We start from the raw sequence: 57,671 nt of genomic DNA, 5'->3' as shown, positions 1-57,671 counted from the left end.
CGAAATTCGACGCGAATAAAAAATCGCCCGGAAAGCCGATCATCGAACGAGTGGTGCTCGGTAACGTAGCAGCCCTGCTCGAACAGGTAGCGGGTGACCGCGTCCACCGTGCCGAGCACGCTGGGGCAGTCGGCGGTCAAAATCCATGTGTCAGGTGCGCGGCTCATGGGTCACTCCTCAGGCTTGGACGCTCAAACCGAATTCAGCCGAGGCATCCTGCAACCACAACCACCAGTAATCCGAGAAGCTGCGACGAATCAGCAGCTCCCAGGTGTCTTCAGCGGTGTGACGGATCACCAGTTGCGACTTGGCGAACACCGTGCCCACCGCCTTGCCCACCGGGAAGTTGTTGGGGTGCACGTCATAGCTGGTGGACTTCATCAGCACGTCACGCACATTCGGGCCGCTGAGTTCGAGGATCTGCTGGCCGCCGCTGACGTTGACGATCTGAATATGCAGGTCGCCTAGGGCGGCACGCAGGTTTTGCTCGGCGGCGAATTCTTCACCGCTTGGCACGATCAAAAGCCACTCATCCGGACCGACCCATTGCAGGCTGGTTTCGCCTTTGATGATCACCGTCAAAGCAGCTGGCAGCTCAATACCAAGGGCCTTGTGCACGCCGGCGGCAAAGGCAGGGTCATGGCCGTCGCCGCGCAGAGTCAGGTGGCCCAGGAGTTTCTTCTCACGCACGGTCACACCGGCGTTCTTGCGCCCCTTGCCGACCAGGCTGGCGAGGTCGGCATGGTGCAGCGACGACTCGGCCTTGGCCCCGGTGGTTGGGCGTTGTTGGTACACATTGGCTGCTGTCATAAAGCACCTTTCCTGAATTCTGTTGTGCGGCTACTGGCGTCTTCGCGAGCAAGCCCGCTCCCGTGGGAGCGGGCTTGCTCGCGAAGGCCGCGACTCGGTCTATCAGATGTTCTGGCGTTCGCCTTTCGGATCAAAGAACACCGAAGACACAATCTCTGCCTCGATCACACTGCCATCCGCCTGCGGTGAGAACACCCGTTCGCCGATGCGCTTCAAGCCGCCCTTCACCACGCCCATGGCAAACGAATAACCCAGGGAGTTGTGCGCATAACTTGATGTGACGTGACCCACCATCTTCATCGGAATCGACTGCTTCGGATCGAACACCAGCTGCGCGCCTTCCGGCAGCCACACGGTTGGATCGATCGGTTTGAGCCCAACCAGCTGCTTACGCTCTTCACGCACGCAGTCTTCACGGTTCATGCCGCGCCAGCCGATCCACGAGAACGGTTTGGTGCGACCTACGCACCAGCCCATGTTCAGGTCGTCCGGGGTCATCGAGCCGTCGGTGTCTTGCCCGACGATGATGAAGCCCTTCTCCGCCCGCAGTACGTGCATGGTTTCGGTGCCATACGGGGTCAGGTTGTACTGCTTGCCGGCCTCGACGATTTTTTCCAGCACGCCCATGGCGTAGTCGGCCTGCACGTTGACTTCGTACGACAGCTCACCGGTAAACGAAATCCGGAACACGCGAGCCGGTACGCCACCGACCAGGCCTTCCTTCCAGGTCATGAACGGGAAGCCGTCCTTGTCCAGGTCGATGTCGGTCACTTCGGCCAGCAGCTTGCGGCTGTTGGGCCCGGACAGGGTCATGGTCGCCCAGTGGTCGGTGACCGAAGTGAAGTACACCTTGAGGTCTGGCCACTCGGTCTGTTGGTAGATTTCCAGCCACTGCAGCACACGGGCGGCGCCGCCAGTGGTGGTGGTCATCAGGAAGTGGTTGTCGGCGAGGCAAGCAGTGACGCCGTCGTCGAAGACCATGCCGTCTTCCTTGCACATCAGGCCATAGCGCGCCTTGCCCACATCGAGCTTGGTCCAGGCGTTGGAGTAGATGCGGTTGAGGAACTCTCGGGCATCCGGGCCCTGGATATCGATCTTGCCGAGGGTCGACGCATCGAGCAGACCAACGCTGTCGCGCACGGCCAGGCATTCACGTTTTACCGCGGCGTGCAGGTCTTCACCATTGCGCGGGAAATACCAGGGGCGTTTCCACTGGCCGACGTCTTCGAACTCGGCGCCGTTTTTCACGTGCCAGGCTTGCAGCGCGGTGTAGCGCACCGGCTCGAAGATGTGCCCACAGTGACGGCCCGCCACCGCGCCGAACGTCACCGGCGTGTAGTTCGGACGGAACATGGTGGTGCCCATCTGCGGGATGGTCACGTTCAGCGAACGCGCGGCAATCGCCAGGCCGTTGACGTTACCCAGCTTGCCCTGGTCGGTGCCGAAGCCCAGCGCTGTGTAGCGTTTGACGTGCTCAACCGACTCGAAACCTTCACGGGTCGCCAGTTCGATGGCGGCGGCAGTCACGTCGTTTTGCAGGTCGACAAATTGCTTTGGCGCCCGTGCGGTGGGTTTGTCGTGCGGCACTTGGTAAACAGCTAGCGTCGGTTCTTCCAGGCGGTTCAGCGCTTTTGGCAGTGCGCCTTCCACCGGGGCAAAACCGGCTTCGCTGGCCGCGCGCACGCCGCCTTCAAAACCATCCGCCAGGGAATCGCCAAGGCCGTAGACACCGTTGATACCACCGACGCACACGCGTTTCTGCGGTGCTTCGCCCGGTACAAAACCGAGGATATCTTCACGCCAGGTCGGCTTGCCGCCCAGGTGCGAGGCCAGGTGGACCACCGGGCTGTAACCGCCGGAGCTGGCCACCAGGTCGCAGTCCAGCCATTCGCCTGGGCTGGTGACTGTGTGTGCTTTCAGATCAATCGCGGCCACGCGGGCAGCGGTCACATGCTTGCTGCCACGGGCTTCGATCACGGCGCTGCCGGTGAGGATGCGAATGCCTTTGGCACGGGCTTCTTCAACCAGCGCGCCGCGTGGGTTGTGGCGCACATCGGCCACGGCCACCACTTGCAGGCCGGCGTCGAGCCAGTCCAGCGCAACGCGATAGGCGTGGTCGTTGTTGGTCGACAGCACCAGTTTCTTGCCCGGCGCCACGCCGTAGCGGCGCACGTAGGTGGAAACTGCGCCGGCCAGCATGTTGCCCGGCACGTCGTTGTTGCCGTACACCAATGGACGCTCGCACGCACCGGTCGCGAGGACGACACGCTTGGCACGCACACGGTGAATACGCTGACGCACCACGCCAATCGGCGCACGGTCACCGAGGTGGTCGGTGAGACGTTCGTGGATGGTCAGGAAGTTATGGTCGTGATAACCGTTGACGGTAGCGCGGGGCAGCAGCACCACGTCCGGCAGGGCTTTGAGTTCAGCGATCACGCTGGCAACCCAATCAGTAGCGGGTTTGCCATCGAGGCTTTCGCGCGAGTCGAGCAGCGAACCACCGAACTCTTCCTGCTCATCGGCGATGATCACACGTGCACCGCTGCGCGCAGCAGCCAGTGCAGCGGCCAAACCCGAAGGGCCTGCGCCGACCACCAGCACGTCGCAGTGACGGTTGAAGTTGTCGTAGGTGTCCGGGTCGTTCTCGGTCGGCGAGCGGCCAAGGCCAGCCGCCTTACGGATGTACTTCTCGTACGTCATCCAGAACGATTGCGGGTACATGAAGGTTTTGTAGTAGAAACCCGGTGGCATCAGCTTGCCGCCGACCTTGCCGAGAATGCCCATCACGTCGGTGTTCACGTTTGGCCAGCCGTTGGTGCTGGTGGCGACCAAACCTTGGTACAGCGCTTGTTGCGTGGCGCGCACGTTGGGAATCTGGGTGGCTTCGGTGGCGCCGATCTGCAGCACCGCGTTCGGCTCTTCGGCGCCCGCAGCAAAGATGCCGCGTGGGCGCGAATACTTGAAGCTGCGGCCAATGATGTCGACGCCGTTGGCGAGCAAGGCGGCGGCCAGTGTGTCGCCTTCAAAGCCTTTGTAGCTCTGGCCGTTGAAGGTAAACGTGAGGACTTTATTACGGTCGATCCGGCCACCGTTGGACAGGCGATTGGTCTGGCTCATACCTTCTCTCCAGCAGCCTTGGCGGTGAATTGCGGCTTGGTGCCGATCTTGTAGGTTTCAAGAATTTCGTAGGTCACGGTGTCGCGCGTGGCGTTGAAATACTGGCGGCAACCGGCGGCGTGAATCCACAGTTCGTGGTGCAGGCCACGCGGGTTGTCACGAAAGAACATGTAGTCGCCCCACTCTTCATCGGTGCAGGCGTTCGGGTCCAGCGGGCGCGGGATGTGCGCTTGGCCGGACGCGTGGAATTCCTCTTCGGAGCGCAGTTCGCCACAGTGAGGACAGAAGATATGCAACATAGGGAATTTCTCCTGTTAGTGGGCGACGGCCGCAGCGCCATGCTCATCGATCAACGCACCGTTGTGGAAACGGTCGATGGAAAAAGGGGCAGCCAACGGGTGCATTTCACCCTTGGCGAGGCTGGCGGCAAACACGTTGCCTGAGCCCGGAGTCGCTTTAAAACCACCGGTGCCCCAACCGCAGTTGAAGAACATGTTCGGAACCGGCGTCTTGGAGATGATCGGGCACGCATCCGGCGTGGTGTCGACGATGCCGCCCCACTGGCGGTTCATGCGCACCCGCGACAGCACCGGGAACATCTCGACGATGGCCTGGACGGTGTGCTCGATCACCGGGTACGAACCGCGCTGGCCGTAGCCGTTGTAGCCGTCGATACCGGCGCCGATCACCAGATCGCCCTTGTCGGACTGGCTGATATAACCGTGCACGGCGTTGGACATGATCACGCTGTCGATAATCGGCTTGATCGGCTCCGACACCAACGCTTGCAGCGGGTGGGATTCGATCGGCAGGCGGAAACCGGCCAGCGAGGCCATGTGCCCGGAGTTACCGGCCGTGACCACACCGACGCGCTTGGCGCCGATGAAGCCCTTGTTGGTTTCCACGCCGATGCACACGCCGTTTTCCTTGCGGAAGCCGATCACTTCGGTCTGCTGGATCAAGTCCACACCGAGTGCGTCAGCCGCGCGAGCGAAGCCCCAGGCCACGGCATCATGGCGGGCCACGCCGCCGCGACGTTGCACGGTGGCGCCGAGAACCGGGTAGCGGGTGTTTTTCGAGCAGTCGAGGTACGGGATCTCGTCCGCTACCTGTTTGGCGTTGAGCAGTTCGCCGTCCACGCCGTTGAGGCGGTTGGCGCTGACGCGGCGCTCGGAATCACGAATGTCTTGCAGGGTGTGGCACAGGTTATACACGCCGCGCTGCGAGAACATCACGTTGTAGTTCAGGTCCTGGGACAGGCCTTCCCACAGCTTCATCGCGTGTTCATACAAATGCGCCGACTCGTCCCACAGATAGTTGGAACGCACGATGGTGGTGTTGCGTGCGGTGTTACCGCCGCCCAGCCAGCCTTTCTCGACCACGGCCACGTTGGTGATGCCGTGCTCCTTGGCCAGGTAGTAAGCGGTCGCCAGACCATGCCCGCCGCCGCCGACGATGACCACGTCGTAGACCTTTTTAGGGGTCGGCGTGCGCCACATCTTCTGCCAGTTTTCGTGGTGGCTGAGTGAGTGCTTGAAGAGGCCGAAGCCTGAGTAGCGTTGCATAGTCATTACTCCAAAACCGCGCTCAGCGATAAACCGGGAAATCAGCGCACAGGGCAGACACGTGCTTGGCCACGTTGGCCTCGACATCGGCGTCGCCGAGGTTGTCGAGGATGTCGCAGATCCAGCCGGCCAGTTCGATGCACTGCGGCACTTTGAAACCACGCGTGGTCACCGCCGGGGTGCCGATGCGCAGGCCCGAGGTCACGAACGGCGACTGCGGGTCATTCGGCACGGCGTTCTTGTTGACGGTGATGTGGGCGCGACCGAGGGCGGCGTCCGCGTCTTTGCCGGTGAGGCCCTGACGGATCAGGCTGACCAGGAACAGGTGGTTATCGGTGCCGCCGGACACTACGTCGTAGCCGCGTTTGATGAACACCTGCGCCATGGCCTGGGCGTTATCGATCACTTGTTGCTGATAGACCTTGAAGCCAGGCTCCTGGGCTTCCTTGAAGCACACGGCCTTGCCAGCGATGACGTGCATCAGCGGGCCGCCCTGGGCACCGGGGAATACAGCGGCGTTGAGCTTCTTTTCAATGGCTTCGTTGGCCTTGGCCAGGATCAGGCCGCCACGCGGACCACGCAGGGTCTTGTGGGTGGTGGTGGTGACCACATCGGCGTACGGCAGCGGGTTAGGGTACAGGCCTGCGGCAACCAGGCCTGCGACGTGGGCCATGTCGACGAACAGCAGCGCGCCGACCTTGTCGGCAATCGCGCGAAAGCGTGGGAAATCCAAGGTCTTGGAGTAGGCGGAGAAACCGGCCACCACCATTTTCGGCTGGTGTTCCACGGCCAGACGCTCGACTTCGTCGTAGTCGATCAAACCGGTGTCGGTGTTGATGCCGTATTGCACCGCGTTGTACAGCTTGCCCGAGGACGACACTTTGGCGCCGTGGGTCAGGTGGCCGCCGTGGGCCAGGCTCATGCCGAGGATGGTGTCGCCGGCGTTCAGCAGGGCCAGGTACACCGCGCTGTTGGCGGAGGAACCGGAGTGCGGCTGCACGTTGGCGTAATCGGCACCGAACAGCTGCTTGGCGCGCTCGATGGCCAGGGTTTCGACTTTATCCACATGCTCGCAACCGCCGTAATAGCGCTTGCCCGGGTAACCTTCGGCGTATTTGTTGGTGAGGCCGCTGCCCTGGGCTTCCATGACGCGTTTGCTGGTGTAGTTCTCCGACGCGATCAGCTCGATATGATCTTCCTGACGCTGCTCCTCGGCATTCATCGCCGCCAGCAGTGCGTCGTCATATCCCTGGATCTGGTCTTGTTTGCTGAACATCGCGTCTCTCCCAGCCTTTCGTATTGTTGAGGCCCGTGCAGAGCCCTTTGATGCGATGGTAGGGCTGACGCCTCTGGACCAAATGCCTACGGACGCCACGCAAAGGTGCGTTTACGACATGGCGTGAACAACACCGAAACAAATGTGGGAATGGGCTTGTGTGGGAGCTGGCTTGCCTGCGATGCAGACACCTCGGTCTCTAAGCAGAACCGAGGTGATGCCATCGCAGCGGTTCGACGATTCGACAAGCCAGCTCCCACAAGGGTTACGCGATGATCTTGCGAACGAGCAGCAGCAGAAGGAAATGCAGGGGGTAGAGGGCGTAAGCCCAACGGCGCATGGCCGGGGGTGAAACGTGTTTGGCGTGTCGTAAAAGAACTAATCCCGCCAATGGCGCGATCAAGCAGGCGGCCAACCCCATCAACGCGACAGGCGTGCCGCTATTAAGCAGAATCTGCCATTGATTGGCGGCCACACACACCAACCCCGGCAACACGCTGAAATACCAGGGCCGGCGAAACACCAACAGCATCGCCAGCGGCAGCAACACACCGAAAAAACCGAACATCAGGTGCGTGGAAAATACAGCGCCGATTACGACAGCAATCAACGCCAATCCTCGATCAAAAAGCGCTTTTTGCTGCCATCCTCGGGCAATCAGCAACCCCAGCGCCAACGTCGGCAACACATTCAACGTATCGGCATCGTCGATGAACATCCGATACGGCACCTCACTGATCACACTGAACAGCAACAACCATCCCAAATACCGCCACTGGCTTATGACCGGTGCGTTTCTCGCCCGATGCAGGTTCGCCGCAATCGCCAGGCAAAACCACGGGAATGCCAGGCGTCCCGGCACATACAGGCCATCCAGGCTCAAACCGACATAACGCAGGTGGTCCAGCACCATGCTCAACAGCGCCAGCCACTTGAGCAAATCCAAAGCGCCATCACGGACGGGTCCGACAGAAATCGTTTCAGTACCGTGCATAATTCCCCAGTGACTTTGCATTTACAGTACGTGCGCACCCGCGACAATCTTGGTTACAGTGCGCCCCAACATCGACCACAGGAATGGGCCATGACCGACAAGAGCCAACAATTCGCCAGTGACAACTATTCCGGCATCTGCCCGGAAGCCTGGGCCGCCATGGAACAAGCCAACCAAGGCCATCAGCGCGCCTACGGCGATGATGAATGGACCCATCGCGCCGCCGACGGTTTCCGCAACTTATTCGAAACCGACTGCGAAGTGTTCTTCGCCTTCAACGGTACAGCGGCCAACTCCCTGGCGCTGTCCTCGCTGTGCCAGAGCTACCATAGCGTGATTTGCTCGGAAACGGCCCACGTCGAGACCGACGAATGCGGCGCGCCGGAGTTTTTCTCCAACGGCTCCAAGCTGCTCACCGCACGCACCGAAAACGGCAAGCTGACCCCGGAGTCGATCCGCGAGATCGCCCTCAAGCGCCAGGACATCCACTACCCCAAGCCGCGCGTGGTCACCCTTACCCAGGCCACTGAAGTCGGCAGCGTGTACACCCCGGAAGAAATTCGCGCTATCAGTGTGACCTGCAAGGAACTGGGGCTGAACCTGCACATGGACGGCGCGCGCTTCTCCAACGCCTGCGCCTTCCTCGGCTGCTCGCCAGCGGACCTGACCTGGAAGGCTGGCGTGGATGTACTGTGCTTTGGCGGTACCAAAAACGGCATGGCGGTAGGCGAAGCGATCCTGTTCTTCAACCACAAACTGGCGGAAGACTTCGACTATCGCTGCAAACAAGCGGGCCAGTTGGCCTCGAAAATGCGCTTCCTCTCCGCCCCTTGGGTAGGCCTGCTGGAAAACGACGCCTGGCTCAAACACGCCCGTCACGCCAACCACTGCGCACAACTGCTGAGCCGCCTGGTGGCGGATATTCCTGGCGTTGAGCTGATGTTCCCGGTGCAGGCCAATGGTGTGTTCCTGCAACTCTCGGAACCGGCGATTGCCGCATTGACCGCAAAGGGCTGGCGCTTCTACACCTTTATCGGCAAAGGCGGTGCACGCTTCATGTGTGCGTGGGATACCGAGGAAGAACGTGTAAGAGAATTGGCGGCGGATATTCGGAAAGTGATGGAGGCCTGAAACCACGGGGCTTTGAGCAGCGTTTCAGAGACTGTTTGTACGTATTTCTGACAGTATCTATCTACCCCCTGCCTTGAGTAGGATCTTGTCACCCCGAACAGACGGACGCGTTTTTCCGGGGCTGACTGCCTGCCGAACACTCGGCTGGAAATGGAAATCCTATAGAGGGCAACATCATGGAAATTCAATGCTACACCACTGACTCTCAGCTGCGCGCCGACGTCGACGCCACACTCGTCAGCCTGGACGACCTCAGGAAGCTGGCCAACGTCGGCGACACCATCATCGAGCCGTCCAAAACCTTTACCGTGACTGGAAAAGAGTTCGAAATGACAGCATCCGGCGGATACCTCATCAACCTTTTCGTCCGCTAACCACTAAGGCCCGCGCCGCAGACTCATGACCTGCGACGCGGGACTGATGTGATTTCGCTCACAAGGCCTTCGGTTGAAGCGCTTGCCAATCATCAATAGGGCCGCGGTTTGTGAGAAAGGTCCCACCGTTGAATTTCAACGCCAGCTTATTCACGGCATTCAAGGCCGTCGTCACCGCTCCTTCTGCCCAGCCTCCCGTGAACGAAACGTCGTCACCCGCCAGAATGAATCCATCGGGTTTCGGCCCCTGCACACCGTTCATGAACTGAGAAAACAGCAAGCGCTGGTACTCGTACTGGCCCGGCAGATTCATTTTGAACGCGCACAGGAAAAACGGCTGCTCCTCCCAGTTGATTTCGACAAAGGGGTTGGTCATGCCGAACTCAGCCGCCAGGTTCAACTGATGAGGGGCGTACACGCTGTCCAGCAAGCTTGTGCACACCTGCACGTGGGACGGCTGCGGCGCACTGCGATCCCCCAGGAATTTGAGGCTGTCGTCATTCCAGTTATAAGACAAAAACATACCGCTCCCCCTGTAAGATCCGAGGCCTTGACTGTAGTCCAGCAGGTAGGTGCCACGGGTGATGCGATCCGACAGGGTCACGCTCATCTTGTGTTGAAAATCTGCTTCCACATCGGTCCAGAAAGGCCGCTGGGTTTGCGCGAAGATTTTGGCGGATTGCATGTAGTGTGTGTACATCACCGCTTCCCATTCCTTTGGGGATAACAGGTCATTCATTTGGTTGAAGCGGGCGGCACCATCCATGTAGCGGAATTTGTCGAGGATCCGCTTGTGAGGGGTGTAGACCACGGCAGGAAAAGTGTATTGACGGTCGTTTCCCAGATTATGGTCATACACCCATACGTCGAACTCGCCATCCGGGCGACGCATGATCTGCCGCACTTCCTGCTTTAAAGGCTGATCAATGACTTGGGTCGTCAGGCCTTGGACAGTGGTGCCCACAGACCAATGCGCCATGGCGTCGCCAAAGGTCTCCGGGGCGCGGCTCCATAACCGCGTTGGCAGCTCGCTGGAACCGTCGAACATCAACTTATGGTTGGTATCCAGCCCGGTATACAGCACCCGCAGCACCTCTAGGAAACAATTGGGATAGTCGGTGTTCCAACCGCCGGTGCCGAAGCCGATCTGGCCGAACAGATCAATGTCTTCGCGACTCCACCCCGCCTGCTCGACCATCGCGGCAAAAAAACTGAGGTTGTCCCAACCCGCATCCAGGATTGCGTTCCACAAGGTCTTTATCTTGGCCTGATCAATGCTGTCCTCGGACATTGCCGCTTCCATTTCGGTGAACTTGATCGGGTCCTGCTCAAGGAACACCTCGAACAACAACCGCTCAATTTCGGCGTATTCCGGCGGCAGGTTATTGCCTTCGTAATAGGTCTGTTTTTGCTGGTAGTCAACTACCGTACTGGAGGTTGCCACCGAACCAGGGTTGGGAAAGTCCGCCGAGTTGGCCGTCATGCCGACCTTCTCGAAATAGTGCATCAACGCCTTGCCTGAAACAGGAAAACGCATCGCCCCCATTTCACAGATCACACTGTTAGCGGGATCTTGCGGATCACCCGCCACGTAGGAATACAGCCGGCCACCGATACGATCACTGGCCTCTACCACCACAGGGTGTAAACCCATGCGCATGGCTTCATAGGCCGTCACCATTCCCGCAACGCCTGCGCCGACGATCAACACTTTGCTGCCATACGCTAGGCTGGAAACCTGCGCCAACGGAGTGCCGTTAATGACGGCGGTATCAAGGAACCGGCGGTAATGAAAAGGAAAGTCAGGAATCAGTGCAGTGACATCGTTGGCAAGCAAGCGCGCAGCGCCTTTACTTCGGGAGGGAATAGCAGACATGGCAATTATCCTTGGCGTGCAAACAGGACGTCCACCTACTGCTTCACTGCGAAGGGCGACTACGACGAGTGTGATCTTCAGCGTAGTGATTCGTAGGAAATGTCTCTATATCCGTTGGAAATAAAAAGTGGATCAGTAATGCAAACCTTATTCCAGAGGGTTTTGCGCACTCAGTTCAGACATTCATAAAGTGATTATTTGAAAATGCCGATTCAATTGTTTTTTTGCTTACAAGACGCTGCGCAACTCACTCAATAAAAAACAGACCGTGATACCTATGAACATGCCCTCCGACCGATCGGCCGCTCCCCCCTCCAGCACGCTGAAAATCGAAACCCGCTCCATCGACTACGTGCCGCGCAATGAACGCCACGGCAAGGTGTGGCATCAGGCGCCGTTCTGGTTCACCGGCAACTTCGTGCTGACCACCATGGTCACCGGGTTTACCGGGGCGGCCTTGGGACTGAGCCTGGTGTACGCGATCCTGGCGATCGTGATCGGCGTGTGCCTGGGCACGTTCGCCATGGCGTTCCACGCCAACCAGGGACCGCGCATGGGTTTGCCGCAGATGATCCTGTCGCGCGCCCAATTCGGCCTGCGTGGCGCCATCGTGCCGTTTATCGCGGTGGTCTTCGTGTACATCGGCTTTAACGTGTTCAATGTGATTCTGGCGACCGATGCCATCAATACCGTGCTGCCCGGCCACCGCGCGCCCTGGTATGCCTTGATGATCATCCTCGCGGTGGTGATCGCCGTCATCGGTCACGACCTCCTGCACACCGTGCAACGCTGGCTGACCTACGTGATGATCAGTGTCTTCGCGGTCCTGACCGTCGCAGCCTTGCTGCACCTGCAGGCCGATTCAGCCGTGGCCGACGCACATTTTTCCTGGTCGGCCTTCCTGATCCAATTGTCAGCCGCTGCGGGCTATCAGATCAGCTACGCCGTGTATGTCTCGGATTACTCGCGCTACCTGCCCCACAACACGCCGTCGCGCAGTGTCATCCTCTGGACCTACCTGGGGGCTGCCGGCTCGGCGCTGTGGTTGATGTCGTTGGGGGCATTCCTGGCCTCGGCGCTGCCCTCACCCGACGCCATTGGCAGTGTGCAGGCCGTGGGCAACCAACTGCTGCCTGGGTTTGGCACCTTTACCGTGCTGATTGCCTTACCGGCGCTGGTCGGCATCATGGCCGTCAACTGTTATGGCGCGATGCTCACCGGGATCAGCGCCATTGACGGTTTTGTCCCGATCAAACCCAGGATCAAGAGCCGCATCGTCGGGATCAGCCTGGTGGCCGCAATCATTTTCGTGATTGCCTTGAGCATCCCTGAGAGCTACCTGAGCAGCTTCAATACCTTCGTGCTCTTGATGCTGTATTTCCTGGTGCCCTGGACGGCCGTCAACCTCGCAGACTTCTATGTCGTACGAAAAGGGCGCTACGCCATCCGCGATATTTTCAATCCCGCTGGCATCTATGGTCGCTGGTCGAGGGCCGGGTTGGTCGCGTATTTCCTCGGCCTGGCGGCTATGATTCCGTTCATGTCGCTGGGTTTTTATCAAGGCCCGATCAGCCTGATGCTGGACGGTGCCGATATTGCGTTCGTCATCGGCCTGGCGGTCTCGGCAGTGGTTTACTGCGTGATGAGCCGCCAACTCGACCACGCCGCCGAATCGCGCGCTATGCACGCCAGCGAGCGCGCATTGGAAGGAGACTTGACGTGAAACCGCTACGCGTCGTTTGCCATCAACTGGCGCCGCATATCGGCGATGCCGACTACAACCGAGCACTGACCGAGCGCGCGATTCGCAGTGCAGCCAGCCTCGACGCCCAGGTGGTCGTTCTGCCGGAGCTGATCCAGAGCGGCTACGCGTTCTTCGACCAAGACGAAGCCTACCGTGTCTCGGAGACGCTCGACGGCCCGACCTTGAGACTGTGGAAAAACCTGGCGCACGAGCTGGGAATCGTCATCGTAGCGGGGTTCTGCGAGCGCCTGAACGCGCCACACGTCGCCAACAGTGCAGCGCTGGTCGAACCCACCGGGCGCCTGACGGTGTATCGCAAGGCACACCTGTGGGACCGCGAGAAACTGATCTTTACCCCCGGTGATGCACCACCTCCGGTGGTCGACACCGCCGTCGGGCGGATCGCCGTAATGATCTGCTACGACCTGGAGTTGCCCGAGTGGGTGCGCCTGCCTGCGCTGGCGCAAGCCGACTTGCTCTGCGTCCCGGTGAACTGGCCTGACGGCCCACGCCCCGCCGGTGAAAGGCCGGCAGAGATCGTGCGGGTCCAGGCCAATGCGGCAGTCAACCGCATGTTCATCGCCGCGTGCGACCGCTATGGCGAGGAGCGTGGGGTAAACTGGGTGGGCGGTTCGGTGATCGTCGACGCTGACGGCTACCCACTGGCCGGCGCAGCCTCCCGCCCGGAGGAACAACAGTTGGTCGCTGACCTGCCCCTGGCGCAGGCCCGGGACAAATCAATCAGCGGTCACAATCACGTTCATCAGGACCGTCGGCCAAGGCTGTATTGAGCATCAGAACTCGATGCGCACATCCCCCTTCGGCACACTGCAGCACGACAGGATGTAGCCTTCGGCTTCGTCTTCTTCGGTGATCCCGCCGTTGTGGTCCATCTCGACCTCGCCACCCAGCTTCATCACCTTGCACGTTCCGCAGATGCCCATGCCGCAGGCTTTCGGGATCAATAGCCCAAGCTTGGCCGCAGCCGCGTGCACGGTTTCGCCCGGTGCCACGCGAATGCTCTTGCCCGACGCGATGAACTCCACTTGGTGCAGATCCGCCAGATCGACTTCCGGTGCGTCGGCGGCTTGTTCGGCTTGTTCCACCGCGTCCGCACGGGCTTCCGGTGGCGTGGCACCGAAGGATTCCTCGTGGTAACGCGTCATGTCAAAACCGGCGACCTCCAGCAGACGCTTAACCGCGTTCATGTACGGCGTGGGGCCGCAGCAGAACACTTCACGCTCGAGGAAGTCCGGCACCATTAGTTCGAGCATCTTGTGGTTCAGGTAACCGCGATAACCCGCCCAAGGCTCACCCAATCCATGTTTCTCGCAGATCAGGTGCAGGCTGAAGTTGTCGATCCGCGAGGCCATGTGTTCCAGCTCGCGGTGATAAATGATGTCTTTGGGCGAGCGGGCGCTGTGGATAAACGTCATGTCGACATTGGCGTTGGTATCGTAATACCAACGCGCCATGGACATGACCGGCGTGATGCCGACACCGCCACTGAGGTAAAGCACTTTGGTATTGCTGAAGTCGATCGCATTAAACAGCCCCACCGGCCCGTGCACGGCCAACTCCTGCCCTTCATGCAGCGTGTCGTGCAGCCAGTTGGAGACCTTGCCGCCCGGCACACGCTTGATCGTCACCGAAAAGCTGTAGGGCACCGACGGTGAGCTGGAAATGGTGTAGGAGCGCATGATCGGCTGGCCGTCGATTTCCAGCTCCAGGGTGACGAATTGCCCTGGCTTGAAAAAGAACAGGATCGGCTGGTCGGCCATGAAGCAGAAGGTGCGCACGTCCCAGGTTTCCTGGATGACTTTGACGCAACGGACGATGTGCCGACCATTGGCCCAGGTCTGGGTGGTTACCGGATTCAGGAAATTACTGGACATGTTGTTCTCCACCGCCGACGTCGGCCTTATGGTGGCGATTCTGCGTAACGCGAGAACCACCCATTTACCTATCTGCGACATTCACATACTTATCGCGACCAGCCCCCATACCATGGGTGTTGCGCGTCGGGATCAGAGTGGGCCATGTCGTTAATGGACAAGGTTCTGGCCTTTGCCGGGCCCACACTCGCTTCCAACAAAGACGCTTTCTTTAGACCTTGCAAAGTACCAACCGTAGCCACTATTCGCCGGCCACACAGAATGGCCCTGAGGACACACACGATGGACGTCACCGCAACTTTAAGCTTGGGCGATCCGCTGGAACCCGCACGCAAGGCCACCGCGCAAATGCTGCAAGAGCGCGAGCGCACCTTTTCGCTGCCACAGCCGTTCTACTCTGATGAACGGCTGTTTGATATCGACATGCAGGAGATCTTCCAGAAAGAGTGGTTGATTGCCGGCATGACCTGCGAGATCCCCACCAAGGGCAACTACCTGACCCTGCAAGTGGGCAAGAACCCGATCATCGTGATCCGTGGCGCCAACGGCGTGGTGCATGCGTTCCACAACGTGTGTCGCCACCGTGGCTCACGCTTGTGCACCAGCGACAAGGGCAAGGTTGCCAAACTCGTCTGTCATTACCACCAGTGGACCTACGAACTGGACGGCCGCCTGCTGTTCGCCGGCACCGAGATGGGCGCCGACTTCGACATGAAGCAATACGGCCTCAAGCCGGTGAACGTAAAGACCGCCGGCGGCTACATCTTCATCAGCCTGGCCGAGAACCCGCCGGCCATCGATGACTTCCTGTCGACGCTGAGCCATTACATGGAACCCTACGACATGGAAAACACCAAGGTGGCCATTCAGACCACCTTGTTCGAAAAAGCCAACTGGAAACTGGTGCTGGAAAACAACCGCGAGTGCTACCACTGCAACGCGTCGCACCCGGAACTGCTGAAAACCCTGCTGGAATGGGACGACGTCACCGACCCGCGCGCCGACCAGACCTTCAAGGACCACGTGGCCGCCTCCGCTGCCGCCTGGGATGCCGAGAAAATCCCTTACGCCCACGCCAGCTTTGGCCTGCGCAACCGCATCGTGCGCATGCCGCTGCTCAAGGGCACCGTATCGATGACCCTGGATGGCAAACAGGGCTGCGCGAAACTCATGGGCCGCATCAAGAACCCGGACCTGGGCTCGATGCGCATCCTGCACCTGCCGCATTCGTGGAACCACTGCATGGGCGACCACATCATCGTGTTCACCGTGTGGCCGATCAGCGCCCAGGAAACCATGGTCACCACCAAGTGGATCGTGCACAAGGACGCCGTGGAAGGTGTGGACTACGACGTGGACCGCATGCGCCAGGTGTGGGACGCCACCAACGACCAGGACCGTCGCCTGGCCGAAGAGAACCAGCGCGGGATCAACTCCACCGCCTACCAGCCCGGCCCGTACTCCAAAACCTACGAGTTCGGTGTGGTGAACTTCGTTGACTGGTACAGCGAGCGCATGTTGAGCAACCTGGGCGCGGCGCCGGCGCCTTACCTCAAAGGCGTCGCCGTCCACGAGTAAGTGACACCCACAGATCAAACTGTGGGAGCGGCGGTGAGACGCTCCCACAGGTTGAACTCCTTAACTGTTCAAAATTTGAGCAAGCCTCTCTAACGCCTCTAGATACCAGCCCTCCAGCCTTTACCCAACAACTTATCCACAGAGCCACCCACAGCAAATGTGGGCAAGTACGCCTCCCTCCTAAAATTAAATGAAGAAAATCCGTGACTTATTCAAGCCAGCGGTTTTCACCCGCATCTGATCACTTATTGATCAACTCACTGAAAGCCACGAACCACGTGCCCTGTAGCGGTACGCGAACACCTTATCCACAGAAGCACCAACAGACTTTGGGGGCAACTTTGGCAGCGCTGTGGAAAACCGTCTCAAACCTTCATAAATCGCGGTTTTCAGGGATTTTAATCAAGTAAAAGCTCAAATCGATCAGATTTTGATCAATCACATAAAAGCCTTTAACCATAAGGGCTGTGGCCGAGAGCGAACACCTTATCCACAGAAGCGCCAACAGAGTATGGGGGCAAGTCTGATTTGTTAAATGGCTGAGTGCAGGGAAAAAACCAAGGAAAAACCGCCAGTTAGCTTGGTTGTTTTTCGTACAGAGGGCTGCAGGGCTTGATTCACAGGGGCTGTGGACAACCGCGAACAGGTTATCCACAGACGGATCAACAGGGATTGTGGGTAAGCCCAAGGGACGTTAATACGTGGGCGCTGGCTTCCTGCTATAGCCCTTGGAATCTACACATCCTTGTAGTGAGCGGGCTTGCCCCGCTCACTACAGGTACAGATACGCCAGCGCCCACAGGGAATCAGCGTACGACGCCCTCCTCAACCAACAGCTTGAGAATAGCCTCGGCACCCGCTTCCGGGCTGAGGCCCTTGAGCACTTGCCCACCGCCGCCGCTGGCCTTGGCCGTGGCGGCTTTCATACGATCGGCGCCGCTCTTGGCCTTGATCACCTTGAGCCGCTTGGGTCGAGGCTTGGCCGGTTGCAGCACGGCCCCTGTGTATAACTCGTCCTGCTCGACTTCAACGTCGTGAGCCGCCAGTTCACCGCGCTGCGCCGGGCCGTAGGCGCTTTGCCGAGGCTTGGGCGCGGCGTTATCCACGGTCGCCAGAAACGGCAAACGCACCTTCAACCGGCGCCGCTGGCCGCGTGGCAAGGCTTGCAGCACATGGGCCACGCCCGCCTCGATCGATTCAACCTGCGCCAGCCCGACAATCAGCGGCCAGCCCAATTGCTCGGCGAGCAAGAACGGCAACATGCCCGAGCCTTCACCGGTTTCGGCCTGGCTGCCGGTGAGCACCACCTGGGCACCGGCATCGCGCAAGTACTCACTGAGTACCGGCAACGCATCGCTGCCAGCCGGTTGCTCCAGTACATGTAACGCTGGCAAGCCCATGCCCAGGTAACTGCGCAGGGTCGGTTCGGCGATGTTGCCGGCATGCAGCACCTGCAACTTATCCCCAGCCATCTGCAACCCCAGTTCGACAGCGCGGGCGTCCTGCTCCGCACGGCGCGGGCGCCCGGAGGTAGGGTGGGCGCCGATGGAAACCAAACTGATTACATTCGTGGTCATGGCCATATCCTTAAGCCGCATCGCGCTTGGCGCCGCTGCGGTAGGCCTCGACCGCATCGATCAAGGCTTGCAGTATCGCGTTACTTTCGCCGATGACCGAGAGGTCGGCACGCTTGATCATGTCGCAGCCAGGGTCAAGGTTGATCGCCACCACCTTGTCGCAGGCACCGATGCCCTGCAGGTGCTGGATGGCACCGGAAATACCCACGGCCACATACACCCGCGCCGTGACCCAGGTGCCGCTGGCGCCGACCTGGCGATCACGCGCCATAAAGCCGTCGTCCACGGCCACCCGCGAGGCGCCCTCGGTGGCACCCAGTGCGGCGGCGGTCTGGTGGAAGAGCGTCCAGTCCTTCACGCCATTGCCGCCGGAGAAAATGAATTCCGCCTCGGCCATGGGAATTGCCGCCGGGTCGACGGCCACCGCGCCAAGATCTTCAATGCGCGGCAAGCTGCGCGCCAGGGCTGTGGATAACTCCACGGGCAACACTTCATGCCGGGTTTCGCTGACCGGCTCAGCGCACTCCACGGCCGCCAGGATCAGGCGCGCCAAAGGCCGGGCCAAGTCTTCCTGGCCAGCCCCGGCGCGGCCGATGCACTCGTCGCCCTTGATCTGCCAGACCCGCGTGGCCGGGCGTTCCTTGAGGCTGGCGGCAAAGCGTCGGCCCAGCTCGCCGCCACCGCTGCGGCTGTCCGGCAGCAACCAGTGGCGCGGGTTGAACTGGTTATCCACAGCGCGCAAACCTTGCACCCGTTGCTCCGGTGAATAACCGTCGAATGCGTGGCCTTCCAGCACCAGCAGACGGTCGACGCCCGCCGTGGCAAACGCATGCTCCTTGTGCTCGCCAAACACCACCGCCAACACCGCGCCATCGCTGCCAGCGAGTTGCCGCGCCAGGCCCAGCAGGTCGCGGTCGTGGCTGCTCAGGCGACCGCCGACCATGTCCGGCACCACGTTGATGTAAAACGCCGGGGCCGGCACCTGGTGCAGTGGCAACTGCACTTCCACCGCTGCCGAACGCTTGGCCGCCCCCCCCTGCTGGGCGCCGCTGCGGTCGATACGCTTGACGCCGTTAGGGCCAATAAAACCAACACCATGCACGTTTTTGCGGATCACGCCGTTAGGCCCCATCCAGCTGTGTTGCACCGGCTGCATCGCCGCATGCAGCGGGTGCAGACGGTTGCGGGCGATCCATTCGGCTCGTGGGTCGCGGCGGATAATGTCGCTCATCAATGCACCTCCGCAGGCTTTTGTTGGACAGGGCGTTTGGTCGGCGAACTGGCGGGCGCGGCGTCTTCCAATAAAGCGTCGGCCACCAGTTCGGCGATGTCCTTGATCAATGGGCGCGGCTCGACCACACCTTCGAGCATTGCCGTGCACTGCGGGCAGCCCACAGCTACCAGCTCGGCGCCGGTTTCGCGGATGTCTTCCATGCGCATGTCCGGAATCCGTTGCTTGCCGGGTATGTCGGTGATCGGCGCACCACCGCCGCCGCCGCAGCAGCGTGAACGGAAGCCCGAACGTTGCATCTCTTTGACCTCGATGCCCAACGCCCGCAGCACTTGGCGCGGCGCCTCATACTCGCCGTTGTAGCGGCCCAGGTAGCATGGGTCGTGGTAGGTCACGCTGTTGCCTTTGTGTTGGCCCAGGTTCAACGCGCCCTCGCCGATCAACTCGGCCATGAAGGTACTGTGGTGTTGCACGAGGTAGTTGCCGTTAAAGGCGCCGTACTCGTTTTTCAGCACATGGAAACTGTGCGGGTCGCAGGTAACGATGCGCTTGAAGCTGTACTTGGCCAGGGTCTGGATATTGCGCGCGGCCAGCAGTTGGAAGGTCGCTTCATCACCCAGGCGCCGCGCCACGTCGCCGCTGTCGCGTTCTTCCAGGCCAAGCACGGCAAAGTCGACGTTGGCCGCTTTGAGTACTTTGACGAACGCTCGCAGGGTGCGCTGGTTGCGCATGTCGAAGGCGCCGTCGCCAACCCAGAACAGTACGTCGGCGCTGCTTTTTTCGCTGAGCAGCGGCAGGTTCAGATCCGCCGCCCAGTTCAGTCGACCGCCCGGTGCAAAGCCGCCCGGGTTGTCGGTGGCGATCAGGTTCTCGAGGACTTCGGCGCCCTTGTTCGGGGTCGCGCCTTTTTCCAGGGTGAGGTAGCGGCGCATGTCGACGATGGCATCCACGTGCTCGATCATCATCGGGCACTCTTCCACGCAGGCGCGGCAGGTGGTGCAGGACCACAGGGTTTCGGCGTCCACCAGGCCGTTGACGATTGGCTGGTGCGGGTTGCCGCTGTGCTCGCCTACCGGTTTGCCTGGATAGGGGCTGCCGGCGAACTTGGCATCAGTGCCGCCAGCCAGGCCGACCACCATGTCCTGGATCAGCTTTTTCGGGTTCAGCGGCTGGCCGGCGGCGAAGGCCGGGCACGCGGCTTCGCACTTGCCGCACTGCACGCAGGCGTCAAACCCGAGCAGTTGGTTCCAGGTGAAATCCTTGGGTTTTTCCACGCCCAGAGGCGCGGTTTTATCGCCGAGGTCCAGCGGCTTCAACCCGGTGGAACGGCCACCGCCAAAGCGCTCGGCGCGGCGGTGCCAGGCCAGGTGCAGGGCACCGGCGAAGGCGTGCTTCATCGGGCCGCCCCAAGTCATGCCGAAAAACATTTCCGACACGCCCCACAGCACGCCCACGCTGAGCAGCGCAGCCAACAGCCAGCCGCCGAAGTCGGCCGGCAGGATCCCGGCCACCGGCAGCGTCACCAGGAAAAAGCTCACCGAAAACGCCATCAGGCTTTTCGGCAGGCGCATCCACGGGCCTTTCGACAGGCGTGATGGCGGGTTACGGCGGCGCAGATAGACAAACGTGGCGCCGACAAACATCAGCACCGAGGCCAACAGCAGGGCATAGCCGAGGATGCGGTTATGCAGGCCGAAACCGTGCACCAGAATCGCCAACAGCGCTGACAGCACAAAGCCCAACGCCGTGGCGACGTGGGTGTTGGCGATGTATTTGTCGCGGGCAACCACGTGGTGCAGGTCGACCATGTAGCGCTTGGGCATGGCCAGCAGGCCACCGAGCAGGTCGACTTTGGAGGCGCGGCCACGGCGCCACATGTTCACCCGGCGCAGGGCGCCGAGGACGGCAAGGCCCAGGGCGGCAAACAAGAGAATAGGAAGCAAGGTGTTCAACATTGAGGTGACCTCAAGCGGCAAGTTTCAAGCTACAAGCGGCAAGTCAAAGCCGGTCAACCACTGCTCTTTCTTGCTGCTTGAAGCTTATGGCTTGCGACTGTTCTTAAAAATCCTTGCACAGGCGCAGGGCGTCGTAGATCGCAGCGTGAGTATTTCGCTGCGCCACACAATCACCAATGCGGAACAGCAAGTAGCCCTCGCCCGCCTCGCTCAGGCACGGCTGCGGCTGGATCGCGAACAAGGCTTCAACATCGATCTGGCCTTTGTTACGCGATCCTTCCTTGAGCCCGTAGTAAAGGGCTTCATCCGGACGCACGCCGTTTTCCACCACCACCTGGTCCACCACCCGTTCCTCTTTGGCGCCGGTGTACTCGTTCTCTAGCACCGCTACCAGCTTGTCGCCTTCGCGGTAGACCTTTTCCAGCATCATGTCGCCGGTCATGATCACTTCCTTGGGGTACATGCTGCGGTAGTAGGTCGGGAATGACGTACCGCCGATGGCCACGCCGGGCTTGATGTCGTCAGTGACGATCTCGACCTGGCAGCCTTTGTCCGCCAGGAAATCGGCCACCGACATGCCGGTGAATTCGCAGATGGTGTCGTACACCAGCACGTTCTTGCCCGGTGCCACCTTGCCGTCGAGCACGTCCCAGCTGCTCACTACCAGGCCTTCGGCCGCGCCCCAGTGTTCGTTCTGTTCGATAAACGGATGCCCGCCCACCGCCAGCACCACCACGTCCGGACGCAGGTCGAGGATGGTCTCGGCATCAGCGGCCACGCCCAGGCGCAAATCGACTTTCAAACGTGCCAATTCCAGCTGGAACCAGCGGGTGATGCCAGCGATCTGGTCACGTTGCGGCGCTTTCGAGGCGGTAGTGATCTGCCCGCCGATAAATTCTTTCTTTTCCAACAGGGTCACGTCGTGGCCGCGTTCAGCGGCAACGCGCGCGGCTTCCATCCCCGCCGGGCCGGCACCCACGACCACGACTTTGCGCTTGGGCCCGGTGGACTTCTCGATGATGTGCGGCACGCCCATGTATTCACGGGAGGTCGCGGCGTTCTGGATGCACAGCACATCCAGGCCCTGGTACTGGCGGTCGATGCAGTAGTTGGCGCCGACGCACTGCTTGATCTGGTCGATCTGGCCCATCTTGATCTTGGCGATCAGGTGCGGGTCGGCGATGTGCGCACGGGTCATGCCGACCATGTCCACATAACCGCCTTCGAGGATGCGCGTGGCCTGGTTCGGGTCCTTGATGTTCTGCGCATGCAGCACCGGGACCTTGACCACTTCCTTGATACCGGCTGCCAAGTGCAGGAACGGCTCCGGTGGATAACTCATGTTGGGGATAACGTTGGCCAGGGTGTTGTGGGTGTCGCACCCCGACCCCACCACGCCGATGAAATCGAGCATGCCGGTGTCGTCGTAATACTTGGCGATCTGCTTCATGTCCTCATGGGACAAGCCGTCCGGGTGGAATTCGTCACCGCACAGGCGCATGCCCACGCAGAAGTCGTCACCGACCTCGGCACGCACGGCTTTCAGGACTTCCAGGCCGAACTTCATGCGGCCTTCAAAGGTGCCACCCCATTCGTCGGTACGTTTGTTGACCCGTGGGCTCCAGAACTGGTCGATCATGTGCTGATGCACGGCGGACAGTTCCACGCCGTCTAGGCCACCGGCCTTGGCACGACGCGCGGCCTGGGCGTAGTTGCCGATCACGCGCCAGATTTCTTCCGGTTCGATGGTCTTGCAGGTAGCGCGGTGCACCGGCTCCCGCACGCCGGACGGCGACATCAGGGTCGGCCAGTTGAAGCCGTCCCAACGCGAGCGACGGCCCATGTGGGTAATCTGGATCATGATCTTGGCGCCATGCTTGTGCATGGCATCAGCCAGGTTCTGGAAGTGCGGGATGATGCGGTCGGTGGACAGGTTTACCGAGCTCCACCACTCCTGCGGGCTGTCGATGGCCACCACTGAGGAGCCGCCGCAGATCGCCAGGCCGATGCCGCCCTTGGCTTTCTCTTCGTAATACTTCACATAGCGGTCAGTCGTCATCCCGCCGTCGGTGGCATACACCTCGGCGTGGGCGGTACTGAGCACGCGGTTGCGGATGGTCAGTTTGCCGATCTGGATCGGCGCAAACATTGCTTCGAAAGCCATGGCACGGTCCTCGGTTTACAACGGCTTGACGGTGAACAGGCCGTCATCGTGGCCCTCTTCGGAGCCTCCGTAGACTTGTTCGGCGACGGTGCGGATTTGGCTGCCACGCGCCTGCAGAATCTGGTCCATGGCACCGGCAAACCAGCCGGTGAACATGTAGTCGACCTTGCGTCCGACCTTGCCGTACACGTAGACAAACGCCGAGTGCTCAAGCTTGACGCTGGCTGTGCCTTTGTCGAGGTCGATGTCCTGGATCTTGAACAGGCCCCAGCCGCGCTGCGACAGGCGCTTCATGTAGTGTTCGAACACTGCGACGCCTTCCAGGCCGTGGCATTCGGCTTCTTTTTCACACCAGTGCCAGGCGGACTTGTAGCCGGCTTTGTAAAGGATGTCGGCGTAGGCGTCAGCGCCGAGGACTTCTTCGATACCCATGTGGTTGTTGACGAAGAAATGGCGCGGCACGTACAGCATCGGCAGGGCGTCGGAGGTCCAGACACCGGTTTCGCTGTCGACTTCGATAGGCAATTGCGGGGCGATCTTGGCCATGGAAACTTAACTCCAGAAAATTCGTTGTGTTGATGTTCCGCGACAGTGCGGTGGCTTATTCGCCCCAGACGTCCTTGAGGACGTTGACCCAGTTCTCACCCATGATCTTGCGCACCACACGCTCAGGGTGACCGCGCTTGAGCAGGGTTTCGGTGAGGTTGGGGAACTCGCCCACGGTGCGGATGCCCAGCGGGTTGATGATCTTGCCGAAGCTGGTCAGGCGGCGGGCGTAGCCCTTGTCATGGGTCAGCATTTCGAAGAAATCCTGGCCATGGCCCTGGGTGAAGTCGGTGCCGATGCCGATAGCGTCTTCGCCGACGATGTTCATGGTGTATTCGATGGCTTCGGCGTAGTCGTCGATGGTCGAATCGATGCCCTTGGCCAGGAACGGCGCGAACATGGTCACGCCGACAAAACCGCCGTGGTCGGCGATGAACTTGAGCTCTTCATCGGACTTGTTGCGCGGGTGCTCTTTAAGGCCGGACGGCAGGCAGTGGGAGTAGCACACCGGCTTTTTCGATTCGAGGATAACTTCTTCGGAGGTTTTGGAGCCCACGTGGGACAGGTCGCACATGATGCCGACGCGGTTCATCTCACCGACGACCTCACGACCAAAGCCCGACAGGCCGCCATCACGCTCGTAGCAGCCGGTGCCGACGAGGTTCTGGGTGTTGTAGCACATCTGCACCACCCCAACGCCGAGCTGCTTGAAGATCTCGACGTAGCCAAGCTGGTCTTCGAAGGCATGGGCGTTCTGGAAGCCGAAAATGATGCCGGTCTTGCCCTGCTCCTTGGCTTTGCGGATATCGGCGGTGGTTTTCACCGGGATCACCAGGTCGCTGTTCTCACGGATCAGGGTCTGGCTGGCCACGATGTTGTTAATGGTGGCCTGGAAGCCTTCCCACACCGACACCGTGCAGTTGGCAGCGGTGAGGCCACCTTTGCGCATGTCCTCGAACAGGTCGCGGTTCCACTTGGCAATAATAAGCCCGTCGATAACGATGCTGTCGGCGTGCAATTCGGCTGGGCTCATCAGGCGTCCCCTTATTTGGCGATTCATGCGCCGAATCGTCTGCCGGCGCTTTGGGCCAGCATATGCCCAGGGGCCGACAGAGCTGGGTGCAAAAACGACAGGGGAATTGCCGAAAGCGTCAATCCGCGACAAAGGCTGTTAAGAGAGGTCTGACTGGCGGCTGTTATTTGTCTCACGCTTGAGCCAGAATTCCCGCATCACCTGATATGAGACGGCGCAATGAAATCGATTTTCCTGGCTTTGGCACTCATCGCAACCGGCGTCCACGCGGCCGAAGACACCGACAGCACGCCGTGCGACGGCATCGAAAACGACACGCAAACCCTGGAATGCGCCACGTACAATAAAACCACCGCCGTTCAGTTGCTCAAGGATAACTATCAGAGCCTGTTGGAACGCATGGCTTCGACCTACGGCAGCGACAAAACCACGCTGGCGGACATTACCGCTCGTCTGAAGGATGCCCAGCACAAGTGGGAAAAGTTACGCGACGCCGATTGCGCCGTGGACACCTTCCCGGCGGTGAACGGCACGAAGGCGTACGCCATTGCACAGAATGACTGCCTGGCGCGGATGAGTGATGAGCGGTCGGAGTTTCTGGAGTCGATCGGGCAGGAATAAGCAACAATCCCCGTCACTTTCCTTCTGAAACAAGGCTATTCATGAAGACTTGCGGCATCGAAATCAAAGGCAGCGAAGCCATCATCGCCGTCGCCTCCCTGGACAACCAAGCGCTGACTCACGTCGCCCTGGCCACGAAAAAAATCGCCCTGGAAGACGACGATGAAGCGGCCAACGTCAAAGCCTTCGCCGCTCAGGTGAAGGCGTTTGTGCAGGCAAACGCTATCGAACGTATCGCGATCAAGAAGCGCAGCAAGAAAGGCGAATTCGCCGGTGGCCCGACCACGTTCAAGATTGAAGGGGTGCTTCAGTTGCTGGAGGGTGTTGAGGTGACGCTGTTGTCGCCGCAGACCCTCAATGCGCAGAACAAGAAGCACACCTTTGATCTGCCGGCGACACTGAACAAGTATCAGCATGAGGCGTACAAGGCGGCGTGCTCGGCACTGGTCAAGAAATAAGCCACACCCTATATCAATGTGGGAGCTGGCTTGCCTGCTCCCACATGTGATCAGCGTTTGATTCAGTTAAGAGCTCGGCGCCGGTGCTGCAGCCAATCCCCGAAGGATTTGTCTTCCAGCGCATAACCGCCCCGGCTCGACTTCCATACCAGCTCTTTATCGCGCAAGGCATCGATACAGGCCTGAATGGTCTGGGTGCCCGGCACTACGTCGCTGCCCATGCCTTCCAACGCCTTGCTGACGGCCGTGAGGGTGCTGTCGGTAAACGGCGCGAACGGTTCGTTGTTCTGTGAGCGCTCCACCATCACGTCCAGCACCGCACGCTGGGGAATGGTGAGGGCGTTCCAGGCACTTTCGAATTCGGTCCAAACGCCGGCGCGCAGCAGTTCGGCGCGACTGTGCAGCAGTTGGCCGAGATTGCTCGCCTCCCCCAGTTCCAATGCCACTTCACCAATGATGGTGCGCAACATTTCCGGGCGACGGCCCACTAGCTCAAACGCTTCATCGATGTCGGCAGCATTGAACTGGTTGGTCTTGGCCAGAAGGCCGTTGAGGTACACGGTGTAGGCCTGTGTGAATGCTTTGCCCAGCAGTGGAAATGGGGTGATGCTGGACCCGAAAAACGGCTGGCTTTTACCTAATACCAGATGGGCAAGCTTGTCGCGATTGGACCCCGTGAACACCAGGCGCAACCCGCTGCCCTCGCCTTCACGACCTTGGTTGAGCTGGTCCCGGGCGGCCTTGAGGGCAAACATCGCGTTAACACCGGCTTCGGTGGTGAGCGCGTGCTGGGCTTCGTCGATCACCAGCACGACGGTTTTCTCGGCAGCGCTGTGAAGCAACTCCAGCGCTTGCGTCAGTGTCGCGCCTGCAGGCAATTGCGGCTTGGTGAAATCCCAGGACAAGGTGCGCAGGAAGCTGAGCTTTTCGATGCCGATATTTTTGGCCAGTTTGCGGATGCCCTTTTCAAAGGGCACCAGGGCACCGGCGATGGCACTGGAGATCAGGTCGGCGGGGTCTTTTTCCTTGTCGGCCCACAGGTCGACATACACCGCCAGCCAACCACGCGCCTGGCATTCAGGAACAAGGTCCTCACGTAAAAAAGTGCTTTTGCCCGTGCGACGCGGCGCCGCGAGAAACAGGCCGGAGGTGAAATCCTGAATACCGGCCCCCACAAGGCCATCGGCAATGCTGCTTGCCAGGTCGGGGCGGCGGAACACAAAGCCGCTGTTCTTGGACATGCTTTTATACTCAATTATGGAAAGGACTATAAATTATAGTCACGAGTATAATTGACTATAATCAGCCGTCAAACCACCTCCCGTCGCCGGTCCTCCCTTGGGCATTTCGCAAACCGTGCCCGATAACTCCGCGTGAAATACGACGGTGATTCAAACCCGCAGGCGATGCTCACTTCCAGCACACTCAGATCGCTCTGGCGCAGTAATTGCCGGGCTTTTTCCAAGCGCAGGCCGAGGTAGAAGTTGCTCGGGGTGTCGTTCAAATGCAGGCGAAACAGGCGCTCCAGCTGACGCCGCGTTACGTTGATCGCGTCGGCCAGCGCCAATGTGCTCAGGGGCGGCTCGGTGTGTTGCTCCATCTCGCCGATCACTTGCACCAGTTTTTTGTTGTTGATGCCGTAGCGCGTGGCGATCTGCATGCGCTGGTGGTCTTTGCGTGGGCGGATACGGCCGAGCACGAATTGTTCGGAAACCTGGATCGCCAGCTCCGAGCCATGAGCCTGGGCGATCAGGTCGAGCATCAGGTCGATGGAAGCGGTGCCGCCCGCGCAGGTGATGCGACGGCGGTCGATTTCGAAGAGTTCCTGGGTCACTGTGAGCTGCGGGTAGGATTCCTTGAAAGCGTCGATGGCTTCCCAGTGCAGGGTCAGCCGGTGGCCATCGAGCAGGCCTGCTTCAGCCAGCACGCAGGCGCCGGTGTCGATGGCGCCGAGGGTCACGCCGTCATGGTCGAGGCGGCGCAGCCAGTGTTCCAGCGCGGGAGTGGCGAACTGCAAGGGTTCAAAGCCCGCCACCACCAACAATGTCGCGCCTTTTTTCAGCGGTTCCAACGCGGCGTCGGCGTTGACCGACATGCCATTGCTCGCCAGCACCGCGCCGCCATCGGCACTCAACACGTGCCAGCGGTACAGCTCGCCACGAAAGCGGTTGGCCACCCGCAGCGGCTCCAGCGCGGAGATAAAGCCAATGGCCGAAAAGCCCGGCATCAGCAGAAAGTAGAAATCCTGGGACATGGTGGCGCTCTCGTCGGACGGGCAGCGTGGCACTGTGATACTCCCGTTCACGGGCGGATTCAAGGGGGCAGGTCGCTGCAGTGCAAGAGCGGGTCGCCGCCGTGCGTTTTGTCGCCCCCAAAGCTACGTAACGTAAAACCCGCACCATCAGCCTCACGGCGCACAAAGACGCCGGCCCCCACAATAACGACCTGCCGAGGGATCCACCATGAACCGACTGATCAGCCGCTGCGTGCTCGCAGTCAGCGCCAGCGCCATCTTGAGCACCCACGTAATGGCCGCCGATGCGGCGTCCTGCCAGAACGTGCGCATGGGTGTGGTGAACTGGACCGATGTAATCGCCACCAGCGCCATGACCCAAGTGTTGCTCGACGGCCTCGGCTACAAGACCAAACAGACCAGTGCATCGCAGCAAATCATCTTCGCCGGCATCCGCGACCAACGCCTGGATATGTTCCTGGGCTACTGGAACCCACTGATGACCCAGACCATCACCCCATTCATCGACGCCAAGCAAGTCAAGGTCCTCGACAAACCAAGCCTGGAAGACGCGCGCGCCACCCTCGCCGTGCCGACCTACCTGGCGGACAAGGGCCTGAAAACCTTCGCCGACATCGCCAAATTCGAAAAAGAACTGGGCGGCAAGATCTACGGCATCGAGCCCGGCTCGGGCGCCAACACGCAGATCAAGGCGATGATCGCCAAGAACCAGTTCGGCCTGGGCAAGTTCCAACTGGTGGAATCGAGTGAAGCCGGCATGCTCGCCGCCGTGGACCGGGCGGTTCGCCGCAAGGAGGCGGTGGTGTTCTTTGGCTGGGCGCCGCACCCGATGAACGTCAACGTCGCCATGACTTACCTCACCGGCAGCGACGACGCCCTGGGCCCGAACGAAGGCATGGCGACCGTGTGGACCGTGACCGCGCCAACCTACGCCGAGCAGTGCCCCAATGTGCACAAACTGCTGACCAACCTGACCTTCACCGCCGCCGACGAGAGCCGGATGATGCAGCCGTTGCTGGATCACAAGGACGCCCTCGAGTCCGCCAAACAGTGGCTCAAGGATCACCCGCAAGACCAGGCTCGTTGGCTGGAAGGTGTGACCACCTTCGATGGCAAACCGGCTGCGGCCAACCTGCAATTGACCAGCAAGTAACCCCTTTTCAATCACCGTTTCGCAGCCACAAGCGGCTGCGAACGGCATCACTACGCCTGTAAGGAACCGCCCCATGAACCACGACGTCATCATCACCTGCGCACTCACCGGTGCTGGCGACACGACCAGCAGAAGCCCGCACGTGCCGGTCACCCCCAAGCAAATCGCCGCCGCAGCGGTGGAAGCCGCCAAGGCCGGCGCCACCGTGGTGCACTGCCACGTGCGCGACCCCGAGACCGGCAAATTCAGCCGTGACGTGGCCCTGTACCGCGAAGTGATGGAACGCATCCGTGAGGCCGACATCGACATCATCGTCAACCTCACCGCTGGCATGGGCGGCGACCTGGAGATCGGTGGCGGCGAGCACCCGATGGCGTTCGGCCCTAACACCGACCTGGTCGGCCCGCTGACCCGCCTGGCCCATGTGGAAGAGCTGCTGCCGGAAATCTGCACCCTGGACTGCGGCACCCTGAACTTCGGCGATGGCGACACCATTTACGTGTCCACCCCGGCGCAACTAAGGGCTGGTGCCAAGCGCATCCAAGCGCTGGGCGTTAAGCCCGAACTGGAAATTTTCGACACCGGTCACCTGTGGTTTGCCAAGCAGATGATCAAGGAAGGCCTGCTCGATAATCCGCTGTTCCAACTGTGCCTGGGCATTCCCTGGGGCGCGCCGGCCGACACCACCACCATGAAAGCCATGGTCGACAACCTGCCCGCCGACGCGGTATGGGCCGGGTTCGGCATCGGTCGCATGCAAATGCCAATGGCCGCGCAAGCGGTGCTGCTGGGCGGCAACGTGAGGGTAGGCCTGGAGGACAACCTGTGGCTGGACAAAGGCGTGCTCGCCACCAACGGGCAACTGGTGGAGCGCGCGAGTGAAATTCTCAGCCGGTTGGGTGCTCGGGTCATGACCCCGGCGGAAGGCCGAATCAAGATGGGCCTGACCAAACGCGGCTGACTCCCTGCCGAAACCGGATCAAAAATGTGGGAGCGGGCTTGCTCGCGAAAGCGGTGGGTCAGTACCCAATGCATCAACGGACACACCGCCTTCGCGAGCAAGCCCGCTCCCACAGGGGATCATCGAATTTTTCAGGAATTTGCCAATGCGCTTTATCACCGAAATCAAAACCTTCGCCGCCCTCGGCAGCGGTGTTATCGGCAGCGGCTGGGTGTCCCGCGCCCTGGCCCACGGCCTGGATGTAATCGCCTGGGACCCGGCGCCCGGTGCCGAAGCCGCCCTGCGCAAGCGCGTCGCCAACGCCTGGGACGCCCTTGAGAAACAAGGCCTGGCATCGGGCGCGTCCCAGGACCGCCTGCGCTTTGTCGACACTATCGAAGCGTGCGTGAAAGACGCCGACTTCATCCAGGAAAGCGCCCCGGAACGCCTGGCGCTGAAGCTGGAGTTACACAGCAAGATCAGCGCGGCAGCCAAGCCAAATGCGCTGATTGGCTCAAGCACCTCCGGCCTGTTGCCAAGCGAGTTCTACGAGCGCTCGACTCACCCTGAGCGTTGCGTGGTCGGCCACCCGTTCAACCCGGTTTACCTGTTGCCGCTGGTGGAAGTCGTCGGCGGCAAGAACACTGCGCCAGAGGCCATTCAGGCGGCAATCAAGGTGTATGAATCCCTCGGCATGCGGCCCTTGCATGTGCGCAAGGAAGTGCCTGGGTTTATCGCTGACCGTCTGCTGGAAGCGCTGTGGCGTGAGGCGCTGCACCTGGTCAATGACGGCGTGGCCACCACGGGCGAAATCGATGACGCCATCCGCTTTGGCGCGGGGCTACGATGGTCGTTCATGGGTACCTTCCTGACCTACACCCTGGCGGGTGGCGATGCCGGCATGCGGCACTTCATGGCGCAGTTCGGCCCGGCGTTGCAACTGCCGTGGACTTACCTGCCGGCGCCGGAACTGACCGACAAGCTGATTGACGATGTGGTGGACGGCACCAGCGATCAGCTGGGAAAACACAGCATATCTGCGCTGGAGCGCTATCGTGATGATTGCCTGCTGGCGGTGCTGGAAGCCGTGAAAACCACCAAGGCCAAGCACGGTATGAGCTTCACTGAATAAACCACAATTTTGACCGCGTACAAATTCGGAATTTATGTGATGCCTGCCCTGACCACCTACACCACAAACATCCTCCCCGACTGGGTGGATTACAACGGCCACCTGCGCGACGCGTTCTACCTGCTGATCTTCAGCTACGCCACCGACGCGCTGATGGACACACTGGGCCTTACCCGTGAAAGCCGCGAAGCCAGCGGTCACTCACTGTTCACCCTGGAGTTGCACCTGAACTACCTGCACGAGGTGAAACTGGGGGCCGAGGTCGAGGTGCATACCCAACTGATCGCCCATGACGCCAAGCGCCTGCATCTTTATCACAGCCTGCACTTGGTGGGTGATGCGAAGGAACTGGCGGGCAACGAGCAAATGCTGCTGCACGTGGACCTCGCCGGCCCGCATTCGGCGCCATTCACCGAGGCCACGCGGGGGAAACTTGCGGCCATCCACGCCGAGCAGACCGACCTGGCCCGCCCCGCCCTCCTCGGCCGCCTCATAGGGTTACCCACGCCAAATGAACAGCCAAAAAAAGCCCCGATCAAGCCGTGACAAGATCGGGGCAGAGTGCTTTGTGTGGGCCTTACATCCCGAGGGTGACCAAACCTTCAAGTCGCTTGCCTGGCAGTCAATGTACCCATTACTGCTGTCGGTAAACGGCTCGAAAACGACCTGTTCATAGCCATCTGAGGCATTCGTTGATTCTGCCCTTGCCGACCGGCTGATGGCCTACCAGAATCCACGTCAGATCCCGCTCCCTACACCAGGATAAACGTCATGATGCACGCGGACTTGATTGACCAGGATGACCTGCTGGGCCAACTGCGCTCATTGGGCTTTGAAGTGTCCAGCGGTGCCACCGCCGAGCAGGCCTGCGAGTGCGCGGTGCGTGGCTTGAGCCCGGCGCGGGCCAAGGCACTCAAGGGCATGGTTGAGCAGATGTACACCGGTAGCGCGACGATCTTGCCGGCGGTGAGGCAGGCGATCGACAAGCAGTTGTTGCCGGCTTTGGTTCAGTTCAAGCAGAACTCGGGCACCTGATAGCCCGCATTTGCGAGCAAGCCCGCTCCCACATTTGACCTTGTTCACAGATCAAAATGTGGGAGCGGGCTTGCCTGCAATAGAGGCAACGCGTTCTAGAGCGTTACGCTGGCGAAAGTCGACTCGTTACGCGCCTGGCTCAACGCCGACATCGGCCCCGACAACGGCGACAACACCAGCGCCGGCGGAATCGGCATCATCGCCACCTGTTGGGTGGTGTTGGAACCAACGCGCTCATCCCGTGGCGGAATGCCGAAGTATTCGCGGTAGCACTTGGAAAAGTGCGGCGTCGACACAAACCCGCACACCGACGCCACTTCGATGATCGACATCGGCGTTTGCTTGAGCAACTGCCGTGCGCGGATCAGGCGCAGCTTGAGGTAGTAGCGCGACGGTGAGCAGTGCAGATACTTCTGGAACAACCGCTCCAGCTGGCGACGGGACACGGCGACGTATACCGCCAGTTCATCCAGGTCGATCGGCTCTTCCAGGTTGGCTTCCATCAGCGCGACAATTTCCTGCAGCTTCGGCTGGTTGGTGCCGAGCATGTGCTTGAGTGGCACACGCTGGTGATCCTGTTCATTGCGGATGCGTTCGTACACAAACATCTCAGAGATCGCGGCCGACAGTTCACGGCCGTGGTCGCGGCTGATCAGGTGCAGCATCATGTCCAGCGGGGCGGTGCCGCCGGAGCTGGTGAAACGGTTGCGGTCGAGGGTGAACAGGCGTGTGCTCATGGTCACGCGTGGGAAGGCTTCCTGCATCGAGGCCAGGCATTCCCAGTGCACGCTGCAATCAAAGCCGTCGAGCAAACCGGCGCAGGCCAGGGCCCAACTGCCAGTGCACACCGCGCCCAGGCGACGGGACTGGCGCGCCTGGCTTTGCAGCCACGACACATGTTCACGGGTAACGGTGCGCTGGATACCCACGCCGCCGCACACGATCACCGTGTCCAGGGCCGGGGCTTTATGCATGGAGGCGTCGGGCGTGATTTGCAGACCGTCGCTGGCCCACACATGGTTTCCGTCGACGCTCAGGGTCGTCCAGCGATACAGCTCGCGGCCGGAGAGCTGGTTGGCCATGCGCAGGGGTTCGACTGCGGACGCCAGGGAAATCAGCGTGAAATTGTCCAGCAGCAAAAAGCCGATGGATTGAGGCGCACGGTTCTGGGGTTGGGCCCCTGAGTTGAACGACGTCATCGCGGTATCTCCTCACACAAAGCGGGTGATGGCCTCAGGCGAGGCTCTTGTTATTGCGCTCTTCATCCATAAAGAAGAGAGGCTTTGAATTGATAGAGCAATTGCCGTGCCTGAATTTGAATGGCTATTCAATAAATCCTAAAAACGACCTCATGACGCGTCTAAATAAGCCCGCGCCGTACGTAGGGATATCGCCAGAATTGCGCGTAGGAACGAGCCTGCTCAAAGAGTGTGAGCAGAACGGTAGCACTTGTGGGAAGGCGCTTTGAGGGATGTGGGACAAGTCTGTCACCGCAAGCGCGGGTGACGGGTGGTCATGCGGGAAATCGTTCGGAAGCTACTTATCTATTTGCGACGCGCTAAAAGGTGGCGCTTTTGGTTCGGGGTGTTCACTTTATGCGCAGTGTTGCTTGAACTACCGCTATCGCGGGCAAGCCCGGCTCCCACAGGGGAACGCATTCCAAAGGTGGGAGCTGGCTTGCCTGCGATAGCAGTGTCACTGACTCAACATTCCACAGCACTCACCGCCAACCCACCCCGCGACGTCTCTTTGTACTTGTCATGCATATCCGCCCCGGTATCGCGCATGGTGCGGATCACCCGGTCCAGCGAGATAAAGTGCTGCCCATCACCGCGCAAAGCCATCTGCGCGGCGTTGATCGCCTTCACCGCGGCAATCGCATTGCGCTCGATGCACGGCACTTGTACCAGCCCGCCCACCGGGTCGCAGGTGAGGCCGAGGTTATGTTCCAGGCCGATTTCGGCCGCGTTGCACAGCTGCTCCGGCGTGGCGCCGAGGATCTCGGCCAACCCGGCGGCGGCCATCGCGCAGGCCGAGCCTACTTCGCCCTGGCAGCCCACTTCGGCACCGGAAATCGAGGCGTTCTTCTTGCACAGGATCCCCACCGCCGCCGCACCGAGCAGGTAGTCGACCACGTTGGCCTCGGTGACTGCCTCGCTGAACTTCATAAAGTAGTGCAGCACCGCCGGGATGATCCCCGCCGCGCCGTTGGTGGGTGCGGTGACCATGCGCCCACCAGCGGCGTTCTCCTCGTTCACCGCCAGGGCGAACAGGTTCACCCACTCCATGGCGCTCAAGGTCGAGCCGATCACGTTCGGCTTACCCAACTCTTGCAGGCTGCGATGCAACTTGGCGGCACGTCGGCGCACGTTCAGGCCGCCAGGCAGGATGCCTTCGTGCTTGAGGCCCTGCTCCACGCAATCCTGCATGGCGCGCCAGAGTTTCATCAGGCCGCTGCGGATTTCTTCTTCAGAGCGCCAGACTTTTTCGTTAGCCAGCATCAACTCGGCGACGCGCAGGTTGTGGGTCTTGCACAACTGCAGCAGCTGCGCCGCGCTGGAAAACTCGTAAGGCAACTCGGTACGATCCATATCGGCCACGCCGCTGTGCGCCTGGGCTTCATCCACGACAAAACCGCCACCTACTGAATAGTAGGTATCACGGTGCAGTTCGCCGTTATCGCCGTGCACCACCAGGGTCATGGCGTTGGGATGGAACGGCAGGTTTTCGTCGAGCAGGCGCATGTCCCGCGCCCACACAAACGGCACCGGCAAACGCCCGTCCAGCAACAGGGTGTCGGTCTCGCGCAGGGTGTGAATACGGCTGCCGATTTGCGACGGGTCAATTGCGTCCGGCCACTCGCCCATCAGGCCCATGATGGTCGCGGTATCGCTGCCGTGGCCGATGCCGGTGGCCGACAATGAGCCATACAACTGAACTTCGACGCGCCTGACTTGTTCCAACAGTTCACGTTCACGCAATGCTTGGACGAACAACGCCGCGGCGCGCATGGGGCCGACGGTGTGAGAACTCGAAGGCCCGATGCCGATCTTGAACAGGTCGAAAACGCTGATAGCCATTGCCGTGAAACTCCTCGGTGAGCAGGCTAGGCATGAACAAGCTGCTACGCTCAGATCGCCCAGATGGCGGCATCATCAAGCTTTTATCCGCCCTCACGGCGTCTCACACCGACGTAACCATGCTCACCAACGCCGCCCTCGTGCGATCAGGCGTTTTGGCCGTTTTTAGCGGTGCAGATCGGTAAAAACTGCGGTTTTGCCACTGGAAAAATCTGTAAGCGACGTTACCGACACTGGATACGACCATCCCTGTACTGGATACGACGCCCCCTGTAGGCGTCAGATTTTCACTGGTACATGATCAGTCCCGACTCGTTTGCAAGGCGCCGTGCCTGCGCTTCATCGCACGCCCCAACCGCAACACTTATAAAGCGCGGCGAATGCCGCCAGAAAAAAGACACAGGAGTCTACCCCGATGAAAGGTTCACCCTCGTTGTTGTTGGCCGCCATGCTGAGTCTGCCAGTCTTGGCGAACGCTGCAGAACCGGAACAGTGCCATACCGTTAACTTCTCCGATGTCGGCTGGACCGACATTACCGTCACTACCGCGACCACCAGCGAAATCCTCAAGGGCCTGGGCTACACGCCGCGCACCACGATGATTTCGGTACCGGTGACTTACAAGTCGCTGGCCGACGGCAAGAACATGGACATCTTCCTCGGCAACTGGATGCCGACCATGGAAAACGACATCAAGCAGTACCGTGATGCCGGCACCGTGGAAACCGTGCGCGCCAACCTGGAGAACGCCAAATACACCCTCGCGGTCCCGGAAGCGCTGTACAACAAGGGCCTTAAAGACTTCGCCGACATCGTCAAATTCAAGGATGAACTGGGCGGCAAGATCTACGGTATCGAGCCGGGCAACGACGGTAACCGCACCATCAAGACGCTGATCGACAAAGACGCCTTCGGCCTGAAAACCGCCGGTTTCAAAGTGGTTGAGTCCAGTGAAGCCGGGATGCTCTCGCAAGTGGAACGCGCCACCAGGCGGAACCAGGCCATCGTGTTCCTTGGCTGGGAACCGCACCCGATGAACACCCGCTTCAAGATGAAGTACCTGACTGGCGGTGACGATTCGTTCGGCCCCAACTATGGCCAGGCCACCATCTACACCAACGTGCGCAAGGGTTACACGCAGGAATGCAGCAACGTTGGCCAGTTGCTGAAAAACCTGTCGTTCACCCTGAACATGGAAAGCACCCTGATGGGTAATGTCCTGGACGACAAGATGAAACCCGACGCCGCCGCGAAAGCCTGGCTGAAGAAAAACCCTCAAGTACTCGACACCTGGCTCGCCGGTGTCACCACCGTTGATGGCAAACCTGGGCTCGACGCCGTGAAAGCCTACCTCGCCAAATAGCAACCGCTGACCCCGGGGCGGCGCGCTGCCCCGGGATGTTTTCCCTCTTCGCATGTGGACATTCACTACCATGCTGACTGAACATAAAATCCCACTAGGCCAGTACATCGCTGCCTTCGTCGATTGGTTGACCCAACACGGTGCCAACTACTTCGACGCAATCGCATCGACCCTGGAAACGATGATCCAAGGCGTGACGTTTGCGCTGACCTGGTTCAATCCGCTGGCATTGATCGGTCTGGTTGCGCTACTCGCTCACTTTATTCAACGCAAATGGGGCCTGACGGTATTTGTCATTGCCTCCTTCCTGCTGATCCTGAACCTCGGGTACTGGCAGGAAACCATGGAGACCCTGGCGCAAGTGCTGTTCGCCACCCTGGTCTGCGTGGTCATCGGTGTGCCGCTGGGCATTGTTGCCGCGCACAAACCGCTGTTCTACACCCTGATGCGGCCGGTGCTCGATCTGATGCAGACCGTACCGACCTTCGTCTACCTCATCCCTACCCTGACCCTCTTCGGGCTGGGTGTGGTGCCTGGGCTTATTTCCACGGTGGTGTTCGCGATTGCCGCGCCGATCCGCCTGACCTACCTGGGTATCCGAGACGTACCGCAAGAGTTGATGGACGCCGGCAAGGCCTTTGGCTGCTCGCGCCGTCAGTTGCTCTCGCGCATTGAACTGCCCCATGCCATGCCGAGCATTGCCGCCGGCATTACCCAATGCATCATGCTGTCGTTGTCGATGGTGGTGATCGCGGCCCTGGTGGGCGCCGACGGCCTCGGCAAACCGGTGGTCAACGCACTCAACACCGCGGACATTGCCCTGGGCTTTGAAGCCGGCCTGGCAATCGTATTGCTGGCGATCATGCTCGACCGTATCTGCAAACAACCCGACGCTAAAGTAGGGGGTGATGCATGAGCATTATCCGATTCGACAATGTCGACGTGATTTTCTCCAAAGACCCACGCGAAGCGCTCAAGCTGCTGGACCAGGGCATGAGCCGTAACGAGATCCTGAAAAAGACCGGGCAAATTGTTGGCGTCGAGAACGCCAGCCTGGATGTAGAGAAAGGCGAAATCTGCGTGCTGATGGGCCTGTCAGGCTCCGGCAAGTCGAGCTTGCTGCGTTGCATCAACGGCCTCAATACCGTGAGCCGTGGCCAGTTGTTCGTGGAGCATGAGGGTCACCAGATCGACATCGCATCCTGCACACCCGCCGAACTGAAGATGATGCGCACCAAACGCATCGCCATGGTGTTCCAGAAGTTTGCCCTGATGCCCTGGCTGACCGTGCGCGAGAACATCAGCTTTGGCCTTGAAATGCAGGGCCGCCCGGAAAAAGACCGGCGCAAGCTGGTGGATGAAAAACTGGAGCTGGTGGGCCTGAGCCAATGGCGCAACAAGAAGCCCGACGAGCTGTCCGGCGGCATGCAGCAGCGCGTCGGCCTGGCCCGCGCGCTGGCGATGGACGCCGACATTTTGTTGATGGACGAACCCTTCTCCGCCCTCGACCCGCTGATCCGTCAAGGCCTGCAAGATGAATTGCTGGAGCTGCAACGCAAACTGAACAAGACCATTGTGTTCGTGAGCCACGACCTCGATGAGGCGCTCAAACTGGGCAGCCGGATCGCGATCATGAAAGACGGCAAGATCGTCCAGTACAGCGTGCCGGAAGAGATCGTGCTGAACCCGGCCGATGACTACGTGCGCACCTTCGTCGCGCATACCAACCCGCTCAACGTGCTGTGCGGCCGCAGCCTGATGCGCACCCTGGACAACTGCACGCGCGTGAACGGATCGGTGTGTCTCGACCCAGGCGACGACTCGTGGCTGGACCTGGCCGAAGGTAACACCATCAAGGGCGCGCGCCAGAATGGCGTGGGGATGAACCTGCAGAACTGGGCACCTGGGCAGACATTGGAAGGTCTGGGCCGGCTGCCGACACTGGTGGACTCCAATATCGGCATGCGCGATGCGTTGCACATTCGGTATCACACCGGCAATAAATTGGTGCTGCATGACAACAACCAAGTGGTGGGAATACTCGGAGACACCGAGCTTTACCATGCCTTGCTAGGCAAGAACCTGGGCTAACCACGGCGTAACCAAATGGAGGTATTTAGGCATTAACCAAGCGGCGCCATCGAGGGCGCCGCCTGCTCAATCATCAGCTATAGACCCGGCCAAGGAGCTGCCGATGGCTTTTAAACTGATCGAGCACGTCCCGGGTAATCTGTTCTGGGGCGAAGCCCATCAGGTCGTATTCCTGAGGCCCGTTGTACAGGTAAACCTCGGCGCGGTAGTAACGGGTACGCTCTTCCTCGGGCAGGTCATTGGGTGCCGACGAGTAAGCATCCAGGCTCACCTCATAGACAAACGGGTTGTCTTCTTCCATCTCTACACGCACACCAATGCAGCGTTTGGACTTGCCAAGCAAGGTCTGCACTTGCAGCCCTTGGTTACGCAACGTAAGCGCCGCTTCTTCCAGCGCAGGCGTGACGCGCTTGTCCATAAAACGTTGCACGGTGCCCTGGCTCGGTTGCAGGTCCAGCGCGGTCAAACGCGCGCTGAAACCATGGCGGCCACGCTCGGCCAATTGCGCCTGCTCCTGTTCCATCGCCACGTCCTGGCGCATGGCTTTGTGCAGACCGAACATAAACAGGATCAGCACCACCGAGAACGGCAGCCCCGCCAGCACCACCATGGTCTGCATGGCTTCAAAGTTGCCGGCAAACAGCAGGCCGATGGTCACCAGGGTGATCACCGCCGACCAGAAGACCCGCAACCAGTGCGGCGCGTCTTCGTCCACATTGCCGCCTTTGCAGGAAAGGTTGGCCATCATCACCGCGCCAGAATCCGCCGGGGTCAGGAACAGCACAAAGCCCACAAAGATCGACACTCCGATGACGATTTTCGACGCAGGGTAATGCTCAAGCAGTTGGTAGATAGCCATCGACGGCTGTTCCAGCGCCGTCTTGCCCAGTTCCACCGCACCGTGGTTCAGCACCAGGTCCAGCGCCGAGTTGCCGAAGATCGACAGCCACGCCAGGGTGAAGCCCAGCGGGATCAGCAACACGCCGGCGACCAGTTCACGTACCGTGCGACCACGGGAAATACGCGCGATGAACATGCCCACGAATGGCGCCCAGGAAATCCACCAGGCCCAGTAGAACAGGGTCCACAGGCCCATCCAGCGCTCGGTCTTGTCGGCGTCGCCTTGGTACACGTAAAGGTCGAAGGTTTTCAGGATGATGCCGTTGAGATAATCACCGGTGTTCTGCACCAGGCCGTTGAGCAAATGCAGGGTCGGACCGAACAGCAGCACGAAGATCAGCAACCCGCTGAACAGCACGATGTTGAGGTTGGACAGGCGGCGAATGCCGTTCTCCACACCCGACACAGCAGCAATGGTTGCCACGGTGCTCATCACGATGATCACGATCAGCAGGTTAGTGTTGCTGTGCTGCATGCCGAACAGGTTTTCCAACCCGGACGACACCTGCATCGCGCCGATCCCCAGGTTGGTCACCAGGCCGAGCAGGGTCACGAACATACCGAAACCGTCCACCGCGTGGCCGGCCGCGCCTTTCACCCAACGCTCGCCCACCAGCGGGTACAGCGCCGAGCGCAAGGCCAGCGGCTGGTTGTGACGGTAGGCAAAGTACGCCACGGCCAGGCCGACCAGGGCATAGATTGCCCAGCCATGCAGGCCCCAATGCAAGAAGGTCAATTGCAACGCCTGGCGAGCGGCGCCATTGCTCGCTGCTGCGCCTTCAGGCGGGTTGAAGTAGTGGTCGAGCGGCTCCGAAGCGCCGAAATACAGCAGCGAGATGCCGATACCCGACGAGAACAACATGCCGGCCCAGGCGCCGTAGCTGAAGTCCGGAGTGTCGTCCTTGCTGCCCAGTTTCAACTTGCCAAAGGACGAAAACGCCAGGCCGACCACAAACACCAGGTAGGCGGCGATAACCACCATGTAATACCAGCCGAAGCTTTTCGACAGCCAGGCTTGGGCGATGCCGAGCATGCGCCCGGCCTCTTGCGGGGCGATGATCAGGATGGCAGTCAACAACAGAATCAGCGCGGTGGAGGTGTAGAACACCCAACCGTTGACCCTGACCTTTTCCGGCGGGGTCTTTATAAGAGAGGCAGAACTCATGGCGCAGATGCTCCGGGCAGTGCGAGAGAGAAACACAAGGCAACGGTTATCCCGGAACATCGATTTTTCGGCAGTCGACGGACGGGTGTTATAAAGACACCCCGAAAATCCTTGTGCCCCGCCGAGGCGGTGCCAGGCCCCTATATGGCCCGTTTCAGGGGTTTTCGCAGGTGTCAGATGTCGCCGCCCATTTGTAGGGAATGCCTATAGGCAGCGACCATTTGTCGCAGAGCTTATTCTTTGTTGATTGAACGTTCAATCAAAACAAAATAGACTGGCCACCAAGTCGACGAACGTTCATCGCCCGTCGCAGGCCTAAGGAGAGGTGCTACATGCCCAAGGTCGGTATGCAACCCATACGCCGCCAGCAGTTGATCGAAGCCACGCTGGCGGCGATCGATCAGGTCGGAATGGGAGATGCCAGCATTGCGCTGATCGCCCGTTTGGCCGGCGTCTCGAACGGCATCATCAGTCACTACTTCAAGGACAAGAACGGCCTTATTGCAGCGACGATGCGCTATTTGATGAACGCGCTGATCGAGAACGTCCACGAACGCAGGCTTGCGCTGAAGGACGACAGTCCACGGGCGCACCTTCGGGTGATTATCGAGGGCAACTTCGACGCCAGCCAGGTCAACGGACCGGCAATGAAAACCTGGCTGGCCTTCTGGGCCACCAGCATGCATCACCCGTCATTGCACAGGTTGCAGCGGATCAACGATCAACGTCTGTATTCCAACCTGTGCTGCCAGTTCCGCCGAGTGCTGCCGCTGCCGCACGCACGCAAAGCAGCCAGAGGCCTGGCAGCCCTGATCGACGGTTTGTGGTTGCGCGGCGCCCTGTCGGGAGACGCTTTCGACACGGAGCAGGCGCAACGGATCGCTTACGAATACATGGATTTCCAATTGGCCAAGCAGGTGAGTTAGAGCATACGTAACCGCTCAACCCCTGAACTGTTGCCGCTCAGTGTTGCCACACCCTTATGGCTCACTTTTCGGCGGTTAACGCCAACCACTTATGCACTTGCGAGGACTTTATGGCCCGTTTCGAACTGCAAAAACTCTACATTGACGGCGGCTACAGCGACGCTGGCAGCGATGCCACTTTCGAAGCCATCAACCCGGCTAACGGTGAAGTTCTCGCCCAAGTGCAACGCGCAACGAAAGAAGACGTTGAGCGTGCCGTGGTCAGCGCCGAGAAAGGCCAGAAAATCTGGGCGGCGATGACCGCCATGGAGCGTTCGCGCATCCTGCGCCGTGCCGTCGACATCCTGCGCGAGCGCAACGATGAACTGGCCGCCCTGGAAACCCTGGACACCGGCAAATCCTTCTCCGAAACCAAGTACGTCGACATCGTCACCGGCGCTGATGTACTGGAGTACTACGCAGGCCTGGTGCCGGCCATCGAAGGCGAGCAGATCCCACTGCGCGACACTTCGTTCGTCTACACCCGCCGCGAGCCGTTGGGCGTGGTCGCGGGTATCGGTGCATGGAACTACCCGATCCAGATCGCCCTGTGGAAATCCGCACCGGCCCTGGCCGCCGGTAACGCGATGATCTTCAAGCCAAGCGAAGTCACCTCGTTGACCACCCTGAAACTGGCCGAGATCTACACCGAAGCTGGCGTTCCGGCTGGCGTGTTCAACGTACTGACCGGCAGCGGCCGTGAAGTCGGCACCTGGCTGACCGAGCACCCGCGCATCGAGAAAGTCTCGTTCACCGGCGGCACCGACACCGGCAAGAAAGTCATGGCCAGCGCTTCGAGCTCGTCGCTCAAAGAAGTGACCATGGAACTGGGCGGCAAGTCGCCATTGATCGTGTTCGAAGACGCCGACCTGGATCGTGCAGCCGACATCGCGATGATGGCCAACTTCTACAGCTCCGGTCAGGTCTGCACCAACGGCACTCGCGTGTTTGTGCCCAAACACCTGCAAGCGGCGTTCGAAGCCAAGATCGTTGAACGTGTTGCGCGCATCCGCGTTGGCAACCCGGAAGACGACAACACCAACTTCGGCCCGCTGGTCAGCTTTGCCCACATGGAAAGCGTGCTGGGCTACATCGCCAAGGGTAAAGAGCAAGGCGCCCGCCTGCTGTGCGGCGGCGACCGCCTGACCGACGGCGACTTCGCCAAAGGCGCCTTCGTGGCCCCGACCGTGTTCACCGACTGCACCGACGACATGGTCATCGTGCGTGAAGAAATCTTCGGCCCGGTGATGAGCATCCTCACCTTTGATACCGAAGAAGAAGTGATCCGCCGCGCCAACGATACCGACTTCGGCTTGGCTGCCGGCCTGGTGACCAAGGACCTGAACCGCGCCCACCGCGTGATTCATCAACTGGAAGCGGGTATCTGCTGGATCAACGCCTGGGGCGAGTCCGACGCCAAGATGCCAGTGGGTGGCTACAAGCAATCCGGTGTGGGCCGTGAAAACGGGATCAGCTCGCTGAACAACTTCACCCGCATCAAATCAGTGCAGGTTGAGCTGGGCGATTACGCATCAGTGTTCTGATGAGCCTCGAGCGGCAAGTTTCAAGCTGCAAGTAAAGCAGTTTGGTTTGCCGCATCTCCCACATGCACCGCTCGCTGCTCTTTCTTGCAGCTTGAAGCTAGGAGCTTGCAGCTCCCCCGGAGTACAAATGACTCAAGAATACGACTACATCATTGTTGGCGCAGGTTCTGCGGGCAACACCTTAGCGACCCGTCTGACCGAAGACGAAGGCGTCACCGTTTTGCTGCTGGAAGCCGGCGGCCCCGACTACCGTCTTGACTTCCGTACCCAGATGCCAGCAGCCCTGGCCTTCCCGCTGCAAGGCCGCCGCTACAACTGGGCCTACGAGACCGAACCAGAGCCACACATGGACGGCCGTCGCATGGAATGTGGTCGCGGCAAGGGCCTGGGTGGTTCTTCGCTGATCAACGGCATGTGCTACATCCGTGGTAACGCCATGGACTACGACAACTGGTCGAAGCTGCCCGGTCTGGAAGACTGGACGTACCTGGACTGCCTGCCGTACTTCCGCAAAGCCGAAACCCGTGACATCGGCCCGAACGACTGGCACGGCGGCGATGGCCCGGTCAGCGTGACCACGCCTAAAGCCGGCAACAACCCGCTGTTCCACGCGATGATTGAGGCTGGCGTACAAGCCGGTTACCCGCGTACCGAAGACTTGAACGGCTACCAGCAAGAAGGCTTTGGCCCGATGGACCGAACTGTCACGCCTAACGGCCGTCGCGCCAGCACCGCGCGCGGTTACCTGGACACGGCTAAAAAGCGTTCGACCCTGACCATCGTCACCCACGCCCTCACCGACAAAGTATTGTTTGAAGGCAAGCGTGCGGTTGGCGTGCGTTACCTGATCGGCGCAGCCGAAGAGCGCGTTGAAGCCCGCGCTCGCAAGGAAGTGCTGGTGTGCAGCGGCGCAATCGCTTCGCCGCAATTGCTGCAACGCTCCGGCGTTGGCCCGGCCAAACTGCTGGAAAGCCTCGACATCCCGGTGGTCCACGACCTACCGGGCGTCGGCGAAAACCTGCAGGACCACCTTGAGCTGTACCTGCAATACGCGTGCACCCAACCGGTGTCGCTGTACCCGTCGCTGCTCTGGTACAACCAGCCGGCCATCGGTGCCGAATGGCTGTTCAACGGCACCGGTATCGGCGCCAGCAACCAGTTCGAAGCAGGCGGGTTCATCCGTTCACGCCCGGAATTCGAATGGCCGAACATCCAGTACCACTTCCTGCCGGTCGCGATTAACTACAACGGCAGCAATGGCGTAAAAGAGCACGGTTTCCAGGCGCACATGGGTTCCATGCGTTCGCCAAGCCGTGGCCGCATCCAGTTGAAGTCGAAGAACCCACGGGACTACCCGAGCATCCTCTTCAACTACATGGCTACCGAGCAGGACTGGCAGGAATTCCGCGACGGCATCCGCCTGACGCGTGAAATCATGCAACAGCCGGCACTGGACCCGTTCCGTGGCCGCGAAATCAGCCCAGGTATTGAAGTGCAAACCGATGAGCAGCTGGACAAGTTCATCCGCGAGCACGCCGAAACCGCGTACCACCCGTCCTGCTCGTGCAAGATGGGCACCGACGAGATGGCTGTAGTGGATGGCGAAGGCCGCGTGCATGGCATGCAGGGTCTGCGTGTGGTCGATGCGTCGATCATGCCGATCATCGCCACCGGCAACCTGAACGCGCCGACGATCATGATCGCCGAGAAAATCGCCGACAAGATCCGTGGTCGCCAGCCGCTGCCGCGCAGCACCGCCGACTACTACGTGGCAGGCGATGCGCCGGTGCGTGGCAAGCCGATGCGTGAAGTGGGCCCGACTGCACAGTAACTGATACACCGCGGTGCTCCCTTCGCGAGCAAGCCCGCTCCCACAGTTGATCGGGTTCACACGGTCAAAATGTGGGAGCGGGCTTGCTCGCGAAGGGGCCCGACCATTCACTGCAAAACCTCTCCTTGATCAGCTACTCTGTTTGCCTGCGCGCGACGAGCCGCCCACAAGGAAGGTCCCATGTTCGACCACCACTCCACACTCAAACAGCATTTCAGTGCCCTGCGCACCTCCGCCGAATTCTTCTCCCTGCGTTACGTGCGCGAGTCCGGCCAATACCTGGCCGTGCGCAAGAACGTCGCCGAACCACCCCACATGAACCACGACGAAGGCGCCATGCTCACCGTGCGTCTCAATGGCGTGGAAGCCTACGCCGCGACGCACGACATTTCCCTGCATGGCCTGCAAGCCGCCCTTGCGCGCGCCGAACAGCAAGCCCGGTTGATCAAGCCCCACGCGCTGCTCGACCTGCGCGACCAGCACGTCTCCAGCGATGTGGCGGACTACCTGTCCCCCGACCTTAACCAACCCTTCCCGTCCTTGAGCGACTGCTACCAACTGCTGGGTGACGAATCCGCCGCCGTGCCCAAGGACGAGCGCCTGGTGAACTGGGAAGTCAGCCTCGGCCTGACCCACGTCGAGCAGATCTACCTCAACAACGCGGGCGCCGAACTGCGTCAGGCCCAGCGCTTCGTGTTCCCCGGCGTCAACGTCACGGCCTATGACGGCAACGACAGCCAGAGCCGCACCCTGGGCGGCAGCAACTTCGGCCAGCAAGGCGGCGTTGAGGTGATCAGCCGCTTCGGCCTGATCGGTGCCGCGCCACGCATCGCCGACGAAGCCCTGCAACTGCTGCTCGCACCGAACACCCCCAACGGCCCGCGCGACCTGCTGCTGATGCCCGATCAGATGATCCTGCAGATCCACGAATCCATCGGCCACCCGCTGGAGCTGGACCGCATTCTGGGGGACGAGCGCAATTACGCCGGCACCAGCTTTGTGAAGGCCGGCGACTTCGGCCATCTGCAATATGGCTCCAAGTTGCTCAACGTAACGTTCGACCCGGACATCCCCGAGCAACTCGCCAGCTACCGCCATGACGACGACGGCACCCGCGCCAGCAAGCAGTTCCTGATCCGCGAAGGGCGGTTGCTCAAACCGCTGGGCGGGGCGCTGTCGCAATACCGCTCCGGCATGCCAGGCGTGGCCAACAGCCGGGCCAGCAGTTGGAACCGTGCGCCCATCGACCGCATGGCCAACCTCAACATCGAAGCTGGCGACAAGCGCCTTGCACAACTGATCGGCGGCATAGAAAACGGCATCCTGATGTCGACCAACCGTTCATGGTCCATCGACGATGCGCGCAATAAATTCCAGTTCGGCTGTGAATGGGGCCAATTGATCGAAAACGGTGAGCTGAAAGGTGTGGTGAAGAACCCCAACTACCGGGCTATTTCCGCAAACTTCTGGCGCAATCTCAGTGCGGTTGGCGATGCCAGCACCTTCAAGGTCCTGGGCACGCCGAACTGCGGCAAAGGCGAACCCAACCAGGTGATCCGCGTCGGCCATGCGTCGCCCGCCTGCGTATTCAGTGATGTCGACGTATTTGGGGGAGACGCCTGATGAACAACTTCAAGGCATTGGTGGAGTGGCTCAAGCACGCCATCACCGACCGCGAACAATTCCACCTGGGCTATGCGGATGAAGCGTCCGAGTTCGTGCGTTTCAACCACGCCAAGGTGCGCCAGGCCGGCCAGGTGCAACAGGCCAGCCTCAACCTGAAACTGATCAACGACGGCCGCCACGCCGACCTGGGCATCACCCTGGCAGGCGAGCCGGAGTTGGACCGCCAACGCTTGGCCGATGGCCTGAAACAGCTGCGTGAAACCCTGCCGTTGCTGCCCCAGGATCCGTACCTGTTGCTGAACCACAACGCCTGGCAAAGCAACAACGCACACACCCGACCGCTGCCGGCACTGGCTCAGGTACTGGAAGAGATCAGCCGGGCCGCGCAAGGCGTCGACCTGGTCGGTTTCTATGCGTCGGGCCCCATCAGCCGAGGCTTCGCCAGTTCGTCGGGCGCCTTCGGCTGGCACCAGGCCAATAGTTTCAACTTCGATTTCAGCCTGTTCCACGCCAATGGCGAAGCGGTGAAAGCCAGCTACGCCGGACACACCTGGGACAGCGCCGAGTTTGCCGCGCGCTTCCAGCAGGCCCGCGAACAGCTTGAGTTCCTCGGCCGCCCACTGCACACGCTGGCACCTGGACAATACCGCGCTTACCTCGCCCCGGCGGCGATTGAAGAAATCATCAGCATCATCACCTGGGGTGGGTTTTCCGCCCAGGCCATCGCCAGCAAGGGCAGCTCGCTGCAAAAGCTGTATGCCGGCGAACAGTCCCTGAGCCCGCTGGTGACGGTGGCTGAACAGATCAGCGGTTCCCTGAGCCAGGCGTTTTCCACCGAAGGTTACCCACGCGGCGATGTCACGCTGATCAATGCGGGGAAAGCCGATGGCCAACTGATCAACTCACGCAGCGCTGCCGAATACAGCTTGAGTACCAATGGCGCGAGCAGTGATGAATCGCCCAGCGCCTTGCAGATGGCTGCCGGTAGCCTGGCCCAGGCCGATATTCTCAAGCAGTTGGGCACCGGGCTGTACATCAGCAACCTGTGGTACCTGAACTACTCGGACCTGCCGGCGGCACGCCTGACCGGCATGACGCGCTTCGCCACCTTCTGGGTGGAAGACGGCGAGATCAAGGCGCCGGTGAGTACCATGCGGTTTGATGACAGCATCTATAGCCTGCTTGGTTCGCAGTTGGAAGCGCTGACCGTTGACAGGGAATTGCTGCTGTCGGCGAGTACGTATAGCCAGCGCAACACCGCCTCCAACTTATTGCCAGGCGCCTTGGTAAAACGCCTGACGTTGACCCTGTAAACACAATCCCCTTGTGGGAGCGGGCTTGCCCGCGATGGCGACGTGTCAGTCAACACAACTGGTGACTGACCCACCGCCTTCGCGAGCAAGCCCACTCCCACATTGGGTTGTGTTGATTTCAGACACGTCTGGTCTGCCCCTTCCTACCGTCAAATCCCATCCCGCACGTGTTCCCGCATGCTCTGTTGTCGCCCGCAGAAAACCTCGCTATAACGGTTAGTGGCACACCGCTACCCCACAGGAAGTACTGCATGCACTTGCCCGGTATGGGCAAGCCGGAGCATTGACATGGACCATGGAAGTTTCGTCATACAAAAGCTGTTCAAGCACTACAACGTTCACGTCGAGCTGCTAGGTAACAATCCGCAGAAAAAAACCGTGCTGATGGTCAATGGCGCGCTGTCCACCACGCGCTCATTTGCGCGCACCAGCAAATGTCTGGCGGAACACTTCAATGTGTTGCTGTTCGACTTGCCATTCTCCGGCTATTCCCGCGAGCACAACACTGACCTCGACTTGGTGACCAAGGACGACGAGGTGCACATGCTGCGCGCATTGGTCGAACGCTTTCACGTCAACCACCTGGTGTCAGCCTCCTGGGGCGGTATCTCCACGCTGCTGACCCTGGCGCACAACCCACCGTCCATTGAAAGCTCGGTGGTGATGGCCCTGGCGCCCAACCTCAACCAAGCCATGCTCGACTATGTGGAGCGTGTGCGCGTACTGATCGAGGCGGATGACAAGTCTGCCGTCGGCCACTTGCTCAATGAAACCGTGGGCAAATACCTGTCACCTCGGCTCAAGCGCAACAACCATCGGCACCTGTCGAGCATGGCGACCACCGAATACCGCCAGGCGCGTTTTCATATCCACCAAGTGCTGGCTCTGGGCGATGGCAACTACTTGCCGGCACTCCGGCAGATTGAAACGCCGGTGCACTTTCTCAATGGCGCGCTGGACGAATACACCCCCGCCGCCGAGGCGCAGCTATTCAAGCACTACGTGGGGCGCAGCAGCTTTGCTGTAGCCGAACATACTGGGCATTTGCTCGACCTCGAATCCAGCGAAGCCGCCGTGGCGGTGCACCGCGAACTGCTGGATTTCCTGGTGGGAAAAGGCGCGACGGATGGCGCATAATCGCCAACACATAGCCTGCTAACAAAAGGTTTTCCATGCCGAACCGCGTCCCGCTTGATGCCAAGACCGCCCGCTGGCTGCCCTGGGTGGTAGCGATTGCCTTCTTCATGCAGTCGCTGGACGGGACGATCCTGAACACCGCACTGCCGGCCATGGCACGGGACCTCGCGGAAAACCCGCTGCGCATGCAAGGGGTGGTGATCGCCTACATGCTCACCGTCGCCTTGCTGATCCCGGCCTCGGGCTGGATCGCCGACCGCTTCGGCACCAAGAAAATCTTCTTCTGCGCAATCATGCTGTTCAGCATGGGCTCGCTGCTGTGCGCCTTGTCCAACAGCTTGAGCATGCTGGTGGGTGCGCGGGTGATCCAGGGGTTGGGCGGTGCGCTGATGCTGCCGGTTGGACGGTTGGTGGTGTTACGCGCGTACCCCCGCTCCGAACTGGTACGCATCATGGGCTTCATTACCATCCCCGGGCTGCTCGGCCCATTGCTTGGGCCGACCATGGGCGGCTGGATGGTGCAATACCTGACCTGGCACTGGATCTTCTTGATCAACTTGCCGGTGGGCATGATCGGCTGCTACGCCGTGTGGAAATTTATCCCCGACCTGCGCGGCAGTGAGCGCACGCGATTCGATGGGATCGGCTTCCTGTTGTTTGGCGCCGCGATGGTGCTGATCACCATCGCCATGGAAGGCCTGGGCGAATTGCACCTGCCGCACCTGCGCGTGATGTTGCTGCTGTTTGGCGGGCTTGCCTGCCTCGCGGCCTATTGGCTGCGCGCCGGGCATATCGATAACCCGTTGTTTTCGCCAGTGCTGTTCAAGACCCGTACCTTTGCCGTGGGCATTCTCGGTAACCTGTTTGCGCGCCTGGGCAGCGGCGCCCTGCCGTTCCTGGTGCCGCTGCTGTTGCAGGTGGCGCTGGGTTATTCGCCGTCGGAAGCCGGGATGAGCATGTTGCCTCTGGCGGCGGCGGCGATGTTTGCCAAGTCCGTTGCGCGGCCGCTGATCGAACGCCTGGGCTACCGCATCGTGCTGACCGGCAACACCCTGGCGCTGGGCATCATGCTGGCGAGCATGGGGCTGGTCACTGAAAACACGCCGTACCCGCTGCTGCTGGGGATGCTGGCGGTGCTGGGGGCGATCAACTCCCTGCAATTCACCGCAATGAACACCGTTACGTTGATCGACCTTGATGACGCACAGGCCAGCAGCGGCAACAGTTTACTGTCGGTGGTGGCGCAACTGTCGCTGAGCCTCGGGGTGGCCTGCGCCGGTGCATTGCTGGGTGGATTTACGGCCGAAACCGGCAACGATGGTGTGGAAAGCGTACTCGGCGCCTTCCAGCTGACCTTCCTTACGGTGGGCATCATGGCGATGCTGGCGGCGGCGATCTTCCTGCAATTGTCGCCAAAAGACGGCAAACGTGTGGCCAGCCCGGAGCAGCATATTGAGCATTGAAGCAGCTGCAAGCTTCAAGCTTCAAGCTGTAAGCCTCAAGCTTGCCGCTTGCAGCTCGTAACTTGCCGCTGGCCCCCTGCTCCTCGTCGAGAACATATAAAGAAACTCAAAGGGGCCTGCTACACTGCGCGACATTTTGTTTTGCAGAGCCAGTCCCGTGACTACCATCGCCACCGCTTTTAATACTTTGCCCCTGTCCGCCGCCATGCTGGCTAACCTCGACTCGCTGGGTTATGTCGAGATGACGCAGATCCAGGCGCAAAGCTTGCCGGTGATCCTCAAAGGGCTGGACCTGATTGCCCAGGCCAAGACCGGCAGCGGCAAGACCGCTGCGTTCGGCATCGGCCTGTTGAACCCGATCAACCCGCGCTACTTCGGCTGCCAGGCCCTGGTGATGTGCCCGACCCGTGAGCTGGCCGACCAGGTCGCCAAGGAAATCCGTCGCCTGGCCCGTGCCGAAGACAACATCAAGGTGCTGACCCTGTGCGGCGGCGTGTCCCTCGGCCCACAGATCGCGTCCCTGGAACACGGCGCCCACGTCATCGTCGGCACCCCAGGCCGCATCCAGCAGCACCTGCGCAAGGGTTCGCTGGTACTCGACGGCCTGAACACGCTGATTCTCGACGAAGCCGACCGCATGCTCGATATGGGCTTCTACGACGCCATCGAAGACATCATCAGCAAGACCCCGCCGCGCCGCCAGACCCTACTGTTCTCGGCCACCTACCCGGTGAGCATCAAGCAGTTGGCCTCGAAATTCATGCGGGCGCCGCAACAAGTGAAGGCCGAAGCCTTCCACTCCGACGACCAGATCGAGCAGCGTTTCTACGAGATCTCGCCGGAAGAGCGCATGGACGCCGTGACCAAGGTACTGGCGCACTTCCGCCCGGCATCGTGCGTGGCGTTCTGCTTTACCAAGCAGCAAGTGCAGGAAACCGTGGATCACCTGACGTCCAAGGGCATCAGCGCCGTTGGCCTGCATGGCGATCTGGAACAGCGTGACCGTGACCAAGTGTTGGCGATGTTCGCCAACCGCAGTACCTCGGTGCTGGTAGCGACCGACGTGGCCGCCCGTGGCCTGGACATTGACTCGCTGGACATGGTGATCAACGTCGAACTGGCCCGCGACTCGGAAATCCACATCCACCGCGTCGGCCGTACCGGTCGTGCCGGTGAGACCGGCATCGCGATCAGCCTGGTTGCACCGTCCGAAGCGCACCGCGCCCAGGCGATCGAGCAGTTGCAGAAGTCGCCGTTGAACTGGGACCAACTGGACAACCTCAAGCCACAAAGCGGTGGCCCGTTGCTGCCGGTGATGAGCACCCTGTGCATTGCTGCCGGGCGCAAAGACAAGGTTCGCCCAGGCGACATCCTCGGCGCGCTGACCGGTGATGCGGGCATTCCGGGGGCCCAGGTTGGCAAGATCGCGATCTTTGATTTCCAGGCGTTCGTGGCCGTGGAGCGCGGGATCGCCAAGCAGGCATTGCAGCGCTTGAATGATGGCAAGATCAAAGGCCGTTCGTTGCGCGTGCGGATCCTGTAAAGCTTTCCCGTCCAATGGAGATCCGATGTGTGCGGGCTTGCTCGCGAAGGCGGTATATCAGTCAAAAATATAATGACTGACACACCGCCTTCGCGAGCAAGCCCGCTCCCACATTTGACTGTAATCCAAATCAGAAAATGTACGAGGACACCGTTTTGCGCTCGACCGAAGTTGTGATCATTGGCGCCGGCGCCGCAGGCTTGATGTGCGCACTGACCGCCGCCGGGCGTGGGCGCAAGGTGATGCTGATCGACCATGCGAACAAGGCCGGCAAGAAGATCCTGATGTCCGGCGGTGGCCGCTGCAATTTCACCAATATGTACACCGAGCCGGCCAATTTTCTTTCGCACAACGCGCACTTCTGCAAGTCCGCCCTGGCGCGCTACACCCAGTGGGATTTTATCGGCCTGGTGGCCAAGCACGGCGTGCCGTACCACGAGAAAAAGCTCGGCCAGCTGTTCTGCGATAACAAGTCCAGCGACATTCTCGGGATGCTGCTGGACGAGTGCATCCAGACCGGTGTGAGCATGCACCTGGACACGTCGATCCAGGAGATTGCCAAAGTCGACAATGGTTACCAGTTGCAGACCACGCTGGGTGAGCTGCGCTGCGAGTCTTTGGTGATTGCCACGGGCGGCTTGTCGATTCCAACCCTCGGCGCGACCGGTTTCGGCTATCAAGTCGCCAAGCAATTCGGTCATGAGCTGCTACCGACCCGCGCCGGGCTTGTGCCGTTCACCATCACCGACCAGCTCAAGGACTTGTGCGCAGAGCTGTCCGGCACCTCGGTGGATTGCCTGGTCAGCTGCAACGACCAGAGCTTTCGCGAGAACATCCTGTTTACCCACCGCGGCCTGAGCGGGCCGGCGATTCTGCAGATTTCCTCTTACTGGGAGTCCGGCGACACGGTGGAGATCAACCTGCTGCCTGACCACGACGCCCACAGTTGGCTGCAACAGCAACAGACCGAGCGCCCTAACAGCGAGCTGAAAACCCTGCTGGGCGAGATCTTCACCAAGAAGATGGCCAACCTGCTGGCAGAGACCTGGTTTGTGTCCAAGCCGATGAAGCAGTACACCCACGCCGAGATTGCCGATATCGCGCAAAAGCTCGGCAGTTGGCAACTGGTGCCGGCGGGCACCGAGGGCTATCGCACGGCCGAAGTGACGTTGGGTGGGGTGGACACGCGGGAAGTGTCTTCCAAGACCATGGAGTCGCTGAAAAGCCCTGGTTTGTACTTTATTGGTGAAGTGTTGGATGTGACCGGTCACCTGGGTGGCTTTAACTTCCAGTGGGCGTGGGCCTCAGGTTACGCGGCCGCACAATATGCCTGACACAATGCGGTAAAACATGTGGTGTGCCAGTGAATAATTTGCTGTCAGATGTGATCACCACCCTTGCCGTGGCGTCATTACTGGCTCAATTTAACGGCATCGTCCCGGAAGACTCCAGCCTTCATGTCATCGACCTCGTTCAAGCAGTCCATGCGGCGCCTGTGGGCGCTGGATAAATTCAGCTACAGCATTCGGGTGTTCATCGCCCTCACCGGCAGCATGGCGTTGTGCTGGTATCAGGATGAAATGACGCTGCTGATCCCGCTGTTCCTGGGGATTATCGCCAGCGCCCTGGCCGAGACCGACGACAGTTGGCAGGGCCGCCTCAACGCCCTGGCAGTGACGCTGGTGTGTTTCAGCATTGCCGCGCTGTCGGTGGAACTGCTGTTCCCTTATCCCTGGATTTTCGCGATCTCCCTGGCCCTGGCCACCTTCTGCCTGACCATGCTCGGCGCCTTGGGCGAACGTTATGGCGCGATTGCCTCGGCGACATTGATTTTGTCGGTGTACACCATGATCGGAGTGGACCAACGCGGTGGCGCCGTCTCCGATTTCTGGCACGAGCCGCTGCTGCTGGTGGCCGGCGCCGCCTGGTACGGCGTGCTGTCAGTCCTGTGGCAGGCGCTGTTTTCCAACCAGCCGGTGCAGCAGAGCCTGGCACGGCTGTTTCGCGAACTGGGGCGTTACCTCAAGCTCAAGTCGTCACTGTTTGAACCGATTCGCCAGCTGGATGTAGAGGCGCGACGCCTGGAACTGGCCCAGCAAAACGGCCGGGTGGTGGCGGCGCTCAATGCGGCGAAGGAAATCATCCTGCACCGCGTGGGCAATGGCCGCCCAGGCTCGAAAGTCAGCCGTTACCTGAAGCTGTACTTCCTCGCCCAGGACATCCACGAACGCGCCAGCTCATCCCACTACCCTTACAACGCGCTGGCCGAAGCCTTCTTCCACAGTGATGTGCTGTTCCGTTGCCAGCGCCTGCTGCGCCAACAGGGCAAGGCCTGTCAGGCCCTCGCCGAGTCGATCCAACTGCGCCAACCGTTCATCTATGACGACAGCTTCGCCGAAGCGCTGGGCGACTTGAATGCGTCGCTGGAACACCTGCGCATCCAGAGCAACCCGGCCTGGCGCGGCCTGCTGCGGTCGTTGCGCGCCCTCGCGGCCAACCTGTCCACACTCGACCGCCTGCTGGGCGACGCCAGTAACCCCGACAGGCTGGCTGATGCCACCGACAGCAACCTGCTGGACCGTGCTCCGCGCAACCTCAAGGAAATGTGGACGCGGTTGCGCACCCAACTCACGCCGACATCACTGCTGTTCCGCCATGCCTTGCGCCTGTCCCTGGCGTTGACCATTGGCTACGGCACCCTGCATGCCATCCACGCCTCCCAAGGCTACTGGATCATCCTCACCACGCTGTTCGTGTGCCAGCCCAACTACGGCGCGACACGGCGCAAGCTCGGCCAACGGATCATCGGCACCGCCATCGGCCTCACTGTGGCCTGGGCACTGTTCGACCTGTTCCCGAGCCCCCTGGTGCAGTCGATGTTCGCCATCGCCGCCGGCCTGGTGTTCTTTATCAACCGTACTACCCGCTACACGCTGGCCACGGCCGCCATCACCCTGATGGTGCTGTTCTGCTTCAACCAGGTGGGTGATGGTTACGGGCTATTCCTGCCACGCCTGTTCGATACCTTGCTCGGCAGCTTGATTGCGGGCCTGGCGGTATTCCTGTTCCTGCCGGACTGGCAGGGCCGACGCCTGAACAAGGTGCTGGCCAACACACTGACCTGCAACAGCATCTACCTGCGCCAGATCATGCAGCAATACGCCGCCGGCAAGCGCGACGACCTGGCCTACCGCCTGGCCCGTCGCAATGCGCACAACGCCGATGCGGCGCTGTCCACCACCTTGGCGAACATGCTGATGGAGCCGGGGCACTTCCGGAAGGAGGCGGACGTGGGTTTCCGCTTCCTGGTGCTCTCGCACACCTTGCTCAGTTACTTGTCAGGGCTGGGCGCGCATCGCGAAACACAGTTGCCGGCCGAGGTGCGCGAACACCTGATCGACGGCGCCGGTAATACCTTGGCGGCGAGCATCGATGAAGTCGCTACAGCGCTGGCGAACAAACAACCGATTGCGATTCAAAGCGATGCCGAGGAAGCGTTGGCGGCCGATCTGGAGCAGATGCAGGATGAGATTGATGAAGGGCAGCGGTTGGTGCAGACGCAGTTGGCGTTGATTTGTCGGCAGTTGGGGCCGCTGCGCACGTTGGCGGCGCATCTGATCAAAGACACCAGCGCGGCCTAGACCGCTTTCGCTAGCAAGAGCCCTACATCCCATGCTGCTTCATCAATCGCGCATAACTCCCATCCGCCTTCATCCTGGCAATTTCCCGATCAAAGCTGGCGACAATCTGCGCATGCTCAGGGTTTTTCAGGCTGACCAGAATATGCAGGCTGTTTTGACTCAGCGGCTTGGGTAAAAACTCCACCGCATCGCGCACCCGTGCCGACTCCCGGGAAAGGTAAAAACGCGCCACATATTCATCCTCCACGGTCATCCGAACCCGCTGCGCCGCGAGCATGCGCACGGCCATGGCGAAGTTATGCACAGGGACTTTCTGCAACTGCGCATCCCCATCGAACGCCGCCGAATAGGCATACCCGCGCACCACAGCGATGGGGTAGTCGTGCAGTTGCTCAAGGTTCTGGAAATCGATGGGGTCGTCGCGGCGCTTGATGAAACGCACGCGGTTGAGCAGGTACTCGCCGGAGAAATGCCCCAGTTGAGTGCGGGCATCGTCATACCAGGCGTTGACCAGCACGTCGTAGCGCCCATCGCCCACGCCCATCAACGCACGGGCCCAGGGCACCTGTTCAAAATCACTGGCATACCCCGCACGGGCCAACGCGGTGCTGACGATATCGGTGGCAAGCCCGCCGTTGATCAACGTGGCGTCAGTAAAAGGTGGCCACGCATCCGCTACCAGGCGCAAACGCTGTGCAAAGGCCGGCTGGGCCAGCAACAACAGTCCAATCAAAGCAACGGCACGAGAGAATCGCGGCATGCTCAAGTCCTAGGCAGGCAGGCGGTGGCCTTAGCTCAGGCAGCGCCTGAGGTTCTAACAGTAGCTCAGATTACACAAAGAAACCGGTGCCGAGCGCACTCAATGATGGCAATTTGATTTCACTCACAAAAATAACGAATTTAGACACACGCGGCGGTCGCGCTTACTATCCGGAACAGACATTTATAAGAGAACACGTCATGACAGTTGAATGGGTCTGCAAACATCACGACGACTTGGGCAAGGAGCAGCTTTACGCCATCTTGCGCTTGCGCAACGAGGTCTTTGTCGTGGAGCAAAAATGCCTTTACCAGGATCTCGACGGGCAGGACTTGTCGGGCGACACCCACCACCTGATGGCCTGGCAGGATGATCAACTCGTGGCGTACCTGCGCCTGCTGGACCCGGAGTCCCAGGGCGGCGATGTGGTGATCGGCCGAGTGATTGTGGCGCCCGTGGCGCGCGGCACCGGACTGGGGCATCGGATGATGGAAGAGACGCTAGAGCGGATTGCCGATATATGGCCGCAGACGCCGATGTTTCTGTCAGCCCAGGCGCATTTGCAGGGGTACTACGAGCGGTATGGGTTCGTGGTGGCGGGTGAGGAGTATTTGGAAGATGACATTCCACATATTGGAATGCGGCGCGCTTGAGGGCCTCTTCGCGAGCAAGCCCGCTCTTATCAAACAAAAAATAACTCATTGTTTTTGCTCTTAAAATTTAAGCCGCTTTAACCAGCTGCAATCCAAGTTTGCGTGCCTTGCGTTCCAAGGCGCGCATCTGCCGA

General features: G+C 60.5%; 48 protein-coding genes (1 of these 48 running past the window's edge). 26 read left to right on the top strand and 22 right to left on the bottom strand.

The features are described from left to right. The 7 genes from purU to AACY52_RS14190 form a co-directional block, all read right to left on the bottom strand. Nucleotides 1–167 carry the start of a formyltetrahydrofolate deformylase gene (gene purU / locus AACY52_RS14220; RefSeq protein ID WP_339415353.1) on the bottom strand. Its footprint begins 691 nt before the window's first position, so only the first 167 of its 858 coding nucleotides appear in the window; its start codon is at nucleotides 165–167; the stop codon falls past the left edge of the window. A 10-nt stretch (nucleotides 168–177) separates the two neighbouring features. Next, complete coding sequence (locus tag AACY52_RS14215) at nucleotides 178–810, bottom strand: sarcosine oxidase subunit gamma family protein (RefSeq protein ID WP_339415352.1); 633 nt, start codon at nucleotides 808–810, stop codon at nucleotides 178–180. A gap of 102 nt (nucleotides 811–912) precedes the next feature. After that, entirely contained in the window at nucleotides 913–3,930 is a 3,018-nt protein-coding gene (locus tag AACY52_RS14210; protein ID WP_339455948.1) for a sarcosine oxidase subunit alpha, read from the bottom strand. Beyond that, on the bottom strand, nucleotides 3,927–4,229 hold the full coding sequence (locus AACY52_RS14205) for a sarcosine oxidase subunit delta (RefSeq protein WP_065880153.1): 303 nt from the start codon (nucleotides 4,227–4,229) through the stop codon (nucleotides 3,927–3,929). The genes AACY52_RS14210 and AACY52_RS14205 overlap by 4 nt, the downstream gene beginning before the upstream one ends. Nucleotides 4,230–4,244: 15 nt before the next feature. Further along, a complete protein-coding gene (locus AACY52_RS14200) occupies nucleotides 4,245–5,495 on the bottom strand; it encodes a sarcosine oxidase subunit beta (protein ID WP_339415350.1) in 1,251 nt (416 codons plus the stop codon). Nucleotides 5,496–5,517: 22 nt separating this feature from the next. Continuing rightward, nucleotides 5,518–6,771, bottom strand: coding sequence for a serine hydroxymethyltransferase (glyA, locus tag AACY52_RS14195; RefSeq protein ID WP_339415349.1), 1,254 nt, complete (start codon nucleotides 6,769–6,771; stop codon nucleotides 5,518–5,520). A 265-nt stretch (nucleotides 6,772–7,036) separates the two neighbouring features. Beyond that, nucleotides 7,037–7,765: a TraX family protein gene (locus AACY52_RS14190; RefSeq protein WP_339415348.1), complete on the bottom strand. Its 729-nt coding sequence runs from the start codon at nucleotides 7,763–7,765 to the stop codon at nucleotides 7,037–7,039. Between the two features lie 90 nt (nucleotides 7,766–7,855). On the opposite strand from AACY52_RS14190, the gene AACY52_RS14185 reads away from it, so the two are divergent. Together AACY52_RS14185 and AACY52_RS14180 are read left to right on the top strand one after the other, a co-directional pair. Further along, nucleotides 7,856–8,896: a low specificity L-threonine aldolase gene (locus AACY52_RS14185; RefSeq protein WP_339427672.1), complete on the top strand. Its 1,041-nt coding sequence runs from the start codon at nucleotides 7,856–7,858 to the stop codon at nucleotides 8,894–8,896. 176 nt (nucleotides 8,897–9,072) lie between these two features. Continuing rightward, nucleotides 9,073–9,270, top strand: a complete 198-nt coding sequence (locus tag AACY52_RS14180; RefSeq protein WP_339415346.1) for a hypothetical protein — start codon at nucleotides 9,073–9,075, stop codon at nucleotides 9,268–9,270. A gap of 58 nt (nucleotides 9,271–9,328) precedes the next feature. Here AACY52_RS14180 and AACY52_RS14175 read toward each other — a convergent pair whose 3' ends face one another. Further along, nucleotides 9,329–11,146, bottom strand: a complete 1,818-nt coding sequence (locus tag AACY52_RS14175; RefSeq protein ID WP_339560563.1) for an FAD-dependent oxidoreductase — start codon at nucleotides 11,144–11,146, stop codon at nucleotides 9,329–9,331. 283 nt (nucleotides 11,147–11,429) lie between these two features. Here AACY52_RS14175 and AACY52_RS14170 point away from each other — a divergent pair, with 283 nt between their 5' ends. Both AACY52_RS14170 and AACY52_RS14165 read left to right on the top strand, forming a co-directional pair. Then, nucleotides 11,430–12,869 (top strand): cytosine permease, encoded by a 1,440-nt coding sequence (locus AACY52_RS14170; protein ID WP_339560574.1) that lies wholly within the window; start codon nucleotides 11,430–11,432, stop codon nucleotides 12,867–12,869. Continuing rightward, on the top strand, nucleotides 12,866–13,681 hold the full coding sequence (locus AACY52_RS14165; RefSeq protein ID WP_339455952.1) for a nitrilase-related carbon-nitrogen hydrolase: 816 nt from the start codon (nucleotides 12,866–12,868) through the stop codon (nucleotides 13,679–13,681). Before AACY52_RS14170 ends, AACY52_RS14165 begins: the two co-directional genes overlap by 4 nt. A 3-nt stretch (nucleotides 13,682–13,684) precedes the next feature. Here AACY52_RS14165 and gbcB read toward each other — a convergent pair whose 3' ends face one another. Continuing rightward, on the bottom strand, nucleotides 13,685–14,785 hold the full coding sequence (gene gbcB, locus AACY52_RS14160) for a glycine-betaine demethylase subunit GbcB (RefSeq protein WP_339415343.1): 1,101 nt from the start codon (nucleotides 14,783–14,785) through the stop codon (nucleotides 13,685–13,687). 282 nt (nucleotides 14,786–15,067) lie between these two features. Here gbcB and gbcA point away from each other — a divergent pair, with 282 nt between their 5' ends. After that, nucleotides 15,068–16,363 carry a glycine-betaine demethylase subunit GbcA gene (gene gbcA / locus AACY52_RS14155; RefSeq protein WP_339415342.1) on the top strand — a complete coding sequence of 432 codons (1,296 nt, stop codon included), beginning with the start codon at nucleotides 15,068–15,070 and terminating at the stop codon, nucleotides 16,361–16,363. A 373-nt stretch (nucleotides 16,364–16,736) separates the two neighbouring features. Here gbcA and AACY52_RS14150 read toward each other — a convergent pair whose 3' ends face one another. The 7 genes from AACY52_RS14150 to AACY52_RS14120 all read right to left on the bottom strand — a co-directional run bounded on the left by AACY52_RS14150 (nucleotide 16,737) and on the right by AACY52_RS14120 (nucleotide 24,869). Then, entirely contained in the window at nucleotides 16,737–17,018 is a 282-nt protein-coding gene (locus tag AACY52_RS14150; RefSeq protein ID WP_339427671.1) for a hypothetical protein, read from the bottom strand. A 151-nt stretch (nucleotides 17,019–17,169) separates the two neighbouring features. Beyond that, on the bottom strand, nucleotides 17,170–17,940 hold the full coding sequence (locus AACY52_RS14145) for an electron transfer flavoprotein subunit beta (RefSeq protein ID WP_339415341.1): 771 nt from the start codon (nucleotides 17,938–17,940) through the stop codon (nucleotides 17,170–17,172). Between the two features lie 10 nt (nucleotides 17,941–17,950). Then, nucleotides 17,951–19,171: an electron transfer flavoprotein subunit alpha/FixB family protein gene (locus AACY52_RS14140; RefSeq protein WP_339415340.1), complete on the bottom strand. Its 1,221-nt coding sequence runs from the start codon at nucleotides 19,169–19,171 to the stop codon at nucleotides 17,951–17,953. Then, complete coding sequence (gene dgcB, locus AACY52_RS14135; RefSeq protein ID WP_339427670.1) at nucleotides 19,171–21,126, bottom strand: dimethylglycine demethylation protein DgcB; 1,956 nt, start codon at nucleotides 21,124–21,126, stop codon at nucleotides 19,171–19,173. Before dgcB ends, AACY52_RS14140 begins: the two co-directional genes overlap by 1 nt. 103 nt (nucleotides 21,127–21,229) lie before the next feature. After that, nucleotides 21,230–23,290 (bottom strand): dimethylglycine demethylation protein DgcA, encoded by a 2,061-nt coding sequence (gene dgcA, locus AACY52_RS14130; RefSeq protein WP_339427669.1) that lies wholly within the window; start codon nucleotides 23,288–23,290, stop codon nucleotides 21,230–21,232. Between the two features lie 15 nt (nucleotides 23,291–23,305). Further along, nucleotides 23,306–23,836 (bottom strand): DUF5943 domain-containing protein, encoded by a 531-nt coding sequence (locus AACY52_RS14125; RefSeq protein ID WP_128874052.1) that lies wholly within the window; start codon nucleotides 23,834–23,836, stop codon nucleotides 23,306–23,308. A gap of 55 nt (nucleotides 23,837–23,891) precedes the next feature. Beyond that, nucleotides 23,892–24,869 (bottom strand): dipeptidase, encoded by a 978-nt coding sequence (locus AACY52_RS14120; RefSeq protein ID WP_015886257.1) that lies wholly within the window; start codon nucleotides 24,867–24,869, stop codon nucleotides 23,892–23,894. A 219-nt stretch (nucleotides 24,870–25,088) separates the two neighbouring features. Between AACY52_RS14120 and AACY52_RS14115 the strand changes: the two genes are divergently transcribed. Both AACY52_RS14115 and AACY52_RS14110 read left to right on the top strand, forming a co-directional pair. Continuing rightward, nucleotides 25,089–25,490, top strand: coding sequence for a lysozyme inhibitor LprI family protein (locus AACY52_RS14115; RefSeq protein ID WP_339560562.1), 402 nt, complete (start codon nucleotides 25,089–25,091; stop codon nucleotides 25,488–25,490). A 41-nt stretch (nucleotides 25,491–25,531) separates the two neighbouring features. Then, the gene (locus AACY52_RS14110; RefSeq protein ID WP_339415336.1) at nucleotides 25,532–25,948 is read left to right on the top strand and encodes a DUF3010 family protein; all 417 of its coding nucleotides are present in this window, start codon (nucleotides 25,532–25,534) and stop codon (nucleotides 25,946–25,948) included. Between the two features lie 62 nt (nucleotides 25,949–26,010). On the opposite strand, the gene AACY52_RS14105 is transcribed toward AACY52_RS14110, so the two are convergent. Then, a complete protein-coding gene (locus AACY52_RS14105) occupies nucleotides 26,011–27,189 on the bottom strand; it encodes a hypothetical protein (RefSeq protein ID WP_339415335.1) in 1,179 nt (392 codons plus the stop codon). A gap of 68 nt (nucleotides 27,190–27,257) precedes the next feature. Continuing rightward, complete coding sequence (locus tag AACY52_RS14100) at nucleotides 27,258–28,202, bottom strand: GlxA family transcriptional regulator (RefSeq protein WP_339415334.1); 945 nt, start codon at nucleotides 28,200–28,202, stop codon at nucleotides 27,258–27,260. Between the two features lie 208 nt (nucleotides 28,203–28,410). Between AACY52_RS14100 and AACY52_RS14095 the strand changes: the two genes are divergently transcribed. From AACY52_RS14095 to AACY52_RS14075, 5 genes are all read left to right on the top strand, one after another. Then, nucleotides 28,411–29,355: a choline ABC transporter substrate-binding protein gene (locus AACY52_RS14095; RefSeq protein WP_339436131.1), complete on the top strand. Its 945-nt coding sequence runs from the start codon at nucleotides 28,411–28,413 to the stop codon at nucleotides 29,353–29,355. A 73-nt stretch (nucleotides 29,356–29,428) separates the two neighbouring features. After that, nucleotides 29,429–30,316 carry a 3-keto-5-aminohexanoate cleavage protein gene (locus AACY52_RS14090; RefSeq protein ID WP_339415332.1) on the top strand — a complete coding sequence of 296 codons (888 nt, stop codon included), beginning with the start codon at nucleotides 29,429–29,431 and terminating at the stop codon, nucleotides 30,314–30,316. A 145-nt stretch (nucleotides 30,317–30,461) separates the two neighbouring features. Next, nucleotides 30,462–31,427 carry an L-carnitine dehydrogenase gene (locus AACY52_RS14085; protein WP_339415331.1) on the top strand — a complete coding sequence of 322 codons (966 nt, stop codon included), beginning with the start codon at nucleotides 30,462–30,464 and terminating at the stop codon, nucleotides 31,425–31,427. 39 nt (nucleotides 31,428–31,466) lie between these two features. Then, a complete protein-coding gene (locus tag AACY52_RS14080; RefSeq protein WP_339560561.1) occupies nucleotides 31,467–31,973 on the top strand; it encodes a thioesterase family protein in 507 nt (168 codons plus the stop codon). Nucleotides 31,974–32,198: 225 nt separating this feature from the next. Beyond that, nucleotides 32,199–32,462 carry a hypothetical protein gene (locus AACY52_RS14075; protein WP_065871872.1) on the top strand — a complete coding sequence of 88 codons (264 nt, stop codon included), beginning with the start codon at nucleotides 32,199–32,201 and terminating at the stop codon, nucleotides 32,460–32,462. A 95-nt stretch (nucleotides 32,463–32,557) separates the two neighbouring features. On the opposite strand, the gene AACY52_RS14070 is transcribed toward AACY52_RS14075, so the two are convergent. Beyond that, nucleotides 32,558–33,661: a GlxA family transcriptional regulator gene (locus AACY52_RS14070; RefSeq protein ID WP_339560560.1), complete on the bottom strand. Its 1,104-nt coding sequence runs from the start codon at nucleotides 33,659–33,661 to the stop codon at nucleotides 32,558–32,560. 504 nt (nucleotides 33,662–34,165) lie between these two features. Then, nucleotides 34,166–35,542: an L-serine ammonia-lyase gene (locus AACY52_RS14065; protein WP_339436132.1), complete on the bottom strand. Its 1,377-nt coding sequence runs from the start codon at nucleotides 35,540–35,542 to the stop codon at nucleotides 34,166–34,168. Between the two features lie 415 nt (nucleotides 35,543–35,957). Between AACY52_RS14065 and AACY52_RS14060 the strand changes: the two genes are divergently transcribed. The 3 genes from AACY52_RS14060 (at nucleotide 35,958) to choV (ending at nucleotide 38,996) form a co-directional block, all read left to right on the top strand. Continuing rightward, the gene (locus AACY52_RS14060; protein WP_339427664.1) at nucleotides 35,958–36,905 is read left to right on the top strand and encodes a choline ABC transporter substrate-binding protein; all 948 of its coding nucleotides are present in this window, start codon (nucleotides 35,958–35,960) and stop codon (nucleotides 36,903–36,905) included. Nucleotides 36,906–36,975: 70 nt separating this feature from the next. After that, nucleotides 36,976–37,821, top strand: a complete 846-nt coding sequence (gene choW / locus AACY52_RS14055; RefSeq protein WP_339415326.1) for a choline ABC transporter permease subunit — start codon at nucleotides 36,976–36,978, stop codon at nucleotides 37,819–37,821. Further along, complete coding sequence (choV, locus tag AACY52_RS14050; protein WP_339415325.1) at nucleotides 37,818–38,996, top strand: choline ABC transporter ATP-binding protein; 1,179 nt, start codon at nucleotides 37,818–37,820, stop codon at nucleotides 38,994–38,996. Before choW ends, choV begins: the two co-directional genes overlap by 4 nt. Nucleotides 38,997–39,069: 73 nt before the next feature. Here the strand turns inward: choV and AACY52_RS14045 are convergent, their stop codons facing one another. Beyond that, on the bottom strand, nucleotides 39,070–41,004 hold the full coding sequence (locus tag AACY52_RS14045) for a BCCT family transporter (RefSeq protein WP_339438217.1): 1,935 nt from the start codon (nucleotides 41,002–41,004) through the stop codon (nucleotides 39,070–39,072). A 389-nt stretch (nucleotides 41,005–41,393) separates the two neighbouring features. On the opposite strand from AACY52_RS14045, the gene betI reads away from it, so the two are divergent. The 10 genes from betI (at nucleotide 41,394) to yccS (ending at nucleotide 56,124) form a co-directional block, all read left to right on the top strand. Next, the gene (gene betI / locus AACY52_RS14040; protein WP_339415324.1) at nucleotides 41,394–41,987 is read left to right on the top strand and encodes a transcriptional regulator BetI; all 594 of its coding nucleotides are present in this window, start codon (nucleotides 41,394–41,396) and stop codon (nucleotides 41,985–41,987) included. A gap of 110 nt (nucleotides 41,988–42,097) precedes the next feature. Continuing rightward, on the top strand, nucleotides 42,098–43,570 hold the full coding sequence (gene betB / locus AACY52_RS14035; RefSeq protein WP_339415323.1) for a betaine-aldehyde dehydrogenase: 1,473 nt from the start codon (nucleotides 42,098–42,100) through the stop codon (nucleotides 43,568–43,570). A 127-nt stretch (nucleotides 43,571–43,697) separates the two neighbouring features. Continuing rightward, nucleotides 43,698–45,401, top strand: a complete 1,704-nt coding sequence (gene betA / locus AACY52_RS14030; protein WP_339427662.1) for a choline dehydrogenase — start codon at nucleotides 43,698–43,700, stop codon at nucleotides 45,399–45,401. 180 nt (nucleotides 45,402–45,581) lie between these two features. Then, entirely contained in the window at nucleotides 45,582–47,024 is a 1,443-nt protein-coding gene (locus AACY52_RS14025; protein WP_339415321.1) for a TldD/PmbA family protein, read from the top strand. Next, a complete protein-coding gene (locus AACY52_RS14020; protein ID WP_339560559.1) occupies nucleotides 47,024–48,340 on the top strand; it encodes a metallopeptidase TldD-related protein in 1,317 nt (438 codons plus the stop codon). The genes AACY52_RS14025 and AACY52_RS14020 overlap by 1 nt, the downstream gene beginning before the upstream one ends. Before the next feature lie 288 nt (nucleotides 48,341–48,628). Continuing rightward, nucleotides 48,629–49,477 (top strand): alpha/beta hydrolase, encoded by an 849-nt coding sequence (locus AACY52_RS14015; RefSeq protein WP_339415319.1) that lies wholly within the window; start codon nucleotides 48,629–48,631, stop codon nucleotides 49,475–49,477. Between the two features lie 35 nt (nucleotides 49,478–49,512). Next, on the top strand, nucleotides 49,513–50,940 hold the full coding sequence (gene mdtD, locus AACY52_RS14010; protein WP_339415318.1) for a multidrug transporter subunit MdtD: 1,428 nt from the start codon (nucleotides 49,513–49,515) through the stop codon (nucleotides 50,938–50,940). A gap of 205 nt (nucleotides 50,941–51,145) precedes the next feature. Continuing rightward, entirely contained in the window at nucleotides 51,146–52,483 is a 1,338-nt protein-coding gene (gene dbpA / locus AACY52_RS14005; protein ID WP_231982804.1) for an ATP-dependent RNA helicase DbpA, read from the top strand. Between the two features lie 155 nt (nucleotides 52,484–52,638). Then, nucleotides 52,639–53,817 (top strand): NAD(P)/FAD-dependent oxidoreductase, encoded by a 1,179-nt coding sequence (locus AACY52_RS14000; RefSeq protein ID WP_339415317.1) that lies wholly within the window; start codon nucleotides 52,639–52,641, stop codon nucleotides 53,815–53,817. Nucleotides 53,818–53,940: 123 nt separating this feature from the next. Next, the gene (gene yccS / locus AACY52_RS13995; RefSeq protein ID WP_339415316.1) at nucleotides 53,941–56,124 is read left to right on the top strand and encodes a YccS family putative transporter; all 2,184 of its coding nucleotides are present in this window, start codon (nucleotides 53,941–53,943) and stop codon (nucleotides 56,122–56,124) included. Nucleotides 56,125–56,146: 22 nt separating this feature from the next. Here the strand turns inward: yccS and AACY52_RS13990 are convergent, their stop codons facing one another. Continuing rightward, on the bottom strand, nucleotides 56,147–56,884 hold the full coding sequence (locus AACY52_RS13990; protein WP_339415315.1) for a transporter substrate-binding domain-containing protein: 738 nt from the start codon (nucleotides 56,882–56,884) through the stop codon (nucleotides 56,147–56,149). Between the two features lie 200 nt (nucleotides 56,885–57,084). On the opposite strand from AACY52_RS13990, the gene AACY52_RS13985 reads away from it, so the two are divergent. Beyond that, on the top strand, nucleotides 57,085–57,537 hold the full coding sequence (locus AACY52_RS13985; RefSeq protein WP_339415314.1) for a GNAT family N-acetyltransferase: 453 nt from the start codon (nucleotides 57,085–57,087) through the stop codon (nucleotides 57,535–57,537). Nucleotides 57,538–57,671: the final 134 nt, after the last annotated feature.

The organism is Pseudomonas sp. EA_65y_Pfl1_P113, assembly GCF_963970525.1.
GTDB lineage: Bacteria > Pseudomonadota > Gammaproteobacteria > Pseudomonadales > Pseudomonadaceae > Aquipseudomonas > Aquipseudomonas tritici.
This window is presented reverse-complemented; position numbering and strand designations above follow the sequence as displayed.

Coding starts and splice junctions, on each gene's coding strand:
- AACY52_RS14215 (WP_339415352.1), bottom strand. CDS start 810: ATGACAGCAGCCAATGTGTACCAACAACGCCCAACCACCGGGGCCAAG.
- AACY52_RS14210 (WP_339455948.1), bottom strand. CDS start 3,930: ATGAGCCAGACCAATCGCCTGTCCAACGGTGGCCGGATCGACCGTAAT.
- AACY52_RS14205 (WP_065880153.1), bottom strand. CDS start 4,229: ATGTTGCATATCTTCTGTCCTCACTGTGGCGAACTGCGCTCCGAAGAG.
- AACY52_RS14200 (WP_339415350.1), bottom strand. CDS start 5,495: ATGCAACGCTACTCAGGCTTCGGCCTCTTCAAGCACTCACTCAGCCAC.
- glyA (WP_339415349.1), bottom strand. CDS start 6,771: ATGTTCAGCAAACAAGACCAGATCCAGGGATATGACGACGCACTGCTG.
- AACY52_RS14190 (WP_339415348.1), bottom strand. CDS start 7,765: ATGCACGGTACTGAAACGATTTCTGTCGGACCCGTCCGTGATGGCGCT.
- AACY52_RS14185 (WP_339427672.1), top strand. CDS start 7,856: ATGACCGACAAGAGCCAACAATTCGCCAGTGACAACTATTCCGGCATC.
- AACY52_RS14180 (WP_339415346.1), top strand. CDS start 9,073: ATGGAAATTCAATGCTACACCACTGACTCTCAGCTGCGCGCCGACGTC.
- AACY52_RS14175 (WP_339560563.1), bottom strand. CDS start 11,146: ATGTCTGCTATTCCCTCCCGAAGTAAAGGCGCTGCGCGCTTGCTTGCC.
- AACY52_RS14170 (WP_339560574.1), top strand. CDS start 11,430: ATGCCCTCCGACCGATCGGCCGCTCCCCCCTCCAGCACGCTGAAAATC.
- gbcB (WP_339415343.1), bottom strand. CDS start 14,785: ATGTCCAGTAATTTCCTGAATCCGGTAACCACCCAGACCTGGGCCAAT.
- gbcA (WP_339415342.1), top strand. CDS start 15,068: ATGGACGTCACCGCAACTTTAAGCTTGGGCGATCCGCTGGAACCCGCA.
- AACY52_RS14145 (WP_339415341.1), bottom strand. CDS start 17,940: ATGACCACGAATGTAATCAGTTTGGTTTCCATCGGCGCCCACCCTACC.
- AACY52_RS14140 (WP_339415340.1), bottom strand. CDS start 19,171: ATGAGCGACATTATCCGCCGCGACCCACGAGCCGAATGGATCGCCCGC.
- dgcB (WP_339427670.1), bottom strand. CDS start 21,126: ATGTTGAACACCTTGCTTCCTATTCTCTTGTTTGCCGCCCTGGGCCTT.
- dgcA (WP_339427669.1), bottom strand. CDS start 23,290: ATGGCTTTCGAAGCAATGTTTGCGCCGATCCAGATCGGCAAACTGACC.
- AACY52_RS14125 (WP_128874052.1), bottom strand. CDS start 23,836: ATGGCCAAGATCGCCCCGCAATTGCCTATCGAAGTCGACAGCGAAACC.
- AACY52_RS14120 (WP_015886257.1), bottom strand. CDS start 24,869: ATGAGCCCAGCCGAATTGCACGCCGACAGCATCGTTATCGACGGGCTT.
- AACY52_RS14115 (WP_339560562.1), top strand. CDS start 25,089: ATGAAATCGATTTTCCTGGCTTTGGCACTCATCGCAACCGGCGTCCAC.
- AACY52_RS14110 (WP_339415336.1), top strand. CDS start 25,532: ATGAAGACTTGCGGCATCGAAATCAAAGGCAGCGAAGCCATCATCGCC.
- AACY52_RS14105 (WP_339415335.1), bottom strand. CDS start 27,189: ATGTCCAAGAACAGCGGCTTTGTGTTCCGCCGCCCCGACCTGGCAAGC.
- AACY52_RS14100 (WP_339415334.1), bottom strand. CDS start 28,202: ATGTCCCAGGATTTCTACTTTCTGCTGATGCCGGGCTTTTCGGCCATT.
- AACY52_RS14095 (WP_339436131.1), top strand. CDS start 28,411: ATGAACCGACTGATCAGCCGCTGCGTGCTCGCAGTCAGCGCCAGCGCC.
- AACY52_RS14090 (WP_339415332.1), top strand. CDS start 29,429: ATGAACCACGACGTCATCATCACCTGCGCACTCACCGGTGCTGGCGAC.
- AACY52_RS14085 (WP_339415331.1), top strand. CDS start 30,462: ATGCGCTTTATCACCGAAATCAAAACCTTCGCCGCCCTCGGCAGCGGT.
- AACY52_RS14080 (WP_339560561.1), top strand. CDS start 31,467: ATGCCTGCCCTGACCACCTACACCACAAACATCCTCCCCGACTGGGTG.
- AACY52_RS14075 (WP_065871872.1), top strand. CDS start 32,199: ATGATGCACGCGGACTTGATTGACCAGGATGACCTGCTGGGCCAACTG.
- AACY52_RS14070 (WP_339560560.1), bottom strand. CDS start 33,661: ATGACGTCGTTCAACTCAGGGGCCCAACCCCAGAACCGTGCGCCTCAA.
- AACY52_RS14065 (WP_339436132.1), bottom strand. CDS start 35,542: ATGGCTATCAGCGTTTTCGACCTGTTCAAGATCGGCATCGGGCCTTCG.
- AACY52_RS14060 (WP_339427664.1), top strand. CDS start 35,958: ATGAAAGGTTCACCCTCGTTGTTGTTGGCCGCCATGCTGAGTCTGCCA.
- choW (WP_339415326.1), top strand. CDS start 36,976: ATGCTGACTGAACATAAAATCCCACTAGGCCAGTACATCGCTGCCTTC.
- choV (WP_339415325.1), top strand. CDS start 37,818: ATGAGCATTATCCGATTCGACAATGTCGACGTGATTTTCTCCAAAGAC.
- betI (WP_339415324.1), top strand. CDS start 41,394: ATGCCCAAGGTCGGTATGCAACCCATACGCCGCCAGCAGTTGATCGAA.
- betB (WP_339415323.1), top strand. CDS start 42,098: ATGGCCCGTTTCGAACTGCAAAAACTCTACATTGACGGCGGCTACAGC.
- betA (WP_339427662.1), top strand. CDS start 43,698: ATGACTCAAGAATACGACTACATCATTGTTGGCGCAGGTTCTGCGGGC.
- AACY52_RS14025 (WP_339415321.1), top strand. CDS start 45,582: ATGTTCGACCACCACTCCACACTCAAACAGCATTTCAGTGCCCTGCGC.
- AACY52_RS14020 (WP_339560559.1), top strand. CDS start 47,024: ATGAACAACTTCAAGGCATTGGTGGAGTGGCTCAAGCACGCCATCACC.
- AACY52_RS14015 (WP_339415319.1), top strand. CDS start 48,629: ATGGACCATGGAAGTTTCGTCATACAAAAGCTGTTCAAGCACTACAAC.
- mdtD (WP_339415318.1), top strand. CDS start 49,513: ATGCCGAACCGCGTCCCGCTTGATGCCAAGACCGCCCGCTGGCTGCCC.
- dbpA (WP_231982804.1), top strand. CDS start 51,146: ATGCTGGCTAACCTCGACTCGCTGGGTTATGTCGAGATGACGCAGATC.
- yccS (WP_339415316.1), top strand. CDS start 53,941: ATGTCATCGACCTCGTTCAAGCAGTCCATGCGGCGCCTGTGGGCGCTG.
- AACY52_RS13990 (WP_339415315.1), bottom strand. CDS start 56,884: ATGCCGCGATTCTCTCGTGCCGTTGCTTTGATTGGACTGTTGTTGCTG.
- AACY52_RS13985 (WP_339415314.1), top strand. CDS start 57,085: ATGACAGTTGAATGGGTCTGCAAACATCACGACGACTTGGGCAAGGAG.